The sequence below is a fragment of the Flavobacterium sp. FlaQc-30 genome, from assembly GCF_044005885.1.
Lineage (GTDB): Bacteria > Bacteroidota > Bacteroidia > Flavobacteriales > Flavobacteriaceae > Flavobacterium.
Genome location: NZ_JBIPCO010000006.1, coordinates 230,686 through 288,356, shown reverse-complemented (window position 1 = coordinate 288,356; position 57,671 = coordinate 230,686). Strand labels below are relative to the sequence as shown.

Sequence of the window (57,671 nt, the reverse complement as noted above, 5' to 3'; positions counted from 1 at the left end):
CCGAGAATGGGTATTACCTCGTATGATTGCTAAAGGAATTTTACCTAAAGGAACTAAAAACACCGATTTCAATTTCTTACCTCCTAACGTTGCTAATCCTGGTGATTATGTAAAACCTTGGAATACACTAAGTGCTGATGAGAAAAAATTATTTTCTAAACTAGCCGAAGTGTATGCCGGTTTCTCAGAATACACTGATGCTCAAGTGGGGCGTGTTATTGAGTATTTAGAAAAAACAGGTCAGTTAGAAAATACTGTAGTTCTTTATGCTGCCGATAATGGTGCTTCTGGTGAAGGTTCTCCAACTGGATCTGTAAACGAAAACAAATTCTTTAACGGTTATCCTGATGAATTATCTGAAAATTTAAAATATTTGGATAAACTAGGAGGTCCAGATACGTACGAACATTATCCAACTGGATGGGCTGCGGGTTTCTCTGCGCCTTACAAAATGTTCAAACGTTACAGTAACTATGCAGGAGGAACTTGTGATGCATTAGTAATTTCGTGGCCAAAAGGAATTAAAGCACGAGGTGAAATCCGTAATCAATACCATCACTCTACAGATATTGTTCCTACCATTTTAGACATCTGTGGTTTAGAAATGCCTAAAACATTTAATAATGTACCACAGTACCCTCTTTCTGGAGTTTCTATGAAATACTCCTTTGATGCCAAATCAGACGCTCCTACTCAAAAACACATTCAGTATTACGCTATGTTAGGTACTAGAGCCATTTGGAAAGATGGTTGGAAAGCAGTGGCTGTACACGTACCACTTACGGGTAAAAGCAACTTTGACAAAGACGAATGGGAATTGTACAATGTAGATGTGGACAGAGCTGAGTCAAGTAATTTGGCTAAAAAGAACCCTGAAAAACTAAAAGAACTTAAAGATGCTTGGTTTCAAGAAGCGGATAAAAATTTAGTATTACCTCTAGACGACCGTTCTCCTATGGAATTATTAAGCACGGAACGTCCTTCTCAAGAAAAACCAAAAACTCGTTACATTTACTATCCTGGAACTGCTGCCGTACCAGAAGGTGTAGCAGTAAGCGTACGTGGTCGTTCATACAAAATTGTAGGTGATGTAGATATTAAATCGGGAGCTTCAGGAGTAGTTTTTGCTCACGGATCTCGCTTTGGAGGACACTCTTTATTCATCAAAGACAATAAATTATACTATGTATATAATTTCTTAGGAATTCAGCCAGAACAAACTTTTGTTTCATCGGCTACCTTAACTCCTGGTAAACATGCCTTAGGATTTGAGTTTGTAAGAGAAAGTACTGGTAAAAACGGAGAACAAATTGGTACAGGTCATTTATACATTGACGGCAAAGAAGTAGCCAAAGGTCCTATGAAAACACAACCAGGTAAATTCACACTTTCTGGTGATGGTCTTTGCGTAGGATTCGATAGTGGTGACGCTGTAAGTCATCAATATAAATCACCAGGCACTTTTAAAGGTGGAGAAATCTTAGGTGTTGGTGTTGATATTAGCGAACAAAGCTATGAAGACCTTAACAAAGAAGCTTTAAGAATTATGAAAAGCGAATAGTCTATAGAAAAATAAATTTAAAGAGGTATTTATATACTTAAAAAAGTGAATAAAATACCTCTTTTTTATTAAAGATTTAAAACCAAATCACAATGACTAGTACAAGCCATCTTAAAAAAGCACTTTTTCTAACAGCCATTTTGTACTTAATCATTCAAAACAAAATCTCAGCTCAGGAAAATGAAGAAAAAGCTTTTAGTCCGCATCATCAAATTGGACTTTCTATTAATCACGTTCATGTTTTTGAAGGAATAGACACTGATGGAAATCGGGAAGTTTTAAGTCTTCCAGCATGGGGATTAGACTACACATTTCAATTTCATGAAAAATGGGCCATTGGCCTTCACACTGACTTTATTATTGAGAAATTTAAAGTCGAAAAAAATCTGGAAAGCGGAGACGAAAAAGAAACCGTTGAACGAAGCTATCCAATTGCTCCTGCCGTTATGGGAATTTATAAACCAAATGAACATTGGAGCGTTCTTTTAGGTTTTGGGGGAGAATTTGCAAAAGAAGAAAATTATTTTCTTACAAGAGCCGGAGTTGAATACGGTTATGAGCTTCCAAGTAACTGGGAACTTTTTGGAACTTTTAGTTATGATTTTAAATGGAATGCATATGACAGTTGGGGAATTGGTTTAGGAATAGCAAAAAACTTTGGAGGAAAATAAGCGCATTAAACAACTAAATAAATTATACAAACATTCTAAGCATATGCATAACGCAAACATTCTAACTAACATATCGAATACTCTTCTTCTCAGTTTATTACTATTATTTAGTTTAAATGGATTGGCACAGCAACTGAAAGAAAAAGACACCACTAAGCTAATAAATGTTCGTTATGGCGATAAAGGAATAGAATTACAAACCAAAGACAACAAATTTCTATTTCAATTACAAAGCCGATTTCAATTTAGATTTTCTACCCCAAATGATACTGATCCTTTAACTTATGACGATTACAGCCAAGACAAAAAAACTACTTTTAAGATAAACCGCGCCAGACTAAAAGTTGGCGGTCATGCTTTTGAACCTTGGCTAAAATACTATTGGGAATACGAACTCAGCCAATCAAACTTGTTAGATTTCAGATTAATGATTGAAAAATGGGAATGGTTAAGTTTTAAAGTAGGACAATGGAAAGTAGAATATACTAGAGAACGTTTTATAAGCAGCGGTGAACAGCAAACTGTAGAACGATCTTTGATTAATAGACCTTTTACTGTAGACAGACAAATGGGAGTTGAAGTTAACGGTCATCTTAAAGGAGCAGGAATTGCCGATTTTAATTACTGGGCAGCAGCATTGACAGGGACTGGTAGAGGAAACACAAGTAACGACGATAATAATTTAATGTATTTTGGACGTGCTCAATGGAACTTTTTAGGGCGATTTTTAGAATTTGAAGGCAGTGACCTAGAATTTCATGAAAAGCCTACTCCAATTATTGCTTTCTCAGCCTTAACAAACCGAAGTCCATATACCCGATTCTCACAATCTGGCGGAGGTTCTTTAGAAGGTTATGAGAATGGCGCACCCGGTCAATATCGAGTAAATCAATGGAATCTGGAAACTGCTTTTATGTACCGCGGTTTTTCTTGGCAAAGCGAATGGCATACCAAAGAAATTATTGACAAGTTGAACAATAATGACACAACAACCTTAAAAGGGTATTACTTTCAGGCTGGTTATTTTTTTCATAATGTATTTAATTGGTGGCCGCAGCATCTAGAAATGGCTGGCCGACATGCAGCGTATCGCCCGGATAACAGCTTAAGACAAAATTTACAAAACGAAACAACAGTTGCTTTTAACTGGTTTTTTAAAGGACATAAAAACAAACTCACTTCAGAGGTTTCCTATTTTAGTTTTCAGGACAAAACACTGCCTTTAGAACAAGGCTGGCGATTTAGAATACAATGGGATATTTCTTTATAGAATTTAAGTTTTAATCTAAAATGACATTACGAAAATTCAAAATATTCGATTTAATACGCTATACAAATTATATTTTTTTAATAACTTTAACCAATATAAAAATCTGAAAATGAAAAACTTAACTAAAACCCTAAAAAAAAGTGCAATACTATTTTTAGCTGGATCATTTTTTTTGATTTCAATAGATAGTACAGCACAGCGTCGAGGAGGCGGTGGCGGCGCACATAGACCTGCCGGCGGAATGCAGCGAGGCGGCGGTGCTATACAAAATAGACCCGCAACCCAAGCGAGACCAGCAGCAAATAGACCCGGTGCAAATAATTCCGGTACTAAAATAAACAGACCTTCTAACTCTTCCAACTCAAAAATTGGAGGTAGAACTACAACCAACAATAGAAATTCAAATACTGTAAATAGAAACAAAACAGGAAATAGAAATACCAATATTAGCGGTAATACCGTAAATCGAAACAGAAACAATGTGAACATCAATGTAAACAACAGCGTTCACGTTCGCAACAACCGTAATACAGTAGTTAGACCAGGTTATAGACCATATACGCGCCCTCCTTATGTTTATGGAGGATATCGATACAACTGTTATCACCCATATTATCCAAGACCTTACGCCCCATTCTATTGGGGACCGGTTTGGCATCCTTGGGGGTTTTTCGTAGCAACACTGGCCGTTACAGCAATCGTAGTTAGTGTAGAAAATGAAAAATATCATTACAATCAAGGTGTTTGGTACAGCTCTACAAATGGAGGTTACACAGCCGTTCCTGCACCAGTTGGAGGTACAGTAAATAATATTCCGAGTGGAGCCGAAACAGTCAATACAGGAACTGTCAATAACTATTATTACGGAGGAACATATTATGAAAAAGACGGAAGTAACTATAAAGTTGTTGCACCAACGGCAGGAACTTTAGTAGACAATCTCCCTGAAGGCGGTGAAGAAGTAACTATTGGAGACAATAAATACGTAAAATTTGGAGAAACCTACTACCAATCCGTTCAAGTTGATGGAAAAAACAAATATGAAGTTGTGAATGTTGAAAAAGACAATTAATTTTTAAATTCTACTAATTCAGTATACTATTAAAAATAATTTTATTTACTTTTATGCCTATCTATTAACAACCATTATCAGCTTAAAAATTTTACAATGAAAAATAAAACCTACTGGATATTTGCCGTGCTGACTATTTCTATTATTTCAATTGCTTATGGTTATACTAAATTAATTTCGCCAAAGCAAAAAATGGCAGTAATGGATTGTGCCGAAAAGCCTGATACATCAATAGCTTCAGTTTTTACACCAACTATCGAAAATAAAAATAAACCATCAGGAAAAACTCCAAAAGGAATGGTTTGGATTCCGGGAGGCGAATTTTCAATGGGAAGCAATGTCGAAGACGAAAGCTTATGCAGTATAAAAGGTGTTACAAAAGATGCCGCTCCTGTACATAGAGTTTATGTTGACGGCTATTATATGGACGAAACTGAGGTCACAAATGAACAATATGCTGAATTTGTAAAAGCTACAGGATACGTAACTGTTGCTGAACAAAAACCAACTAAGGAAGAATTTCCAACAGCTGCCGAAGAAGATCTAGTAACGGGTTCTGTAGTATTTAATCCGACTGATGCTGCTGTAAATTTGAACAATTTTCTGCAATGGTGGGCCTATATTCCTGAAACAGACTGGAAGCATCCGCTTGGTCCTCAAAGCTCTTTAAAAGGAAAAGAAAAATACCCTGTTGTACATATTACTTATGAGGACGCCGCTGCTTATGCAAAATGGGCAGGAAAAAGACTTCCAACTGAGGCGGAATGGGAATTTGCTGCAAGAGGTGGTAAAACAGGAGAAATTTACGCTTGGGGAAATGTTTTAAAACCAAAAGGAAAATTTCAAGCCAATATTTACCAAGGACATTTTCCAATTAAAGACGGAGATACAGGCGAAGATGGTTTTAAAGGTATTGCTCCAGTGAAACAATATGCTCCAAACTCATACGGACTTTATGATGTTGCTGGAAATGTTTGGGAATGGACAAGCGATTGGTACAGTGTAGATTACTATAAATCCTTAAGTGAAAGCGGAAAAGTAGCTAGAAATCCACAAGGTCCCGATGCTTACAATGACCCTGCAGATCCAAGCCAGATAAAACGTGTGCATCGAGGCGGTTCATTTTTATGTACAGATCAATATTGCACCAGATATATGGTTGGAACCAGAGGAAAAGGAGAAATTCGATCTGCAGCCAATCATCTTGGTTTTAGATGCGTTAAAAGTATTTAAAGAAAAAAATCATATTAAAAAAAGGATTCTGAAAACAGAATCCTTTTTTTGTTTTTAGAGACAACTTACTAAATATATCTGCTGAAAAAATTACTTATATTTGCTAAAAATTAAAAAAAATGCAACACATCATAGATCGTTTTATCAGTTATGTAACAATTGACACCGAATCAGATCCGAATTCGAAAACTACTCCAAGTACAGAAAAACAATGGAATCTTGCTAACAAATTAGTTGAAGAACTAAAAACTATAGGTTTGACAGAGGTTACTATTGACGACAAAGCGTATATCATGGCAACTCTGCCAAGCAATGTTGATCATGAGGTGCCAACAATTGGATTTGTTTCTCATTTTGATACTTCTCCAGATTTTAGCGGTGCAAACGTAAAACCACAGATTGTAGAAAATTATGATGGAAAAGACATTGTCTTAAATGCTGAAAAAAACATCATTTTATCTCCAGATTATTTCAAAGATTTATTGCAATATAAAGGACAAACTATCATTACAACTGACGGAACTACTTTGTTGGGTGCCGATGATAAGGCTGGAATTACAGAGATCGTTTCTGCAATGGAATACTTAATTCAGCATCCAGAAATTAAACACGGGAAAATCCGAATTGGCTTTACACCAGATGAAGAAATTGGCCGCGGTGCACATCATTTTGATGTTGAAAAATTTGGTGCTCAATGGGCATACACAATGGATGGTAGCCAAATTGGTGAATTAGAATACGAAAATTTCAATGCAGCTGGTGCAAAAATTACTTTCAAAGGAAAAAGCGTTCACCCAGGATATGCCAAAGGAAAAATGATAAACTCAATGCTGCTGGCAAATGATTTTATCAATGAACTTCCAAAAGGTGAAACACCGCAAGAAACAAAAGGTTACGAAGGTTTTTTCCATGTACATCATATAAAAGGCACTATCGAAGAAACTGTTTTAGAATTAATTATTCGTGATCACAACAAAAAGAAATTCGAAAAACGTAAAGAGTTAATCGCAAAAATTGCTAAAAAATTCAACAAGAAGTTTGCTAAGAAATTTGGTGAAGATATTGTAATTGCTGAAGTAAAAGATCAATATTACAATATGAAAGAAAAGGTACTTCCTGTTAAACATATTGTAGATATTGCAGAAAAAGCGATGCGAGAACTAGACATAAAACCAATCATAAAGCCAATTCGAGGCGGAACTGATGGTTCTCAATTGTCTTTCATGGGATTACCTTGTCCAAATATATTTGCTGGTGGACATAATTTTCACGGAAAGTACGAATATGTTCCTGCTGAAAGTATTCAGAAAGCAACAGATGTTATTGTAAAAATTGCAGAACTTACTGCAATTCCAGGAATTTTTGAAGCAGCCGAAAAACCTAAAAAGAAAAAATAATTGGAGCCTAATTCTGATAAAAAACACGTTTGGGACAAAGTCAATAATTGGCAGGAAGAATTACTTTTCCTGAAGTCAATTATTGATAAAACCGAACTAGTTGAAACGATAAAATGGGGCGGCTCTATTTATGTTTACGACAAAAAAAATGTTATTGGAATTGGAGGTTTTAAAAATTACTTTGCTATTTGGTTTCTTAACGGAGTTTTTCTAAAAGACGAAAAAAAGAGACTTATCAATGCTCAGGAAGATAAAACAAAATCTATGCGTCAATGGCGTTTTACTTCGAAAGAAGAAGTAAACGAAAAAGAAGTTCTAGAATATATCTTAGAAGCTATTGAAAATGAAAAGCAGGGTAAAATCATTAAACCTTCAAAAAAGGAAATGATAATATCTGAACTTCTTGAAAAAGAAATGATTCAAAACCCAGCTTTAAAAGAAGCTTTTCAAAAGTTTACTCCTTACAAGCAGTACGAGTTTTTAGAATATATCGAAAGTGCCAAGCAGGAAAAAACGAAGCTTTCGAGAATCGAAAAAGTGATTCCGATGATATTAGCAAATGTTGGACTGAATGATAAATACAGGTAGTATTTAAAAATTTAAATTCCACGTTATACAAAACCTTTGTCAAAGTTTTAAACTTTGACAAAGGTTTTTCTTTTTTTTTTTGTCATTTCGAGGAACGAGAAATCACACTAGAAACTCTACAAAGATTGACGACATGCTTTGCGGAATTTCTAGTGCGATTTCTCCCTTCGGTCGAAATGACAAAAACAACAAAAAAAATCCCAAACTCCATTGTGGAATTTGGGATTTTCGATATTGTAGTTAAAAAATTAAGCTTTTTTATTCAAAGCAGCGCTCATTTCCATAGAAATAGCCGAACGCTCTATTTTTAATTTTCCAGACATTGTTTCAATGATAACTGAAGTTTCAGCAAGCTCAACAACTTTACCGTGGAAACCGCTTTTTGTAATTATTTTATCACCTACTTTTAGGCTGCTTTCAAATTCTTTTTCGTTTTTTGCTCTTTTTTGCTGTGGTCTGATCATGAAGAAATAGATTACCACAAACATTAATAGAAATGGCGCAAATTGAGTTAATTGTCCCATAATTGAAATTCTGTTTTTGATTTATATTAATATTTTCTTTTGGAATTTATAAACTGGAATTTATCCTTTTTACATTAGTCCTCTTCCAACTTTAACCATTTTTTTATTGGCTGTAAGTTCCTTAACAAGATTATCTAAAATTCCGTTGATAAAAATACTACTTTTTGGTGTAGAATACTCTTTTGCAATTTCTAAATATTCGTTAAGAGTTACTTTTACTGGAATTGAAGGAAATTTCAAGAATTCGCAAATTGCCATTTTTAAGATAATCGTATCAATTTCAGCAATTCTTTCACTATCCCAATTTGGTGTTTTATCATCATATTCTTTAGCAAAAACAGATTCGTTTAAAACTGTTCTTCTAAATAAATCTTTAGCAAAATCCTTATCTTCAACATCTTTATACAATTTAGGAACTCTAAAATCGTCTGGATCTTCGGTTTTAATTGCTTTTAATTGTTTAATGATATGTGTATTTACAACCGGAATATCATCAACCCAAGTTAATTTATCGTCTTCAAGATATTCGTATAATTTATCGTTTGGAACAATAACTTCAGCAAATAAATCAGCAATAAACTGTTTATCTTCCTCAAAAGTATTAACGTTGTTGCTCATGTATTTTTTATACAAATCGCTTGCTTTAATATCATTTAAAAGTAAAATGATATAATCGTCGTTTAAAGTCCAGTTGTTGATTTTACGATTTTCTAAAGCGATACTTAGAGAATTGCTCTCGGCAAGAAGTTGAAAAATTTTGTTTTTGATGAATTTTTCATTCGGATTACGTTCTGCAGCAGTTGCAAGATGTTTTTTGCTCGAAAGATGTAAAAAAACAGATTCTTTTTTGCAAATTTCAATCAACGAAGAAAGCATTATAAGATATAAATCCTGAATATTATCAATGCTGTAAAAAAGAAACTTCTCTTCTTTTTCCATATTATCAGAACCGCTTTGATGCATTGCATAAATGGACTGCATTACTTTAACGCGTATGTGTCTTCTATTTACCACCTTGTAAGAACATTTAAAAATTAGTCTGCAAAATTAGGAATTTCAATCCTTATATTAAAATTTATTCGCAAAAAAGTAATGGTTTTAGTGGTCAGTTTTCAGAATTTAGTGGTCAGTCTCCGTTTATAGTGATCAGTAATCCTTATTTTAGTAGTCAGTCTAAGTATGCAGATAAAAAAAATCTCAGTTTACAGAAAAACTGTAAACTGAGAGTTACTAATATATTTTCTGAACACTAAAAAAAGTGAACACTGAACACTAATTATTTCTTAGCGTTTTCAATTTTTCTTGCGTCAATACGATTTTGAGCAATTGTAAGTGCAGCTTTATGAGTAGTCATTCCGTTTTTCACAGCATAATCGATAATCTCTAAAGTAGTATTATAGATATTTTCGGTTTTTGCCATAATTTCTGCTTTACCATAATGCTCTAATTCAGCATAAACATTGATAATTCCACCAGCATTGATTAAGAAATCTGGCGCATACAAAATTCCTCTTTCTTGTAATCTCGCACCGTGAACATTCTCGTCTGCCAATTGGTTGTTTGCAGCACCAGCGATAACTTTAGCTTTAATTTTGTTAACTGTATTATCGTTAATCGTCGCTCCCATTGCACATGGCGCATAAATATCAACATCTGCAGTATATAAATCCTCACCAGTATAAATTGTCGCATTGTATTTTGAAGCGACCTGATATAATTTTTCTTCGTTAATGTCAGTAATCGTTACCTGAGCTCCTTCTTTAGTTAAATATTCAACCAAAGTTTCACCCACGTGTCCAATTCCTTGAACTAAAACTTTTTTACCGTCTAAAACATCAGAACCAAATTGGCTTTTTGCAGCCGCTTTCATTCCTAAATAAACACCGTAAGCTGTTACAGGAGAAGGATTTCCAGAACCACCTCTTTCTTCAGAGATTCCAGTTACGTAAGGAGTTACATCTCTTACAGTATCCATATCTTTAGTTTCCATTCCAACATCTTCAGCCGTAATATATCTTCCGCTTAAAGAGTGAACAAACTCACCAAATTTTCGCATTAACTCAGGTGTTTTTTGCGTTTTAGCATCACCAATAATTACTGCTTTACCACCTCCGATATTCAAACCGGTGATAGCTGATTTATAAGTCATACCTCTTGAAAGACGTAAAACATCGTTTAACGCTTCCCATTCAGTATTGTAATTCCACATTCTAGTACCACCTAAAGCTGGACCCATAACCGAATTATGAATACCAATAATTGCTTTTAAACCTGTATCTTTGTCATTGCAAAATACAATTTGTTCGTGATCGTCAAAAGATAATTGACCAAAAACAGGATCCATTTTTTGAAGTTCCTTTCCAGTTGCGAAAGCTGCATCCATAGCGCTAGTATTAATTAGTTAAAATTATGAATTTGTCAAAAAGACTTCTCAAACTTAAACAAAAAATACACTTGTGCTAATTTTTTATCTATATAATAACAATTATACAATATATTATTTCTGATTTAATTGCATTTTATTATAATTTTAATTAAGAATAATTCATAAAATTAAATCAATTCAATATTGAATCTCTTAAAAAAATGAAAGAATTAAGCTATTTAAACAAATATTTCATTAAGTACAAATACAGTTTTTCTTTAGGTATTTTAATCACCATAATCGCACAAATATTTTTCTTATTTACTCCAAAATTAGTCAGCAAATGTTTTGACGTAATTGAGCGCTTTCTAAAATTATCAGAAACAGATCGAAACTCTGCAATCATTGTCGATTTCTATCAGCGAGAATTAATTCATAATGCACTATTAATCACCGCAAGTGCCATTGTCGGAGGATTTTTAACTTTTTTAATGCGCCAAACTTTAATTGTAATGTCGCGTCATATTGAGTTTGATTTGAAAAACGAGGTTTTTAAACAATACGAAAATCTTTCTCAGAACTTCTACAAGCAAAACCGTACCGGAGATTTGATGAACAGAATAAGTGAAGACGTTTCTAAAGTTCGTATGTATGTAGGTCCTGCAGTAATGTATTCTATAAATACTTTTATTCGTTTTGCAATTGTTATACTATATATGTATAATGTTTCGCCTTTACTTACCTTATATACTATTCTGCCTTTACCAATTTTATCGTATTGCATTTTCAAACTAAGTTCCGAAATCAATAAGCGAAGCACAACCTTTCAACAATACTTATCAAAAGTTTCAAGTTTTTCGCAGGAAATATTTTCAGGAATTAGAGTTATAAAAGCCTATTCCTTAGAAAATCAACATCAAAACAACATGATTGATCTTGCAGAAGAAAGTAAACGTAAAAGCTTAAGTCTAGCAAGAGTTCAATCGTTATTTGGTCCTTTAATGATTGCTCTTATTGGAATAAGTAATTTGGTTGTGATTTATTTTGGAGGCGTAATGTATATTAACGGAACCATTCCGAATATTGGAACTATTGCCGAATTTATACTATATGTAAATATGCTTACATGGCCTGTTGCTTCATTAGGATGGGTTTCATCTATGGTTCAGGAAGCGGAAGCATCTCAAAAACGTTTAAATGAATTTTTGAAAATCGAACCAGAAATCAAAAACAACAATCCAAACTCATCTGATATTCAAGGTTCAATTGCTTTTGAAAATGTAAATTTTACTTATGCAGATACCAATATTGAAGCTTTAAAAAATGTCACTTTTACGGTAAAAAAGGGAGAAACATTAGCTATTTTAGGAAAAACTGGTTCTGGAAAATCGACTATATTATCCTTGATATCACGTTTGTATGATGTTACTGATGGAAGAATAACGATTGACGGAAATGAAATCAGTACTTTAAACTTAAATGATTTGCGAAATAATATTGGAATTGTTCCTCAAGATGCTTTCTTATTTTCGGATACGATTAAAAACAATATCAAATTTGGCAATCAAAACGCAACAGATGAAGAAGTGATTGAAGCTGCCAAAAGTGCCGTTGTACATGATAATATTGCCGCTTTCAACAAACAATACGATACTGTTTTGGGCGAAAGAGGTATAACACTTTCAGGCGGACAAAAACAACGTGTGTCGATTGCGAGGGCAATTATAAAAAATCCAGCCATTTTACTTTTTGACGATTGTTTATCTGCGGTAGATACCGAAACAGAAGAAACAATCCTAAATAACCTTTTTGAAATATGTAAAAATAAGACTACAATAATAGTGAGTCATCGAGTTTCCTCTGCAAAGAATGCTGATAAAATTATAATTTTAGAAGATGGTAAAATCATTCAACAAGGCTCTCATAATCAATTAATAAATCAGGAGGGCTATTATTCATCGTTATATTTAAAACAACTTTCGGAAAAAGAATTACTTTAATTGTTGCGTAATAGATAATTTTTTATGATTTTTGAGTACTATTAATTCCAAAAAATGATAGAACGTATTATGAGAGAAAATGACATGTTAGAAAAAGAAGAGATTTTTTCTAAAGTATTACGAGCAGGAAGAAGAACTTATTTCTTTGATGTGAGAGCTACTAAAGCTGACGATTATTATATCACAATTACTGAGAGTAAAAAATTTACTGAAGAAGATGGTTCTTTTCATTTTAAAAAACACAAAATTTATTTATACAAAGAAGATTTTAGTGCTTTTGCCGAAATATTAGAAGAAATGACTTCATACGTTTTGAACCACAAAGGCGAAGAAGTAATTTCTGAAAGACATCAAAAAGATTTTAAAAAAGAATACAGTTCTGATAAACCTGAAGGACAAAGATCTAGCTTTACAGATATCGATTTTGACGATATTTAGTCCTATTATAACTTTTTAAAAAGTACAAGTCCAAAATGATTCGCATTTTGGACTTTTTTTATATATTTAAACTCTATAAATTTAGTCGAGATAAAACTAAATCTAAACTTTTAAACTAACCATTTTAATATATAAAAATTCCACGAAATGGAAATACAACTATTAATATTACCCGGCTTGGGAAACTCAGGCGACAAACATTGGCAGACCTTTTGGCATGAGAAATTTAAAAATTCTATCCGTTTAGTTCAGGATAATTGGGACGAACCTGTTCGCGAAGATTGGATATTCCGCTTAAATGAAGCAGTTTCAAAACTTGACAAACCAACTATTTTGGTCGCCCACAGTTTAGCCGTTTCTTTAGTATTACACTGGGCAGAAACAAATAACAACAAAAATATCGCAGGCGCATTATTGGTCGCTCCCGCCGATGTCGATTCGCCCGAACACACTCCTGATGTTATTAGAAATTTTTCGCCAATGCCGCTTTACAAATTACCATTTCCGTCTATAGTTGTAGCCAGCGAAAATGATCCTTACTCTTTGTTTGAAAGAAAACAGTATTTTGCTGAAAAATGGGGAAGTGATTTTGTAAATATTGGAAGACAAGGCCACATTAACTCCGATTCTGATTTAAAATATTGGGAAGAAGGGCAAGCGATTTTGCAAAAGCTGATATCGAATATTAATAAGTAACAAGTAATCATTGTTCAGATTTTTAGCGTTCAATTATTTACTTATCTAAAACCGAACACTCAAAATCTGAACACTGAACACTATCCAATACGAAGCCCATTTTCAATCTTAAAATCGGGAGCTAACAAAATAACATCTCCCTCCTCGCCTACAGCGCCAAGAACAAGACATTCGCTCATAAATTTTCCTATTTGTTTTTTAGGAAAGTTTACAACTGCCACAATTTGTCTGTTTACTAAATCTTCTTTTTGGTAGCGTTTTGTAATTTGTGCAGATGATTTTCTAATGCCAATTTCGGCACCAAAATCTATGGTTAGTTGATATGCCGGTTTTCTCGCTTCAGGAAAATCATTTACCTCGACGATAGTTCCAACTCTCATATCTGTTCTTTCAAATTCGTTCCAAGTTAAATCCATTTTTTAATTTTTGATTATTTACAAACCTATAAATTTTGTTCATAATTTCATTATTTCTGCCACCTATTTTTTAGAACTGCCTTTCCTCTTAAAAGCAGCTTGAGAAGAATTATTCTTGTGCTCTTTTTTTTACAGAAATTAAACCCTATTTTTGAGAACTAATTTTTTATAAAAATGGCACGAACTCCTTCAAATATGATTCCTTTGGGAACAATTGCTCCCAATTTTTATCTAAAAGATACCAATTCTAATAATGAATATTCATTTGAAGATTTGAAAGGATCAAAAGGAACTCTTGTTATTTTTATGTGTAATCATTGCCCGTTTGTTCTTCATGTAATCAAAGAAATCGTAATGATTGCAAATGATTATCGCGTTCAAGGACTTGGTGTAATAGCTATTTCAAGCAACGATATTGAAAAATATCCTGAAGATTCGCCGGAGATGATGACTGAATTTGCTTTTAAAAATAAAATTGATTTTCCATACCTATTTGATGAAACACAGGAAATTGCAAAAGCTTATGACGCCGCTTGTACTCCTGACTTTTATTTATTCGATAGTCAAAATCGATTATTTTACAGAGGACAGCTTGATGATTCAAGACCCGGAAACGGAATTCCGTTAAGTGGAAGCGATTTAAGAAGTGCCATTGATGCCTTGATTTACAATCGTTCTTTAAATACAATTCAAAAACCAAGTATAGGCTGTAATATCAAATGGAAATAAAGAGTGTACACCTTTAAAAAAGTTTACCTATCTTTGTACTTTCTAATAAACAAATACTCATTTTGAGCACTATAACAATATTTACAGTTTACCTGTTGTTGTCTTCTTTAAGAAGAGAACTGTCTGGTGCTGTTTTTATTTCACATAGTAAGGCCTTTATTAATTAGGCCTCCGTCTATTCCAATTTCTTCTTTCAGGCGGAGGATTTATACCACATTTTAATATTTATTTTTATTTGAAAGAGTAACTTCTCTCAAATAATTTTTTGCTTTTTTTAATCCAACAATTCCAAAAACATCTATTGTACTAAATCTACAATTTGATTTTTTTGAATTAACAAATTATCTAACCAGCCTGAACGAAGAACAAAACTAAAGTACAAACATTTAAATTATAATAATAAAATATAGATATATGAAACCGACACCCACATTCTGTAAAACAGATTATCAATTTTTAAGAGAATTGATATTAAAAAGTAAAAACTCAACAAATACTAAAGAAGCAAATCAGCTTTCACAAGAATTGGACCGCGCAGTTATTAGTAAAGAAGGCGAACTGGATAGTTCAGTAATCCGAATTAATTCTTTTGTAACGATTGAAGATGTAAAGGCAAACAAACAAATGAAAATTCAAATCGTTTTACCTTCATCTGCAGACGTAAAACAATCTAAAATTTCGATTCTTGCTCCATTAAGCGTTGCTATCATCGGATTTAAAGAAAATGACGAAGTCGATTGGGAATTACCTGCCGGCATAAAGACTTTGAAAATAATTGCAGTAGACAATACGGCTGTACATAATTTATAACTTTTTAAACACCTCATTCTGTGACGGTGTTTTTTTTATATCTATCTAAAACAAAAAAAAACTATTCAATAGACTTACTGAATAGTTTTAATTATCATTTCTTAAGAGCAAATTATAATTGCGAATGAATATAATTTGTTATTGATGCCATTTTCACATCATCTAACTTTGCTTTCTTCTGCATACGCACCAAAATTGGCTGCCAATCTTCTTTCGTAAAATCTTTTGGTTCGTACAATTTGTGACATCTCGCACAACTATTATCATACAAATTTTTACCCTCTGCCAATTCAGGAGTTAATTCGGCTTTTACCGTTTTAGAAGCTGGAGCAGAAGTTTCTGCTGTTGCAGCACTTGTTTTTTTTGTACCGCACGACGCTAAAAGTAACGTTACAACTGCTAAAGTTAGATTTTTTGTTTTCATTGCCTTGATTTATTTTTAAGTAAATATAAAAAAAATCCCATTCGACAAGGCGAATGGGATTCTATTTAAAATCAATTTAAACTTTATCAGTTTTATTATTTTACATCCATTAATTCAACGTCAAAAATCAAAGTTGCGTTTGGCGGAATTACTCCTCCTGCACCTGATGGTCCGTAAGCTAAATCAGAAGGAATTACAAAACGAGCTTTGTCTCCAACTTGCAATAAAGCAATACCTTCATCCCATCCTTCAATAACTTGACCTTGACCTAATCTAAATTCGATAGGTTTTTTACGTGGGTAAGATGAATCAAAAACTTTTCCGTTTTCTAAAGATCCTTCGTAGTGAACAGAAACTGTTTTTCCAGCTTCAGCTTGTTTACCGTCACCTTTTTGAATCATTTTGTAACGTAAACCGCTTTCTGTTTTATCAAAACCAGCAGCTAATTGCTCCATTTTTGCTTCAGATTCTGCTTTTAAAGCTGCTTCACGTTTCAAACGAGCACCTTTTAAACCAATAAAAGCTTCAATTGCATTCCATTTTTGAGCTTCTTCACCAACTCTAATAATTTCTAAAGTCTCAAGTCCGTCACCTTGAGCAACAGCATCAACTACATCTTGTCCTTCGATAACATGACCAAAAACAGTATGTTTCCCGTCTAACCAAGGAGTTGGAACGTGAGTAATAAAAAACTGAGAACCATTACTTCCTGGACCAGAATTTGCCATAGACAAAACTCCTGGACGATCGTGTTTTAAGCTTGATACAAATTCATCATCAAATTTATAACCTGGATCTCCAGTTCCAGTTCCCTTTGGACATCCTCCTTGAATCATGAAATCAGGAATTACTCTATGAAAGTTTAATCCGTCATAAAATTTTTGTCCTTGAGGTTTTACTTTATTCTCCATATTTCCTTCTGCAAGAGCTACAAAATTCCCTACGGTTCCTGGTGTTAAATCGTGTGTTAGTTTTACTAAAATCGAACCTTTACTAGTGTTGAATTTAGCGTATATTCCGTTTTCCATTGTTGTTATTTTTAATTTGATTGCAAATTTACAAATTAATTTTTTATCAATTTGTGCTTTCTATTTTTTTAGATTTTGATTTATAAGTAAGTCCGTAAACGGCTAATGCTAATAATGACAACACCATACAGCCAATTGCCACAGCGTGCCATCCGCCTAATTTCCACAACAATAATCCGTATGCAGATCCCGCTGCGGTTCCTAAAAAGCTAAATGACATAAATACGGTATTTAACCTGTTTCTTGCTTCGGGTAATAGAGAATAAACTCGGGTTTGATTTGAAATGTGCACTCCTTGAATTCCAATATCAATAAACACAATTCCAATCGCAATTCCGATTACACTTTCTATAGAAAAATAGAAAATCAAAAAGCTTATTAAAATCAACAAACAGCCATAGCCAACTGCAATTCTAGAATTTCCTTTGTCTCCAATTTTTCCAACCAAAGGCGCGGCCAATGCACCAGAAGCACCAACAATACCAAATAAACCAATTGTTGCACTATTAAAATGAAATGGTTCTCCTGAAAGCAATAAAACCATAGTGGTCCAGAACGCACCAAATTGAGCAAAGCTAAAAACATTGATCATTGTTGCTTCACGTAATACAGGCTGTGTTTTTATAAGTGTAAACAAAGATTTTATCAACTCGCCATAAGTACCTTTAAACTGAGGTTTATTCACAGGGAATTTACTTTGAATAACGAAAAAGATCAAAAGACAAATCCCGGCTGCGATATAAAACATCGATCTCCATCCTAAAATCTGACCGATAAAACCACTTAAAGTTCTAGAAAGAAGAATTCCTACTAACAAACCACTCATAATGGTTCCAATTACTTTTCCTCTTTGTTCAGGAGTGCTCAATGAGGCTGCCAAGGGCAAAATAAGCTGTGGCACAATTGATGTAATTCCAATCAGCAAAGAAGCAATTTGCAAAACTAAGAAACTTTTTGCTGCTGCGGCAATAAGTAATGCTATTACAGAAGCAAAAGTGGTTATTAAAATTTGTTTTTTACGTTCTAGTTTATCGCCAAGCGGCACCATAAAAAACAACCCAATAGCATAACCCGCCTGAGTTAAATAGGTTATAGTTCCAGCGCTGGCTTCTGGAATTTTAAATTCGTTGGCAATTAAAACAATTAAAGGCTGGCAGTAATAAAGATTTGCAACTATAAGACCAGTGCAAACTGCCATAAAAAGGACATTCGTTTTGGATAAATTCATTTTGCAAAAATACTATTCTAATTGGAACCAAAACTTTAAAAAAATTATAAAATTTCTAAAGTCTCCATTAAAACCAAGCCTTTTTATACCAATTATGCAGTATCTGAAAACTGTTTTATTTCATAAAATCTTCACGCATTGGACTAAAAACATCCGTTAAAAGACCGCTTTCTAAACAAACAACACCATGAACAGCATGAGGTGGAATATAAAAACTATCTCCTTCTTTCAAAGTCTGTGTAACACCGCTTATTGTAACATCAAATTTACCGCTTGAAACGTAAGTAACTTGAGAATGATAATGTTCGTGTAAGACACCAATTCCTCCTTTTTCAAAATGTACATTAACAAGCATAACGCGATCATCAAAAGCCAATATTTTACGTTTGATTCCTTCGCCTACTACTTCCCATTCTATTTCATCTCCTTTAATAAACTCTTTACTTGTACCGAAACTCATATTATTTAATTTTTATTGAATGCTTTTAAGGTCTTTTTTTGTTAACTGTAATCCTTCAGCTAAATTGTTATCCTTAAAATATTTTTCTAATTCTTTTAACCTTTTTACATTATCATACTTAAACCCCGAATATAATTTTCTTTGACAAAGGGAACATAATCTAATAGAATGTTTATCTGTTTCTACCATACTATTGGTTCCATTCATGACGCAATTTACTTCAATACAATGATGCAAACCAAACATATGCCCAATCTCATGCGAACAAATTTTCAGCAATCGATCTAAGCATAAATTAAAATCAGCCTCTTTCTGCATTCTGTAAATAGAACTTACCGCAATTTTATCTCTGTAAGATGCCAGCCCAAAAACATAATTCCATTCTGGTTTTGGGTACAAATCCTTTTCAGTTATTGCCATTAGTGCAATTCTTTTATCAGGACTTTCTTCTTTCAAAACATCTGTCAAAATATATCCCGCTAAAAATTGTTCTTGTCCAACATCTCCAATTCGTCTGGCATGATTTGGAATAATATCATTTGAAACCGTTTCCAAAACCTTGGTTTCAAGTTGAAAAAATATTTGTAAATATTGACGAACCAATTCAATTTGTTTTAATTGTGAAGAATTAAATTTTCCAATTGGTTTCAAATAGATAATATTCTCTTCTTTTGTTGGGACAACATGTTTAGTTCGAACAAATTGCTCAAAACTTTGTCCTTTCTCTTTATGAGAAAACAACCAATCACCAAAAACTGGTTCCTCAAGCTTAACATCATTAACTTTAATATCTACAAAATAAGGTTGAGGCGGTAAAATTGGTTGTGCGTTTAACTGTGACTTTGACTTTGAATTATTTTCTTCTTTCTTATTCGAATGACAAGAACAAAAAATTACTAACACCAACAAAACAAGTTTCTTCATAAATTGCTTCTTATTCAGATTAAGTTTTTTGAAATGAAATCACAGCTGGTTTTAATTGAATCAATAGCATTAGGAACATAATTGTTCTCCTGCTCTACAAAAAAATACGTCATTCCCGCAATTTTTCGCTGCTTGAAAAAAGGCTTAAAATCAATAGATCCTGAACCAATTTCAGTATTCAAACTCTGGTTTTCTTTATCCATATCTTTTACATGCCACATTTTAAAACGCCACGGATTTGCAGCAAACAAATCAAGAGGATTGTTGCCTGAGCGGGCAACCCAGTACAAATCTAATTCAAAAAACACTAAATCTTTTTCTGTTTCCTTTAGCAAAATATCATAACCTGTAGCACCGTTTTCTAGTTTTTGAAACTCAAAATCGTGGTTATGATACGCAAATTTTAATCCTTCTTGTTTACACATTTTAGCGGCTTCATTCAAACGTGCGGCAATTTTTTTATAATCATCACTATTTTTTCTATACGCTTCGTCAATCCATGGAACGGTTAAGAAATCACTTTTTAAAACTTTTGCTGCCTTAATAGCGGCAACCAATTCTTCTTTATTTCCATCATAAAGAAAACTTCCTAAATTATAATGACCGCTGACGGCTTTCAAATCATTTTCATCCAAAATCTTTTTCAATTCTGAAGGAGTTAATCCCCAAAACTGATCTTTGATTGAAAATCCGTAAGTTTCAACAATAGAATAACCAGAATCTGATACTTTCTTTAAAGTTGATTTTACATCTTTTGGAAGTTCCTCACGCAGCGTATATAACTGCAGGCCAATTTCTTTTTTTTCCATACTAAATGCTAATGACGGCAGAACTAAAACTGCCGCTCCTGCCAAACTGCTGTTTATTATAAAATTTCTTCTTGTTACCATCTTTATAAGAAAAAGTAAACTTAAAACTACACAAATTGATTTTCAAAATCACGAATAAAGTCATCTAGAGCAATTTCATTGTCTTTATTTGTAATTTCTCCTTTTTCATTCATTTTTCCTCACTCTATTTTACTTTTCGCCTTCTTCTTCAAAGTTATCAAAATAAGTAAAATCTTTTGTAATCATTCCATTTTCGATTGTAAAAATAGTACAGATTGGCAGTTCGAACTTTGAATTATCAGGAGCAGTACCAGTTGAAACAAATTCAACAATTATGTGTTTCTCTCCTGACGGATATATTTGAACAATACTGTCTTTTAAATCTGGAAAAACTTCATTTAATGCTGCATATTTTTCCTGAATTTGCTTGCGAGTTTGCTTTACAATTCCTTGTCCTAATGACGGATCTTTAAAATCGGCTGTTTCAGTATACATTTCGGCCATTTTTTCCCAATTATGGCTATTGAAATATTCAAAATATTGCTTTATTACTTTTTCATTTTGTGTGATATCCATTGGTTTTGATTGATTTTGGTTGTTACAAGAAACAAGTAAAAAAATTACAGCAAGTATAATTATTCCTTTTTTCATCTATTATTGATTTTAAGCTTCAATAAAAGTAGTTAAATTTAATAATAATTCACTTAAACAAACAACCTTATTCCATTGATTACAAACTACTAAAAAAAAAAGCATATTCAAATTAATTCGTAAAAACGATTTGCTGAGGCGGGTAATTCTGCTTTTCATTTTTATATGAATACACTTTTCCTTCGAAATCAATGTATATATAGGTATAATTCCAATAACTTGGTCCAGCAATTCTCGATTCTGTATTATTAGAATTTTTATAAACTTGATCTGCATAAACCAATATCTGCCCTTGAGCATTGTTAACAGTTCGAATAGGAAATCCCCAGCTTTTAATAAGGCTATGTCTCGTTTTACCCGTCAAACCGTCTAAAGTATTTTTCGAACTTGAGCACGAGGCAAGAATTACGATCATGGTTAATAATACATATTTTTTCATCTTTTATATTTAGGCTTATTACTTTATAAAAATAACCTTTCTCTAAAAAGAAGAAACAAACCAAGGATTATCAATAGTTTAAATAAACATTAACTTAAACTATTCTCAATGTTCAAATATTTCTGTTTAACACACCTAAAGGTTTCAAATATTAAATCATTAAAACTTCAAATATTAACTTTGTATCTTTGCAGCAAACTTTTGAAGAAAAACAATGCGAATTGACATTATAACGATTTTGCCGGAATTATTAAGAAGCCCGTTTGAGGCATCGATTATGAAACGTGCTATTGATAAGGGTTTAGTAGAAGTACATTTTCATAATTTACGCGACTATACAACCAACAAACAAAAAAGTGTTGATGATTATCCTTTTGGCGGAGGTGCAGGAATGGTAATGACTGTACAGCCAATTGACGATTGTATCACACACTTAAAAAGCCAACGCGAGTATGATGAAATTATTTATATGTCGCCGGACGGTGAAACATTAAACCAAAAAATGGCCAACAAAATGTCGATGTATGAAAATATTATCATTTTATGCGGACATTACAAAGGTGTTGATCAGCGTGTAAGAGATCATTTTATTACTAAAGAAATTTCTATTGGCGATTATGTTTTATCTGGCGGTGAATTAGGTGCTTTAGTTTTATCTGATGCTTTAATTCGATTAATTCCAGGAGTTTTGAGCGATGAAACCTCAGCTTTAACAGACAGTTTTCAAGATAATCTACTTTCAGGACCTATTTATACAAGACCTGCTGATTATAAAGGATGGAAAGTTCCTGATGTTTTAACGAGCGGACATTTTGCCAAAATTGATAAATGGCGTGAAGATATGGCTTATGAACACACTAAAAACAGAAGACCTGATTTGCTGGAATAATCTAGAAAATTTTAGAGTCTTAAGTCATAAAGTATACAACTCAGCATATTCATTTTTAGAACATTACAGCTTTACAGACTTCAATTTTATATCTTAAAAAATAATTCACAATTTATAATTCATAATTTATAATTATTTTTTACATTTGCACCCGAATTGGACTAACCTCTGGCGAGATCCGTGAATGTTACTCTAAATAAAACTATAATAATAAAATTATCATGGCAGATTTATTAAAATTCGTTCAAGACGAATTCGTTGCTAGAAAAGATTTCCCTGAATTTGGAGCTGGAGATACTATTACAGTATTCTACGAAATTAAAGAGGGTGAAAAAACAAGAACTCAGTTTTTTAAAGGAGTTGTTATTCAAAGAAGAGGTTCTGGTAACACAGAAACTTTCACGATTCGTAAAATGTCTGGAGCTATTGGAGTTGAGCGTATCTTCCCAGTAAACTTACCAGCTTTACAAAAAATCGAAATCAACAAGAAAGGTTCTGTTCGTAGAGCTAGAATTTTCTACTTCAGAGAACTTACTGGTAAAAAAGCTAAGATTAAAGATAAAAGAAGATAATCATTTATCTAATTGTTATAAAAAACTCGTTTCATATCATTTGAAACGAGTTTTTTTTTGCTCCAAATTTCCGAAATAATAAAACTGCAATTTTTTAATATCAAAATCATCGATTTGGCAATTTAACGTGTGCGAATTAGCAATCTGATAATTCCAGTATTTCTCGGTAAAACTATACCGTTTTCGGACTGTTTTTATTATATTTGCTCCGCTCATTTTGAGCCGACTATATCATTCACATCGCCATTCCTTGACGACACGATTATAAAAAAAAAAAAAAAAAAATGACACAGAATTCAAAAATTTTTTACACCTTAACTGATGAGGCGCCGTTATTAGCGACTTACTCTTTATTACCTATTGTTCAAGCTTTTACTTCCACAGCTGGTATTGCTATTGAAACTAGAGATATCTCGTTAGCAGGAAGAATTTTATCTAATTTCCCTGAGTCTTTAACAGATGCTCAAAAAACAGGTGACGCTTTGGCTGAATTGGGTCAATTAGCGACAAAGCCAGAAGCTAATATTATCAAGTTACCAAACGTTTCTGCATCTGTACCACAATTAAAAGTTGCTATTGCTGAATTGCAATCACACGGTTATAACATTCCTAATTTCCCAGAAGATCCGCAAAACGATGCTGAAAAGGAAATTAAAGCAAAATATGCAAAAGTATTAGGTTCTGCAGTAAACCCAGTTTTACGTGAAGGAAACTCTGATCGTAGAGCTCCAAGAGCCGTTAAAAACTTTGCAAAAGCAAATCCGCACTCTATGGGTGCTTGGTCTGCTGACTCAAAAACTAAGGTAGCTTCTATGCCAAATGGTGATTTTTACGGAAGTGAAAAATCACTTACGGTTACTGAAGCTAATGATGTAAAAATTGAATTTGTTGCTAAAGACGGTTCTACAACTGTTCTTAAAGCAAGTACTCCTTTAAAAGCTGGTGAAATTATCGACAGCTCTGTAATGCATTTAAAAGCTTTAAAAAGTTTTGTTGCTGAAGCAATTGCTGAAGCTAAAGCTGCTGGAGTTTTACTTTCTGTGCACTTAAAAGCTACAATGATGAAAGTTTCAGATCCAATTATCTTTGGCGCTATCGTTGAAGTTTATTTTGCTGATCTTTTCAAAAAATACGAAACTTTATTCAAAGAATTAAACATTGACACTAGAAATGGTTTAGGTGATATCTATGCAAAAATTGCAGGAAAACCTGAGCAGGCTGAAGTTGAAGCTGCAATCAATGCTGCTATCGAAAACGGACCAGCTCTTGCAATGGTAAATTCTGATAAAGGAATTACAAACTTACACGTTCCTTCTGACGTAATTGTAGACGCATCTATGCCTGCTATGATTCGTACTTCTGGACAGATGTACAACAAAGAAGGAAAACAACAAGATACAATCGCTATTATTCCAGATCGTTCTTATGCTGGAATTTATACTGCAACTATCGATTTCTGTAAAAAACACGGTGCTTTTGATCCTAAAACAATGGGAAGTGTTCCTAACGTTGGATTGATGGCTCAAAAAGCAGAAGAATACGGATCGCACGATAAAACTTTCCAATTGAAAGAAGAAGGTGTTGTTCGCGTTGTGGATACAAATGGAACTGTTTTAATGGAGCAAAACGTTGAAGCAAATGACATTTTCAGAATGTGTCAGGCAAAAGACGCTCCTATTCAAGACTGGGTTAAACTAGCTGTAAACAGAGCTCGTTTATCAAGTACTCCTGCCGTTTTCTGGTTAGACGAAAACAGAGCGCATGACAGAGAATTGATTGCAAAAGTTCAAAAATATCTTAAAGATTACGATACTACAAACTTAGATATTCGCATTTTAAATCCAGTTGCTGCAACTGAATTTACTTTAGACAGAATCATCAAAGGTCTAGATACTATCTCTGTAACTGGAAACGTTTTACGTGACTATTTAACAGATTTATTCCCAATTTTAGAATTAGGAACTTCTGCAAAAATGTTATCTATCGTTCCTTTAATGAACGGTGGCGGATTGTTTGAAACTGGTGCTGGAGGATCTGCTCCTAAACACGTTGAGCAATTTACAGAAGAAGGATATTTACGTTGGGATTCACTAGGAGAATTTTTAGCTCTTGGTGCTTCTTTAGAGCATTTAGGACAAACTTTAAACAATTCTAAAGCAATTGTTTTAGCTGAAACTCTTGATGAAGCAAATGATAAATTCTTAGCAAACGATAAATCTCCAGCTCGTAAAGTTGGACAAATCGACAACCGTGGTTCTCACTTTTACCTTGCATTCTATTGGGCTCAGGCTTTGGCTGCTCAAAATAAAGATGCTGAATTAAAAGCTATCTTTACTCCAATTGCTGCTGAATTTGAAGCTAATGAAGCTAAAATTGATGCTGAATTAATTGGTGCACAAGGAAAACCTCAGACTCTTGGCGGATACTATCAGCCAACGCCTGAATTGGTAAGCAAAGCAATGCGTCCTAGTGAAACATTCAATGCAATTATTGCTAAAATAAAATAATTCAGCCGCACCGCTGTGCGTCTCTATAATAAATACCGAAAGGACAACTCGCAAGGTTGTCCTTTTTTTATTCTTAACTAATGTTTAACAAAATTCAGCCTGCTATATTTAGTAAGAATTATTAACTATGTAGTTCAAAACCAAAGCAATGATTACAAAAAAGATTAGTTTACTTCTTATCCTTATTTTTACCACATTTGCTTCTTTTTCTCAGGAAAAATTCACCCTCAGCGGAACTATAAAAGATTCTAAAAACAACGAAAGTTTAATTGGTGTAAACGTTTACATTCCTGCTTTAAAAATTGGAACAACTACAAACGAATATGGTTTTTATTCCCTTACAGTTCCCAGCGGCGAACATGAAACTGAAATTAGTTATTTAGGCTACCAAACCATTCATAAAACCATTATTTTAGATCAAAACACTAAAAATAACTTCTCAATCAGCGAAAGCGGTCAAGAACTTCAAGAAGTTATTATTAAAGATAATAAAGGCAAAATAAATATTAAGTCGCCAGAAATGAGTGTCAACAAACTCTCTATTTCTACCATTAAAAAAATGCCTGTAGTATTAGGTGAAGTCGATGTAATTAAATCCATTCTACTGCTTCCGGGAGTAACTAATGCAGGCGAAGGAGCATCTGGATTTAATGTGCGAGGCGGCGGTGCTGATCAAAATTTAATTTTATTAGATGAAGCTACAATCTTTAACTCTTCTCACGTATTTGGATTTTTCTCTGTTTTTAATCCAGATGCAATCAAAGATTTAAAATTGTATAAAGGAGGAATCCCTGCCAGATTTGGAGGTCGTGCCTCTTCAGTATTAGATATTTATCAAAAGGACGGAAGCAGCAAAAATTTTCACATGAATGGAGGAATTGGTTTAATATCAAGCCGATTACTTTTAGAAGGGCCAATTGTAAAAGACAAAGGTTCTTTTTTAATTGGCGGAAGAGCTTCATACGCTCATTTGTTCTTAAAACTATCTGAAGAAAACAAAGACAACTCTGCTTATTTTTATGATCTAAATGCGAAATTCAGTTATAAATTAAACGATAACAACAGCTTATATTTATCTGGATATTTTGGAAGAGACGTTTTCAGCCTTAATAAAAACTTTACGAATACTTACGGAAACTCTACTTTAAATCTTCGTTGGAATCACTTGTATTCTAATAAACTATTCTCAAATTTATCCTTGATATACAGTGATTATTATTATGGTCTTGATTTGGATTTTGTTGGCTTCAAATGGGATTCGGGCATCAAAAACTATAATATTAAATACGATTTCAAACACTACATTTCGGATAAATTCAAACTAAATTATGGCTTAAGCGGTATTTATTATGATTTTAATCCCGGAACTATTAAACCAAGCAATACTACATCTGGAATAAATCCAGATCAACTGGATCGAAAATATGCATTTGAACCTTCAATTTATTTAGATGCCGAAAGCCAGCTTTCTAAAAAAATAACAATGGCATATGGATTACGCTACAGCTTGTTTTATCGTTTAGGTGCATCGACCATTAATTATTATGACAATAATAATCCTGTGCTTTTTAACACGGATATGCAGATTTACGAAAAAGCAACTCCTTCATCTACAAAATATTTTGGTTCTAATAAAATTATTCAGGATTACAACAACTTAGAACCAAGATTCTCTGTCTCTTATCAATTAAATGACGATCAAGCCATAAAAGCAAGTTACAATCGCATGGCGCAATATCTTCAATTAATTTCGAATACCTCATCTCCTACTCCGCTGGATGTCTGGATGCCTAGTGATAATTACATTAAACCGCAGCTTGCTGATCAAGTCGCTTTGGGGTATTTTAGAAATATTAATAATGGCGTTTACTCTCTTGAAGTTGAAACCTATTATAAAAAAATCAAAAACAGACTAGATTATATTGACGGTGCTGATTTAATTGCAAATGACGCGATTGAACAAGTAATTTTAAACGGACAAATGCGTGCATATGGTGTAGAAATTATGTTGAAGAAAAATGAAGGTAAATTTAATGGATGGATTTCTTATACTTTATCTAAGTCAGAACAACAGACACCGGGAAGAACTCCAGAAGAAACAGGCATCAATAACGGAAAATGGTACAGTTCTGCTTATGACAAAACACATAATTTAGCTGTAACATCAGCTTACAACTTAAACGATAAATGGTCGTTTGGCGCTAATTTCATCCTGCAGTCAGGACAGCCTGTTACATATCCAATCGGTCAATATGAATATTTAGGAATTACAGTTCCAAGTTATGGCCTTCGAAATAAAGATCGCCTGCCTGCTTATCATCATTTAGATATTTCGGCCACTTTAACACCAAGAAAAAACAAAGACAGAAATTGGAAAGCTGAATGGGTTTTTAGTATATACAATCTCTACAATCGCCAAAATGCAGCATCAATCAACTTTAGGCAAAACCTAGACACAGGAGTAAATGAAGCTGTACGATTGTCAATCTTTGGTATGGTGCCTGCTGTCAGCTATAATTTTAAATTTTAAAGAAGTTTCAGTTCTGTAGAGAAACAAAAAAAATATTATGAAAAAAGTTATTTTATTAATCGTATTATTTACATCTGCGCTTTTTACAAGTTGTGAAGAAGTTGTAGAGGTAGATCTTGATACAGCGCCTCCAAAATTAGTAATTGAAGCCTCAATAAACTGGCAAAAAGGCACAACAGGAAAACAACAGGTAATAAAATTAACTACAACTACAGGGTATTTTGAAAATAAGGTGCCAATAGTTTCTGGAGCTGTTGTTTATATTAAAAACAGTAAAAACAAACGATTTAATTTTACTGAAGCCCCAAAAACAGGTCGCTATATTTGTAATGATTTTGAACCAAAAATTGAAGAAACCTATACATTAACCATTATTAGCGGCGGAAGCACTTACACCGCAACTGAAACTCTAAAATCTGTAGCGCCCATAACTAGAATTGAACAGAATAATAAAAGCGGCATTACAGGAACTGATATAGAAATAAGAGCCTTTTATAACGACCCTGCAAATGAGGATAATTTTTACTTATATAAATACGAGTATTCAAAAAAAGTAACCTCTACTTATTATGTTGGCGAAGATAAATTCTACCAAGGCAACGAATACTTTAGTAAATCAGATGATGAAGATATTGAAGTGGGCAATGAGATTCAAGTAACACATTTGGGCATTTCCAAACAATATTACAATTACATGAGCATTTTAGTAAGCATTGCGGGAAGTAATGCTGGAGGTCCATTTCAATCACCGCCTGCAACTGTAAGAGGAAACATTATCAACACAACAGATAAGGCAAATTATCCGTTAGGGTATTTTGCACTCAGCGAAACTGACTCAAAAAAATATAAAATTGAACTAAGTGATAAAAATGGAAGCACAAATTAAAATCGCAACCGAAAAAAAACTAATTGGAAAACGAATCAATATGTCATTTATTGAAAATCGAACGTTTCAATTATGGAGCAGCTTTATGCCAAAACGCCGTGAAATTAAAAATTCAATTGACTCTAATTTATATTCTTTAGAAGTTTTTTCACCAAACCATTTTGACAATTTTGATCCCAATAAAAGTTTTCAAAAATGGGCAGCAATAGCCGTTACTAATTTTGATGTAATTCCGTCAGAAATGGAAACACTAGTAATACCAACTGGTTTGTATGCCGTTTTTATTCATTATGGCCCAGCATCTGAAGGACACAAAACCTACCATTCTATTTTTGCAGAATGGCTTCCAAAATCAGAATACACTGTTGATGACAGACCTCATTTTGCAGTAATGGATCATAAATACAAAAAAGACGACCCAAACTCAGAAGAGGAAATCTGGATTCCGATAAGAAATAGAGACTAATTTTCAACATCATCTTTATTATTCTTAATTTTCAACTAAAAAAAATATGCTGGTAGAAACATTAAAATCACTATTTAATAGGGATTTGAACAAATTAAAATTCGAAATAGAATCGTACCAAAATGAAAATCAGCTTTGGGCAATCGACAAAAACATTTCAAACTCTGGCGGAAATCTTTGCCTTCATTTAATTGGCAACATCAACACCTATATTGGTGCCGAAATAGGAAAAACAGGATATGTTAGAAATCGTCCATTAGAATTTTCTTTAAAAGATATTCCTAAATCAGAATTAATCGGTAAAATCGAGGAAACCATTATCGTGGTAAACAACACTCTTGATCTTTTATCCGAAGAAGATTTAAACGCCATTTATCCGCAGATCGTTTTTGAAAAACAAATGACTACAGGATTCTTTTTCGTTCATCTTTCTACGCATTTAGCTTATCATCTTGGACAAATTAATTATCATCGAAGATTATTGGATTTATAATTGCCGATTTTAGAGTATAGATTTTAGATTGTCCTAAAATCTTTTGCAAAAAAAAACTAAAATCTAAAATCAGAAATCTAAAATTGTAAACAGTACCTTTGCGTCACATTCAAAAAAAATAACATGTCATCACACCATATAGTTCGCGACGATCAGGAACCCGCTTTAATAATTGCAAACGGCGCCGCCTGCAATCCTGAATTATTAGGTCAATTATTAGAGTGGTCACCGCTTGTTATTGTATTAGATTCAGCCATTGAACGCGTTATAGATTTAGGCATTAAAATCGATGTGCTTTTAGGTGATTTTGATCGTGGTTTTGATCCCGAAATATATAAAACTTCACAATATCCTATCGAAATCGTTCACACTCCAGATCAAAATAAAACCGATTTAGAAAAAGCTTTTGATTATTTAATAGAAAGAAAAATTCCTGCCGTAAATGTAGTTTGGGCTACTGGAAGACGTGCAGATCATACCATTACCAATCTTACCAATATTGTTCGTTACCGCAATTTACTTAAAATTGTGATTCTCGACGATCATTCAAAAATATTCTTGCTGCCAACAAAATTTGAAAAATGGTACACCGCTAAAACACCAATTTCGTTAATTCCAATTGGCGTTGTAAACGGAATTTCTTCTAAAAATCTAAAATACGAATTACAAGACGATACACTAACCATGGGGTATAGAACCGGAAGCAGTAATTCTGTAGAACAAGACGGAATTGTAACCATTACACATCGTGAAGGTGATTTGCTTTTAATGGAATGTTTTGATTAGAAACATTTGAAAATAAAAAACCCCGGAGGGACGCAATGTTTATAGATCAAAATCTCTTCTTCTAATTAAAACTCCAGCGGGGTGATACACAAAATCTATGTCGCTCCGCTGGAGCTTTTGTTTTAATTATAAATTAATTGGTTATAAATATTACGCTTCTCTGGAGCATTCTTTAAAGGAAGGAATACCTATCTTTGCACAGAAATCAATAAAAATGAAAGCAGAAAACAATTCTCAAAAAGACAATTTACATCCTAGAAATATTCATCGCTCACGCTATGATTTTGAATTACTTATTTCAAATTGTCCTGAATTAAAAGCTTTTATTTCTACTAATAAATATGGTATTGAAACCATTGATTTCAGTAACCCCCTTGCTGTAAAAACGCTCAACAAAGCTTTACTTCAAACCTATTACGACATTAAAAATTGGGATATTCCTAAAAATTATCTTTGTCCTCCTATTCCAGGCAGAGCCGATTACATTCATTATATAGCCGATTTATTGGCAGAAACGAATCATGGTCAAATTCCCGAAGGTAATTCTGTCATGGGACTAGATATCGGAACAGGCGCAAATTTAATCTATCCGATATTAGGGAATTCGATTTACAATTGGAGTTTTGTCGCAACAGATATTTATAAAACTTCAATTGAAAACTGCAGTAAAATTATCGAAGCAAACCCCAAATTAATTGACACAATAAGTTTACAGCAGCAGACAGAATCTCGATTTATCTTTAAAAACATCATCATTCCTGAAGATCGTTTTACATTTACTATGTGTAATCCGCCTTTTCACGCATCGGCAGAAGAAGCGAATAAAAGCACTTCTAGAAAAGTATCCAATTTAAATCCGAAGGAAAAGAAAACTACAAATCCTGTTTTAAATTTTGGAGGTCAAAATGCTGAATTATGGTGCAATGGCGGCGAAATTGGTTTTGTAACTCAAATGATTTACGAAAGTGTAAAATATGCTTCGCAAGTTTTATGGTTCACAACATTAGTTTCTAAAAAAGAAAATCTATCCTCCATTTACAAAACCCTGAAAAAAGTAAATGCCGTTTCTGTAAAAACTATCGAAATGTCGCAAGGGCAAAAAAACAGTCGAATTGTGGCTTGGAGTTTTTTAAGTAAACCAGAACAGCAAAAGTGGACGCTTTAAAATATTGATTTTCAACTTCAAAACCTTGATTTTATAATTTGCTTTTGGTAAGTTTACTATAAACTATTCAATATCAAAATCATGGCAGATTATATTGGTTACCTAGCATCATTTTTTATTGTAGGAGGTTTTTTACTGAAAGACCTTAAAAAAATACGTTTAATTAATTTTTTCGGGTGTATGTGTTTTGTGATATACGGCATCTTTTTAAAAGATTACAGAGACGTTAGTCAATGGCTTCTGCCTGTTATTATTCCTAACGGAATTTTAGCATTAGTACAAGTCTATCACTTAACTGTGCAAAAAAACGAACCTTAGAATTATGATATTTTAAAACAAAATTCTGATACAAAAACGCTTTTCTAGAATTGTATCTTTAGCTAAATTGAATTTTATTGCAATGCAAAAATTATACTTCAGATTAGTCCTAATATTATTAGTAATCACAAGTTGTTCATCCATTAAAGAAGCAAAATTTGATGATTATATATTCGAAACCAAAAGCGAAAAAAAGACATATTTAAGTGCGTACGACAAAGCATTAAAACTTTGGAATATTCCGTATACAGAAGAAAATGTAAAAACAAGCTTTGGAACGGCTCACGTGATTATTGCGGGACCAAAAAACGGAAAAAGCTTGGTTTTACTTCACGGAATGGACGCAACCTCAACCATGTGGTATCCTAACATTAAAGCTTTAGCAAAAAATCATAGAATTTATGCGATCGATTTTTTGATGGAACCCGGAAAATCAACTTTAACAGCAAAACCGCTTTCCTCAAAAGAAATTGTGATTTGGTACAATGAAATTTTCAGTTTCTATAAATTAAAACAATTCGATATTATTGGAGCATCAAGAGGCGGCTGGATCGCCGCATTATTAGCTTCTGAAAAAACAAATTCTATTGATAAAATAGTTCTACTAAGTCCTGCACAGACTTTTAAATTCATAGATAAAGTCAGAAAAACAAGTTCTGCATTGCTGTTGAAGCTTTTCCCAAGTGAAAAAAAATTCAATAAAACGCTAGAAACATTCTCAACGCATCCCGAAAACATAAACCCGATTTACAAAAGGCAATTTTATTTGGCAAACAAATATGCAAAATCAAATTCCAGCATGCTTAAAATGCGCCCGTTTTCAGATGAAGAATTACAATCAATTACAAATCCAGTATTAGTATTAATTGGAGATCATGACGTTATCAACTCTGAAGAAAGTCTGACAAGAGCACAAAAATTTTTAATAAACTGCAAAACTCAAACTATTAAAGATGCGGGGCATTTTTTAACTATTGACCAAGCAAAAATTACAAATGACGCAGTCATTAATTTTTTAGAATAGAATTCAAACTTTGTATCTTTACAAAACTAATCTTCAGTCATAAAAAATGAATTTCCAAGTAACTTCAGAATATAGTCCAAAAGGAGATCAACCTCAAGCAATTCAAAAATTGTCGCAAGGTATAGTCGACGGCGAAAAATATCAAACTTTATTAGGAGTTACAGGATCTGGTAAAACATTTACAGTAGCCAATGTTATTCAAGAAGTACAGCGTCCAACGCTGGTTTTAGCACATAATAAAACTTTGGCGGCACAATTATATTCAGAGTTCAAGCAATTTTTTCCAAATAATGCGGTTGAGTATTTCGTTTCTTATTACGACTATTATCAGCCTGAAGCTTTTATGCCTGTTACAGGAGTTTTTATTGAGAAAGATTTATCTATCAATGAAGAACTGGAAAAAATGCGTTTAAGCACTACTTCTTCTTTACTTTCAGGAAGACGCGATGTTTTAGTTGTTGCCTCAGTTTCCTGCTTATATGGTATTGGAAATCCTGTAGAATTTCAAAAAAACGTAATCGAAATAACTCGAGATCAAGTTATTTCGAGAACTAAATTACTACATAGTCTTGTACAAAGTTTATACGCCAGAACTGAAGCCGATTTTAATCCAGGGACTTTTAGAATTAAAGGAGACACTGTTGAAGTTTATCCCAGCTATGCAGATGATGCATATCGAATTCACTTTTTTGGAGATGAGATTGAAGAAATCGAAGCTTTTGATCCTAAAACCTCACAGGTTATAGAAAAGTTTAAAAGATTAACGATCTATCCCGCCAATATGTTTGTGACTTCTCCTGAAGTTTTACAAGGCGCAATCTGGGAAATTCAACAAGATTTAGTAAAACAAGTTGATTATTTCAAAGAAATAGGCAAACATTTAGAAGCTAAACGTCTTGAAGAACGAACCAATTTTGATTTAGAAATGATTCGCGAATTGGGATATTGTTCTGGAATTGAAAATTACTCGCGTTATCTTGACGGACGTGAAGCCGGAACAAGACCTTTCTGTTTACTAGACTATTTTCCAAGTGATTATTTAATGGTTGTTGATGAAAGCCACGTAACGGTTTCGCAAGTTCACGCCATGTACGGAGGTGACCGCAGCCGAAAAGAAAATTTGGTTGAATATGGTTTTAGACTTCCTGCCGCAATGGACAACAGACCTTTGAAATTTGAAGAATTTGAAGCTATGCAGAATCAGGTTATTTACGTTTCGGCAACACCTGCAGATTATGAATTGCAAAAGTCTGACGGAATTTATGTAGAACAGATTATTCGTCCGACAGGATTATTAGATCCAATTATTGAAGTAAGACCAAGTTTAAATCAGATTGATGATTTGATCGAAGAAATACAAGTTCGATGTGAACTTGACGAAAGAGTTCTGGTAACTACCTTGACGAAAAGAATGGCCGAAGAATTAGCCAAATATTTAACTAAAGTAAACATTCGATGCCGTTACATTCACTCTGATGTTGATACTTTAGAACGAATCGAAATCATGCAAGATTTACGAAAAGGTATTTTTGATGTCTTAATTGGAGTTAACCTGCTTCGTGAAGGTTTAGATTTACCCGAAGTTTCTCTTGTTGCCATTCTTGATGCTGATAAAGAAGGTTTTTTACGTAACCATAGATCTTTAACACAAACTATTGGTCGTGCAGCCAGAAACTTAAATGGAAAAGCGATTATGTATGCTGATAAAATTACGGCAAGCATGCAAAGAACAATAGACGAAACTAATTATCGAAGAACTAAACAGATTAACTACAATACTGAGCACGGTATTACACCCCAGGCATTAAACAAAAAAATAGACAGCGCTTTTACAAAAAATCCTTTGGTAGAATACGAATTAGGACATACTTTACCTGCTGCCGCTGAACCTGAAACAGCTTATTTATCTAAGTCTGAGTTAGAAAAAATGATTCGAGAAAAAAGAAAATCAATGGAAAAAGCAGCAAAAGAGTTAGACTTTATGCAAGCTGCCAAACTGCGTGATGATATTAAAAAACTACAAGATCAATTAGCTTAAAAAACCCAACAAGCTAATTATCAATTATTTAAAATATTTTCATACATTTACTCGTCCATAATCTATCTGGAATTTTTTCTTACTTCAAAACTAGATAAATTATGAACACTAAATTTATTCTTACTACTGCAGCACTTTGCGGCTCAGTAGTATCAAATTTCGGGCAGATTAAACCACAGCCCACCCCAGAAAAAATCGTCGTAGATGAATATTTCGGAGAAAAGATAGAAGATCCTTATCGCTATCTTGAAAATCTAAATGATCCCAATGTGGTTACTTGGATGAAAGCTAATGCTGATTATGTACGAGCAAAGCTAAATGAAGTTCCAGAACGTCAAAATCTCTTTAAAAAACTAAAAGAGCTTGATGCAAGAAAAGAAAGCACTATCTCTGATTTACAAATTACAGAGAACGACCATTATTTCTATCTAAAACGAAATGCCAACGAGGAAAATGGCAAACTATATCAGAGAATTGGCTACAAAGGAACTGAAAAACTGCTTTTTGATCCAGAAACTTACAAAAAAACAGCAGGAGTAAATTACAATATAAGCTCTATAACGCCCAATGAAAAAGGAGATAAAGTAGCTATAGAAATTGCTCCAAGCGGTTCTGAAAGTGCAGAATTACTTATTGTAAGCAGTGACGGAAAAGTTTACCCCGAAGTATTCGACAGATGCTGGTTCAGTACTCCTTCTTGGATGCCTGACGGGAATTCATTTACATACGGAAGATTAAACTCTGCAAATGTTACCGATCCAAACCGATTATTAAACTCTAAAGTATATTATCATAAATTAGGCGAAGACCCAAGTAAAGATGTAGAATTTTTGTCGAGTGCAACTAATCCTGAACTTAATATAGGAGCTGAAGAATTTCCTTTGAATCTCTACCATAAAAATTCAAATAAAAATTATGGCTTGGTTGTTACGGTAGACAATCGAATTAAGTTGTACGATACTGATTTAAAAGACAATTTCAAACCCACAAAATGGACCAATTTAGTTGAAAAAAAAGATGAAGTAACGAATTACAATGTTGATAAAGAGTTTATTTATTACTTGACTTATAAAAACGCTTCTAATTACAAAATAATAAAAGTTCTCATCTCAGATCCAAACATCGAAAAAGCAGAAACAGTTGTTCCTGAGCCCAAAAATGGAAATATTACCAATTTTACACTTACAAAAGATGGTTTATATTATTCCCTTACTGAAAACGGCGTTCAGGCAAAAGTATTTTTCTTAGCAAAAGGAAAAAAGGAACCTATCGAATTAAAATTGCCTTTTCAAGCAGGCTCAGCTTCATTTTTAACTGTAAATGAAAATAAAAGTGATATTTGGATTACGCTGTCAGGCTGGACTTCTCCCTCAAGACGTTATTTGTATAATCCATCATCAAATACATTTACTTTTCAGCCCATGTCAAAACCTATTGAATATCCTGAATTCAAAGATATAGTCTCTAAAGAAATTATGATTCCCTCCCATGATGGCACTTTGGTTCCTGTTTCGATCATTTATAATAAAAACACGAAACTAAATGGAGATAATCCAGTTTTAATGGTAGGATATGGTGCTTATGGAATCTCTATGGAACCTCGATTTAGCGCCGGTTTTGCATTACCTTATTGTACTTATGGAGGCATTTACGTTGTTGCTCATGTTAGAGGCGGCGGAGAATTAGGAGAAGCTTGGCATAAAGCAGGTTTTAAAACTACTAAACCTAATACATGGAAAGATTTTATTGCGGTTACTGAATATTTAATTAAAGAAAAATATTCTTCGCCTAAAAGAATCGCTATTTGGAGCGCAAGTGCAGGCGGTATTTTAATTGGAAGAGCAATTACAGAACGACCTGATTTGTTTGCCGCTGCCATTCCCGAAGTAGGCGCATTTAATACAATTCGCTCAGAATTATCACCAAATGGTCCGGGTAATATTCCTGAATTTGGAACTGTAAAAGACAAAACAGAATTTAAAGCGCTGCTAGAAATGGATTCGTTTCATCATATTAAAAAAGGAACTGCATATCCAGCAACATTAATAACGGCAGGAATGAATGATCCGCGTGTAATTGCATGGGAACCGGCAAAATTTGCAGCTTCACTTCAAAATGCAAATACGTCCAGCAATCCTATACTTTTTTTAACGGACTTTGAATCTGGCCACGGAATGGGCGACAGTGCAACAAAGAGCATAGAAAAAAATAGTGATTTAATCAGTTTTGCATACACTCATACCGGGCATCCCAAATTTCAGCCTTCAAAAAAAATAAAACCGTAATAAAACCAGAATTTAAAACGGTAGATTTTATTCCTTTTTCTTGACCTAATTGTGTTGTTCCTGAAATACTTTGAGCAGCACTTTTGGGTCAATTAAAGCATTTGGTGCTTTTTCCATAAGATCCAAAACACGTTTTACTGCAGTCGGATTTAATCCCATTTCAATTGCAATCTGCTGAATTGCTTTTGCTTCTTTTTCGTGCAAAATACCGTCACAGTGCATAATCAGCGCCAATCTGTAAAATTGTTGAATACGCTGAAATTCAGATTTAATTACTTTAGCAGTATATTCTTGATGAAATAAATCTTGAAAAAGAGCACGATCAATATTCAGTTCTTGCGCAACCAGCCATAAAAATTCCAGCTCGCGTTTATGCAATTGACCATCAACTGTCGAGAAAGCAATCATTTCTAAAAGTAAACTTCTCTTTTCTTCTTCGGTATTCATCAAATTTGTTATTTTTAGCTAAAATATTATATTTAAATCTAAAACACAAAAGAACTGATGCTTAGAGGAGTTTTCTTTTTTATTTTTCTCTGTTTTGCAATTGGAAATGCTCAAGAAAGCACTGCTTCAAAAAACGTATCAATTTTTACAATTGAAGCTCCTCAACTCAAAACCACCAAAAAAATCTGGATTTATTTACCCGAAGGTTATTTAACTTCAGCCAAAAAATACAGCGTTATCTATATGCACGATGCTCAAAATTTATTTGATGCTAAAACTTCTTATTCCGGTGAATGGAATGTCGATGAAAAATTAGACAGTCTTAAAGCTCCCGTAATTGTAGTTGGTATTGAACATGGAAATGAAAAACGCATTGATGAATTAACACCCTATAAAAATGAAAAATACGGCGGCGGAATGGCCGACGATTACCTTGATTTTATTGTTAAAACTTTAAAACCTTATATTGATAAACATTATAGAACTAAAACCAAAGCAAAAAACACTACTATAATGGGAAGCTCACTTGGTGGTTTAGTTTCTTATTATGCTATTCTTAAATATCCAGAAGTTTTTGGCAAGGCGGGTATTTTTTCCCCATCATTTTGGTTTTCAAATGATATTTATACTTTAACGGAACAGGCTTCAAAAAATAAAACGAAAATTTATTTTCTCTGCGGAGATAAAGAGAGTGACGATATGGTAAGTGATTTAAATAAAATGGAACGTTTATTAGACAAAAACCGATGCTATTGCCTGCATCTTACTAAAACAAAGATTGTAAAAGGCGGCGAACACAACGAAAAACTATGGAGAGACGGCTTTACAAAAGCGGTTCTTTGGCTTGGTTATTGAGCAAAATACAGACAAAAAAACAGCATAAAATATGAAACTAATTTTAAAAGAATATAACTTAAAGCTAAAACATACTTTTACTATTTCGAGAGAATCAATTGATTTTCAGCCTTCATTAATCGTCGAGCTGCAAAGCGATGGTTTTTCAGGTTTTGGAGAAGCTACTTCAAACCCATATTACAAAACCACAGTTCCAATGATGATGGAAGATTTAGAAAAAATCAGAACCATTATTGAAAGTACTGAAAATGAAACTCCCGAAGTATTTTGGTCAAAAATTCATCCGTATTTAAAAGACGATATGTTTGCGCTTTGCGCTTTAGACTTGGCTTATAATGATTTGTATGCACGCAAAAAAGGCAAAAAATTATATGAGTTATGGAACTACACGACCGAAAGAAATCCAATGACAGATTATACAATCGGGATTGCTTCTATTGAAAAAATGGTTTCAAAAATGCAGGAACTTCCGTGGCCGATCTATAAAATTAAATTGGGAACTAAAGAAGATATTGCAATCGTAAAAGAACTTAGAAAACATACAAATGCTGTTTTTAGAATTGATGCAAATTGCGGATGGGGAGTCGAAGAAACGATCAACAATGCTATAGAACTAAAAAAACTAGGTGTAGAATTTTTAGAACAGCCTATGAAAGCAGATAATTGGGAGGCGCATAGAGAAGTTTTCAAGCATTCTGTTTTACCTATTATTGCTGACGAAAGTTGTATTATTGAAGAAGATGTTGCTAAATGTTTTAATCATTTTCACGGTGTAAATGTAAAATTGGTAAAATGCGGCGGATTAACTCCTGGAAAACGCATGATTGAAGAAGCTAAAAAACTAGGATTGCGAACAATGGTAGGCTGCATGACGGAGTCGACAGTGGGTATTTCTGCAATCGCTCATTTATTGCCTCAGCTTGATTATGTTGATATGGATGGCGCACTGCTTTTAGCGGAAGATATTGCAACTGGTGTAACTATAAAAGATGGTGTTGTAAGCTATTCTAATCTAAACGGAACTGGAGTTACACTGCTATAAAAAATGAAAGTCGAAAAATTTCCTGATCGAGTTATTGAGATTGACCAAGAACAGTTTTTGTATTTTGGCGGAACTGCTTATTTGGGACTTCCAACCAATAAAGCTTTTCAGAATCTGGTCGTTAAAAACATTTTAAACTGGGGAACTACTTACGGCAGTTCGAGAACTGCTAACATCAAATTAAGAGCTTACGATGAAGGCGAAACCTTTTTAGCTTCTCATATTGGTTCAGAAAGTGCTGTTACCGTTTCATCAGGAATGCTGGCGGGAAAATTGGTTATAGATTTAATAAAAAAGCAAACTGACTGTTTTTTTCATTTGAATGATACGCATAATGCAATCCAGATTGAAAACAGCCTTCCTTTATTTGAAAATGAGCAATTAAACGAACGTTTATTGGATTCAAAACGGGAGAAAATAGCCATTCTTACTGATGGTGTTCCCTCTTTTGAAACAAAACCTGTTGATTTATCTTTCTTAAAGAAAATTCCACATCATAAAGAAATTACATTGCTTATCGATGAATCTCATTCTTTTGGAATTTTAGGCAAAAACGGCTGTGGCATTTATTCCTCAATTCAATATCCTGTTAAAAGGAAAATAATAGTTTCGTCTTTAGGAAAAGCATTTGGATTAACCGGCGGTGTTATTGCATCTGATTTTGAGTTTATCACTAAAATAAAGGAATTAGAAACATTTACCAGCGCAGCAGGAATGAACCCTGCTTTTGTGCAAACACTTTCAGATGCGGCAGAAATCTACACTTTGCAGCACAAAAAACTCTTAGCCAATTTAGAATATATCGATTCGATTTTAATCAAAAATAATAATATTCTATTTGATAAAAGCTACCCTTTGATTTATCTTTTATCAAATGAAATGGTTGAAAAATTAAGCCAAGAAAAAATCATCATTGCTAGTTTTAAATATACTAAAGATGCTGAACCGCTAAATCGAATTGTAATTACCGCAAACCATTTAAAAGAAGATTTGGATAAGTTAGTTCAGGTCTTAAATCATAAATAAAAAAGTTCGCCGCGAATTACACAAATTTTCACGAATTAAAATTTCAAATAAATTAGTAGAAATTCGTGTAATTCGCGGCGAAAAAAAATACTCTAAATCTTTGCTTTTAAAACGTACCTTTGTAAAAAATAAACGATGACAAATAACGATATACTTAAAAAACTTCGCGTGGCTTTAATGCTCCGTGATGACCAAATAGTTGAAATTTTAGAATTAGTAGATTTTAGAATTACAAAATCAGAATTAGGTGCTTTTTTTAGAGCCGAAGATCATCCAAACTATATGGAATGCGGCGATCAGGTTTTGCGTAATTTCTTAAACGGATTGGTAATTCATTTGAGAGGAACTAAAGAAAATCCTAAAAACCCAACAGATGTTTTAGCAAAACATAAATCGGAAATTCCAAAGAAAGAAACTTCCAAAGAAAGACCAGAATTTAAAGCTTCTCCAAAAGATTCAGAAAAATATAGAGGTGATCAAAGTTCATCAAAGTCGGGTTCATCAGCTGGAAAACCAAAAAAGAAAGCATTTCCTAAAGGAAATGGAAAACCATCTGTTGTAGAAAAAGTGGTTTTCAAAAACGGCAATAAGAAAAAATCGTAATTGAGGATTTAACCGCAATCCCGATAGCTATCGGGAGCTAAGGTTCTTACTTAAAAAGATTAAATATAAACGCAAAGTTCGCAAAGTTATATAGATAAAGCTTTGCGAACTTTGTGTTTGTATTCTCAATCCTAAATAAAAAATCTTGCGTGCTTTGCGGTTAAAAATCTATATCTTATTCTCTTCTATTTTATCAAAAAAAGCATCTTTAAAAGTTGCACCGATTGGGAGTTCTTTCCCATTTATAAAAACAGAGAAATTATCTGTTGACTCAATATGTTTTAAAGAAATTATATGCGATTTATGAATCTGAATAAAATCACTTTCAGGAAGTGATTCTATCACATTTTTTAATGACGAATGCGTAATAATCTGCTGTTTTGAAGTATGAATACAAACATAATTCTGCAGACTTTCTACATACAAAATATCATTTAAAAAAATCTTCTGGAATTTATTCTTTCCATCTGTTTTGATGAATAGAAAATCAGGCGTGTTATTTTGACTTGAAACAATCGTTTTGGATTCCGAATTCAGCTTTGAAACTGCTTGATAAAAACGTTCAAACGAAATGGGTTTTAATAAATAATCAACTGCATTCAATTCAAAACCTTCTAATGCAAAATCAGGATATGCTGTTGTAAAAATAACTTTTATATCTTTTGAAATAATTCTAGAAATCTGTAAACCTGTTAATTGCGGCATTTGAATATCTAAAAAAATAACATCAACTGCGTGTGTATTTAAAAATTCTAAAGCCTTTAATGAATCATTAAAAACTCCCGTTTTTTCAAGAAAATTAACTTTAGCAATATAATTCTCCAGAATACGAGTTGCCGGCGGTTCATCGTCAACAATAATACATTTAAAAGCCATAAATTATTTTTTTAGTGGTATTTTTAAGTAGGTTTTAAAGGTATTATTTTCTTCGGTTTTTTCAAGTACAAATTTACCTTTATACATATACTCTAACCTTTTAGTTAAGTTATCAAAACCAATTCCAGTCGAAGAATAATTCTCGCCTTCAACAATATAATTAAATGTTGAAATCTCTAAAAAATCCTCTTTTATTTTAATCAAAATAACTGCTTTTTCCTGCTCGCTATTAAATTTTCCGTGTTTAAAAACGTTCTCCACAAAATGAATTAAAGCTGATGAAAGAATTCTTTCATTCGAATAATTTCCTTCAATAGAAAAATCCAGATACAATTGATCTTCAAATCGTTTTTTCTGTAAATGAATATAGTTTTGAATAAATTGAATTTCTTTTGAAAGTACCGCCTCATCTTTATCAGTTTCGGTAATAACATAGCGAAGCAAATCGGAAAGCACCAAAACATCTGAAGCCATTTCATCATCTTTTAAAACCAACTGGCTGTAAAAAGAATTCAGAGTATTAAACAAAAAATGCGGGCTCACCTGAGCTTTCAACATTTGAAATTGAGCTTTTTTATTCTCTAAAAGCAATTCTTGATTTTGCTGCTGTGCACTCTGAAACTGCCAAAACAAATAACTCAAAGCACTAAAAATAACAGCGGGTAATCCAAAAAAGAAATTATCACGAATATAAAAACTCCATTCTAAATCGCCAACATGATAATTATGCACTCCAATAATATTAAACATAATTACTTCTTGAAAAATATATCTGACTCCAGCAAAAAGGGTTAACGAAAATGGAATGCTTAAAAAATAAAAATGCATTTTCTTTTTATTCAAAAACCAGTCACAAACCGTATAAAAATTGACTATGTAAACTACAAAAACAGAAAGAAAAAAAGTCGATGTAATCCAGAAGTAAAGCTTGGTTCGCTCGACCATTATTATTTTATTATTAATTCCATAATCCCAAAGACAGTAGGTTAAAAACAATCCAAGAAAAAGAATAATATGGTAGTAAAAAGGTATTTTAAGTTTCATAAATATCGGTTATAAGTTCAAAAATACAATTATGACTTTAAATGTAAATGCTATTTATATGAAACCACGTTTTTTTGATGACGAACCATGAAAAATAGTATACCAACATTTTGAAAACAGAATATCGACAGTTGGTCAAGTAAAACTAAGTGTTCATCAAAACCGAAAAAAAAGCTTGGAATCTGCCCCTACATTTGCAATGAATTTAAACACAAAATCATCATGAAAAAAATCATCCTATTACTAGCCCTTATTACATTTAACCTATCATCTGCTCAAACAAAAAAGAAGCAAATCCTGTTAATTGGAACTTTTCATTTTGCAAATCCAGGAAATGATGTTGCCAAAATAAAAACTTTTAATGTCATGTCTGAAAAAAGCCAAAAAGAGCTTGAAACCATGAGTGACAAAATCAAGAAATTTGACCCAGACAAAATTTTTGTTGAATGGAGATTCACCAAACAAGCCGAATTAGATAAGTTTTACAATAAAAACACTGATAGTCTTTTCAAAAAAGATGCAAACGAAATTACGCAATTGGCACTTCGCACTGCTAAAAAACTAAATCACAAAAAATTATACGCAATTGATTATCGCACTCCTTTTCCTTACGATAGTTTAATGATGAGTATGGAAAAAGCGGATCAAAAGGATTTGATGGAGAAGACTAAAAACATGATGGCACAATATCAGAAAGAACAAAATGAGAGAATTTCAAAAAGCACTTTAACAGAACTTATGCTTTATTTCAATGAAAAAGAAACGGACAAAGATAACTTACAATGGTACTTAGAAGTAGCAAACAGAACTGGAAAACCAGATGATTTTACAGGTGCTTCCTTAGTGACAAATTGGTACAAACGAAACTTATATATGTATTCTTTAATCCAAAAGCTAACTGAAAGCAAAGATGATAAAATAATGGTTTTAGTTGGCGGCGGCCATGCTGCGATGTTCAGACAGCTTATTGAAAACGATCCAACATTTGAACTTGTAGACTTATCGACTGTTTTGAAATAAACTGAGTGATTTAACCGCAAAGCACGCAAAGATTTTTTAAATATAATATCTTCCTAAACGCAAAGTTCGCAAAGCTTATCTCCATATAGCTTTGCGAACTTTGCGTTTGTATTCACAATCCTTAGCAAAAAAACTTTGCGTGCTTTGCGGTTAAATAAAAAAATCCACTCCGAAGTGGAATGGATTTTCTATATAATTTGATTTCTTATTTAATTAAGAAAGAGCAGCTTTAACTTGGTCAGCAGCTTCTTGGAATTGAACTGCAGATAAGATTGGCATACCAGAGTTGTCAATTAATTCTTTTGCAATTTCAGCATTTGTTCCTTGCAAACGAACAATGATTGGCACATTGATAGCGTCACCCATGTTTTTGTAAGCATCAACAACACCTTGAGCAACACGGTCACAACGAACGATACCTCCGAAGATGTTAATTAAGATAGCTTTTACGTTTGGATCTTTCAAGATAATTCTGAAAGCTGTTTCAACACGTTTTGCATCAGCAGTTCCTCCTACGTCAAGGAAGTTAGCAGGCTCAAAACCAGCGTATTTAATTAAATCCATAGTTGCCATTGCAAGACCAGCTCCGTTTACCATACATCCTACAGTACCGTCAAGGTCAACATAGTTTAGACCAACTTCTTTAGCTTCAACTTCGATTGGATTCTCCTCACGGATATCTCTCATTTCAGCATATTTAGGTTGTCTGTATAAAGCGTTATCGTCGATATTAACTTTAGCATCAACAGCTAAAATTTTGTTATCAGATGTTTTTAAAACTGGGTTGATTTCAAACATTGAAGCATCAGAACCAATGTAAGCATTGTAAAGTGCGTCGATAAATTTAACCATTTCTTTGAAAGCATTTCCAGAAAGACCTAAGTTAAAGGCAATTCTTCTTGCTTGGAAACCTTGTAATCCAACAGATGGATCGATTTCTTCCGTAAAAATTAAGTGTGGTGTGTGCTCAGCAACTTCTTCGATATCCATTCCACCTTCAGTAGAATACATAATCATGTTACGACCTGTACCTCTATTCAATAAAACAGAAACATAAAATTCAGACGTTTCGCTTTCACCTGGATAGTAAACATCTTCTGCAACTAAAACTTTGTTTACTTTTTTACCTTCAGCAGATGTCTGAGGTGTAATTAATTGCATTCCGATGATTTGTCCAGCGATTTCTTCAACTTGTTGCAAGTTTTTAGCCAACTTAACTCCACCACCTTTTCCACGACCACCTGCGTGAATTTGTGCTTTAATAACATGCCATCCTGTACCAGTTTCGGCAGTTAATTGTTTTGCAGCAGCTACAGCTTCAACCGCATTGTTAGCCACAATTCCGCGTTGAATGCGTACTCCGTAACTTGCTAAAATTTCTTTTCCTTGATATTCGTGTATGTTCATAATATAGAATTTGTCTGGTTCTGAATTTATTTCAGAATAAAAGTGCGACAAAAGTAGCAAAATTCAACTTAATAGTAAAATCTTTTTCAATTAAAAAACACCTCAAATAGGTATTATAGGATTATTCTTTTTCAAAGCAAACAAATCGTTACCGAAACACTTTGTTAATGTTAACTTAAAATCACTATATCGTTTGAGATTTAACAAAAAATTCACCGAATTCAGTAGCTCAACGACGATTTTTCTTAATATATTTTAAAGCGCATTGTCATTTTATCATTTCGCAATGGTCAATATAACATTATTATCAATTAAGAAGCGTTTTTCTATTATTACAACAAAAATGTAAGTCAATTTATTATTTCAATACATTATGTTTAACGAAATCTTTATTTTTGTAGAAAAAATATCAAGAATGAAAGTTAAAGAACAAGGGCTTTATTTGCCTGAATTTGAACACGACAATTGTGGTGCAGGATTTATTTGTAATTTGAATGGTATTAAATCAAACGATATTATTCACAAAGCATTAGACATCTTAATTAAATTGGAACATCGTGGTGCCGTTAGTTCTGATGGAAGAACTGGAGACGGAGCGGGGATTTTGTTTGATATCCCTCATGATTTTTTTAAGAAAGTTTGTGACTTTGAAATCCCAGAAGCGCGTGAGTATGCAGTAGGAATGGTTTTTTTACCAAAAAGCAAAAACCAAGTTTCTTTTTGTATTAATGCATTTGAGGCAACTATTAAAGACCAAAACTTAAAAGTTTTAGGTTGGAGAGATGTGCCAGTTGACGTTGAAAATTTAGGGCAGATCGCCGCAGAAAAAGAACCAACAGTTAAGCAAGTTTTCGTTTCAAAAAACGGTCAAGATTTAACTGAACAAGAATTTAATGCAAAACTTTTTGCAGCTAGAAAAATTGCTGAACATGCCGTAAGAGGATCTAAAACCTCTGAAAGTCATATGTTTTATTTTACTAGTTTATCGACAACTACTATAATATATAAAGGTCTATTGATGCCGGAAGACATCAGCCGTTATTATATAGATTTGAAAGATCCAGACTTGGTGACGCGTTTAGCGCTTGTACACCAGCGTTTCTCTACAAATACATTCCCATCTTGGGACTTAGCTCAACCGTTTAGATACATGTGTCATAATGGTGAGATCAACACACTTCGTGGAAACGTAAGCCGTATGCGTGCTCGTGAAGAGCTTATGCAGAGCAAAGTTTTTGGCGATGATATCAAAAAATTATTCCCAATTATCTTAGAAGGAAAATCAGATTCTGCTTCTATGGATATGGTGGTTGAACTTTTGTTAATGACAGGCCGTTCTCTTCCAGAGGCAATGATGATGGTTGTTCCTGAAGCTTGGGAAAAACACCAAACAATGTCTCCAGAAAAAAGAGCTTTCTATGAATACAATGCTTGTATCATGGAACCTTGGGATGGTCCAGCTTCTATTCCCTTTACAGATGGAAACGTAATTGGAGCTTTATTAGACAGAAACGGATTGCGCCCTTCTCGTTATACATTAACACACAGTGGTTTCGTAATCATGTCATCAGAAATTGGTGTACTAGATATCGATCCAGAAGATGTAATTCAACACGGACGTCTTGAACCAGGAAAAATGTTCTTGGTTGATATGAACGAAGGTCGTATTATTGAAGACGAAGAAGTAAAAAAATCAATCGTTACAAAACGTCCTTATCAAGAATGGTTAGATGCTAACTTATTGCCTCTTGCTAAAGTTCCTTATACCAACAACCCTACTCCTGTTGAAAAACTAGATTTTTTAACAAGACAGCGTTTATTTGGTTACACAATTGAAGATTTAAAAACAATCATCAACCCAATGGGAGGTCAAGGAGCTGAAGCAATCAGTTCTATGGGTAACGATACACCATTGGCAGTATTATCAGACCAGCCTCAATTGTTATACAACTATTTCAAACAATTGTTTGCTCAGGTTACTAACCCACCTTTGGATGGTATTCGTGAAGAAATTATTACCGATATTAGTTTAGCGATTGGCGGTGATTTCAATATTTTTGAAATCGAGTCAAAACAATGTAAAAAACTAAAAATCCAAAATCCAGTTATCTCTAACGAGGATTTAGATAAAATTAGAAACATTGACCACGCAGATTTCAAATCAGCAACAATTTCTACTTTATACAAAATAGAAAAAGGAGTAAATGGTTTAGAACGTGCTCTTGAAAAATGTGTTCAAGCAACTTTTAAAGCTGTTTCTGAAGGATGCAACATTATCATTCTTTCTGATAGAGGTGTTAGCGAAGAATTAGCTCCAATTCCAATGTTATTGGCTTGTTCTTACATTCACCACTCTTTAAACATTTTACAAGTTCGTTCAAAATTCGGAATCATAATCGAATCTGCTGAACCTCGTGAACCTCATCATTTTGCTTTATTATTCGGATACGGTGCAAGTGCAATCAATCCGTACATGGTAAACGAAATCATTTACGATCAAGTTGCACAAGGTTTCATTACTGGAGTAAAAGCTGATTATGCGGTTGTAAATTACAACAAAGCGATTGCGAAAGGAATCGTTAAAATCATGAACAAAATTGGTATCTCTACTTTACATTCATATAGAGCTGCTCAAATTTTCGAGATTTTAGGTTTAAACAAAACATTTACTTCTAAATACTTCCCTTACACTCCATCAAGAATTGAAGGAATTGGTTTAATGGAAGTTGAAAAAGAGGTTAAAAAACGTTTCCAAAAAGCTTTCCCAAATTCAAAAATTGCAAGCTTGCTTTCTCTTGAAATTGGAGGTATTTACAGATGGAGACGTGGTGGCGAAAAACACATGTTTAACCCAACCACTATTTCTAAATTACAACAGGCAGTTCGTTTAAACAGCCCTGAAAGTTATAAAGAATACTCCAATGCCATTAATGAGCAAAGCTCAAACTTAATGACTATTAGAGGTTTATTTGAATTCAATAATTTAGATCCAATTTCTATTGACGAAGTAGAACCTTGGACAGAAATTGTAAAGAAATTCAAAACGGGTGCAATGTCTTACGGATCTATTTCTAGAGAAGCACACGAGAATTTAGCGATTGCAATGAACAGAATTGGCGGAAAAAGTAACTCTGGAGAAGGTGGAGAAGATCCAAAACGTTTCCAGAAAGAAATTAACGGAGATTCTAGAAACTCTGCAATCAAACAAGTGGCGTCGGGACGTTTTGGTGTTTCGATCAACTATTTGACAAACGCTAAAGAAATCCAGATTAAAATGGCTCAGGGAGCAAAACCTGGTGAAGGTGGACAGTTGCCTGGAGAAAAAGTAGTGCCTTGGATTGCTGAAACTAGAAACTCTACACCTTATGTAGGTTTGATTTCGCCTCCTCCTCACCACGATATTTACTCAATTGAGGATTTATCTCAGTTGATTTACGATTTGAAAAATGCAAACCGTGAAGCTCGTATTAACGTAAAATTAGTTTCTGAAGTTGGAGTTGGAACTATCGCTGCCGGTGTTGCCAAAGCAAAAGCTGACGTTATCTTAATTTCTGGTTACGACGGAGGAACGGGAGCTGCACCATTAACATCTTTACAGCACACAGGTATTCCATGGGAACTTGGTTTAGCTGAAGCACAGCAGACCTTGATCTTAAACGATTTAAGAAGCCGTGTAGTTCTTGAATGTGACGGACAGTTAAAAACAGGTCGTGACGTTGCTATCGCAGCTTTATTAGGAGCCGAGGAATTTGGTTTTGCAACGGCTCCGCTTGTAGCTTCTGGATGTATCATGATGAGAGCTTGTCACTTAAATACTTGTCCAGTTGGTATTGCAACTCAGGATCCTGAATTAAGAAAGAATTTCAAAGGAACTCCAGAGCACGTAATCAACTTCATGTATTTCATTGCTGAGGAGTTAAGAGAAATCATGGCGCAGTTAGGTTTCAGAACTTTAAAAGAAATGGTAGGTCAGTCACAAAAATTAAATGTGAACAAAGCCATCAAACATTATAAAGCAAATGGTTTAGACTTGTCATCAATTCTATACAAACCGGAAAAAGCGAAAACAGAGCCAAATCATAATACAACTACTCAGGATCACCAACTTGAAAATGTATTGGATTTTGACATCATCAAAGAAGCGATTCCGTCTATCTATAGAAAAGAGAAAACAAGAGTAACCTTTAAAATTAAAAATACAGACCGTTCTGTAGGTGCTATTTTGAGTAACGAAATCTCAAAAATCTACGGCGCACAAGGATTACCTGATGACACTATTTTAGTTGATTTTGAAGGTTCTGCCGGACAAAGTTTTGGTGCTTTTGCAACAAACGGATTGTCATTTAAAATTCACGGAAACTGTAATGATTATTTAGGAAAAGGGCTGTCTGGAGGAAAATTAATTGTAAAAGTACCTCCTACTGCAACTTTCAAACCTGAAGACAACATCATTATTGGGAACGTTGCCCTTTACGGAGCTATTACCGGAGAGGCTTATATTAATGGAATGGCCGGAGAGCGTTTCTGTGTGAGAAATTCTGGAGCAACAGCAGTTGTTGAAGGAATTGGAGATCACGGTTGCGAGTACATGACCGGTGGTACAGTAGTAGTTTTAGGAAAAACAGGAAGAAACTTCGCAGCTGGTATGAGCGGTGGTGTAGCTTATGTTTACGATCCAAATAAGAAATTCGATTCTACAGTTTGTAACATGGAAATGGTTGCATTCGATCCAATGGAAGAAGAAGATCTTACGAAACTAAGAAAATTGATCAAAAATCATTCATTGTACACAAGCAGTCCATTAGCAAAAAGAATTTTAGCAGACTGGGAAAACCAACAACAGCACTTCGTAAAAGTAATGCCAACTGATTACAAAAAAGCATTACAAAGAATTGCAGAAGAGAAAAAAATAGAAGAATTAATAGCTGATTAAAAGGTTCTGAGTTACAAAGGTGCAGAGGTACAAAGGTTGATTTTCTCAACTCACTTCTCACATTTCACATCTCACAACTAAATTTAATAAAAATGTCATGGGTAAAATAGGCGGATTTAAAGAATATAACAGAGCCGACGAAAGTAATTTAGCTGTAGCTGAACGTGTTTCTAACTACAACGAATTCACTATTCCGTTAGCAAAAGATAAAGTAAAAGAACAAGGTTCAAGATGTATGGATTGTGGTATTCCTTTTTGCCACAGTGGTTGTCCGTTAGGAAATTTAATTCCTGACTTCAACGATATGGTACATCAGGAAGAATGGCAAAGTGCATTAGAGATTTTACAATCGACTAATAACTTTCCAGAATTCACAGGACGTCTATGCCCTGCTCCGTGCGAAAAAGCATGTGTATTAGGAATCATAAAAGATCCTGTATCAATTGAAAACATTGAGAAAAACATTGTTGAAATTGGTTTTGCAGAAGGCTGGATCAAACCACAAACTCCAAAAACAAGAACAGGAAAAACAGTTGCTGTTATTGGTTCAGGACCCGCAGGTCTTGCGGCAGCGCAGCAATTAAACAGAGCGGGACACACCGTTACAGTTTTTGAAAGAGACAATGCAATTGGAGGTTTATTACGTTACGGAATTCCGAATTTCAAATTAGAAAAAGGAATTATTGACCGTCGTATAGTTGTTCTTGAAGCAGAAGGAATCACGTTCAAAACAAATGTAAATGTTGGAGTTAATTTCAGTGTTGAAGAATTAAACCAATTCGATTCTATCGTTTTATGCGGAGGAGCAACTGAAAGAAGAAGCTTGCCAACTAAAGGAATCGAAAGCAAAGGTGTTGTTCAGGCAATGGATTTCTTAACACAACAAACTAAAGTTTTATTTGGAGAATCAATTCCAGATCAAGTTAAAGCAACTGGTAAAGATGTAATCGTTATTGGTGGTGGAGATACTGGTTCTGACTGTATTGGGACTTCAAACAGACACGGAGCTAAATCGGTAACGAACTTTGAAATTTTGCCAAAACCTCCAGTTGGAAGAAGCGAATCAACTCCTTGGCCTTTCTGGCCGTTGCAGTTAAAAACATCTTCTTCTCACGAAGAAGGTTGCGACAGAAACTGGTTGATCAATACAAAAGAATTCATTTCTAACGATAAAGGCGAATTAACTGGATTAAAAACAGTTGAAGTGCAATGGAAAATGACTCCAGGTCAACGTCCTGAATTAATTGAAAAAGAAGGTTCTGAGAAAATCTGGCCTTGTGATTTAGCTTTATTAGCTTTAGGATTTACAGGTCCAGAGAAAACATTAAGCGAGCAATTAGGCATCGAAACTGATATGAGAAGCAACTATAAAGCGCATAATTATCAGACAAACGTACCTCATATCTTCACAGCTGGAGATATGCGTCGTGGACAATCATTAATCGTGTGGGCTATTTCAGAAGGTCGCGAAGCTGCAAGAGAGGTAGATTTGTTCCTTATGGGCTCTACTAACTTGCCTACTAAAGGAAAAGGAGATTTACCGAGCTTATAATTTTTAAGGTTCTGAGATGCTAAGGTTCTAAGATACTAAGTTTTTTTTCCTTGCATTTTATTTAATCTTTTCCGATAAACAACATAACTACTAACAAACCCTTGAATTTATATTCAGGGGTTTTATTTTTTTAGCCACAGATTAAATGGATTTTTTTTGCCACAAATTACACGGATTTTCACTAATTTTTGTTTTGTGGCCGATTTCTATTTCAAATATAGCCCGTAGTTTCAACCACGGGAACACAATATATGATTGCGTCCAATCCGCAACGTTTTCCATGATTGAAACCGCGGAAATATAATATGTAATACACCCAATCCGCAACGTTTCCCGTGGTTGAAACCACGGGCTATGTTTTAGTATTTTGCAAAAAATCAACAATTAAAAATTCGCGATAATCCGTGTAATTTGTGGCGAAAAAACTTAGTATCTTAGCATCTAAAAACCTAAGCATCTCAGAAAAGGTTACAAAAACTCAAAATAAGCAACTTTTTGTTCAAAATTAAACAATTTGTTACAATTTGTTATTTTTCTACAATTTATTTGCTGGTAATCAAAAGTGTAATAACTTTGCCCAAAATGATTTAAAAATGCAAGCAAAAGATTTACTGCAGTTAGCAGACCAATTTGGAAGTCCATTGTATGTTTACGATGCCGAAAAAATCCAATCTCAGTACAACAGGTTAACTAAAGCTTTCTCTAAGGTAGAAAACTTAAGAGTTAATTATGCCATGAAGGCATTGTCAAACGTTGCGATTCTTCAGTTATTAAAGAACATGGGGTCTGGCTTAGATACTGTATCAATTCAGGAAGTTCAGTTAGGACTTCATGCTGGCTATGAACCCGAAAAGATTTTCTTTACACCAAACGGCGTTTCTCTTGAAGAAATCGAAGAAGTTGCTGCAATGGGTGTACAAATCAATATCGACAATTTATCTATTTTAGAGCAATTCGGTACAAAACATCCACATATTCCAGTATGTATTCGTATCAATCCACACGTAATGGCGGGCGGAAATGCAAATATTTCTGTTGGACATATCGATAGTAAATTCGGAATTTCTGTACACCAGATTCCGCATATCTTACGAATTGTCGAAAACACAAAAATGCACATTGTGGGTATTCACATGCACACAGGATCTGATATTTTAGATATTGAAGTATTCTTGTACGCTGCTGAAATCTTATTTGATACGGCTAAACATTTCAAAGAATTACAATTCTTAGATTTCGGAAGCGGATTCAAAGTTCCTTACAAAAAAGACGATATCGAAACAGACATCGAAGAATTAGGTAAAAAATTATCTAAAAGATTCAATGCTTTCTGTACAGAATACGGTAGAGATTTAACCTTAATTTTCGAACCAGGAAAATTTTTGGTGAGCGAAGCAGGTCATTTCTTAGTAAAAGTAAACGTAGTAAAACAAACAACATCAACAGTTTTTGCTGGAGTTGACAGTGGTTTCAACCACTTAATTCGTCCAATGTTGTACGGATCTTCACACCATATCGAAAACATCTCAAACCCAAAAGGAAAAGAGCGTTTTTACTCTGTTGTAGGATACATTTGCGAAACCGATACTTTTGCAAACAACCGTAGAATTCAAGAAATTACTGAAGGTGATATTTTATCTTTCAGAAATGCTGGAGCTTATTGTTTCTCAATGTCTTCAAACTACAATTCAAGATACAAACCAGCCGAAGTTTTATGGATGAACGGACAAGGAATCTTAATTCGCCAAGCTGAAACATTTGAAGATTTACTTAAAAATCAAATTCCGTTGCCACAAGAAATTGCTGCAACAGTTTAAAATAAAAAAAAAGAGAATATCTATTTAATCCCGTTTCTTAATTGAGGCGGGATTTTTTGTTTCTCGCAGATTTTGCAGATTCAGCCGATTTTATTTCGCTCAATCTTGTCAGGCTGAGCGAACTAGAAGCCCACGCAAAGTAACCACAATATTTATCATTTCGACCGAAGGGAGAAATCACAATAGAAACTCCGTAATCTAAATCGGTAATTTTTGTCGAGTTACGAGTGCGATTTCTCCCTTCGGTCGAAATGACATACTTTGAGATTAAAAACCTAGACAAAGTTCTCCATAATCTTGTCTTTTCGACGTAAGGAGAAATCTTCGCAAGTAACTCCGGAAAGTATACCCCCCCTGTTTGTCATTTCGACGGAGGAGAAATCCTCGCAAGTAGCTCCACAAAGATTAGAAACAAAATCACATAAAAAAGAAAGAAAAAACTTAAAAAAATATTATCTTTAGCATCAAAAATATGCACCAAGAAGGCTATCACACTTACTACATATACATACTAACCAATAAATACAAAACCGTTTTCTATACTGGAGTAACAAATAATTTAAGAATCCGCTTAAGCCAGCATAAAGAAAACAATACAAATAAAAACAAAAGTTTTACGTCAAAATATAATGCCACATACTTACTATATTTCGAAAAATTCACTTGGATTCAAGAAGCTATTGCCAGAGAAAAAGAAATAAAAGATTGGCGCAGAGAAAAGAAAATTGAATTAATCAAAACTATTAATCCAAATTTGGATTTTCTTAATTATTTATTTGAATAACGTTTCCAATCTTTGTGGAGCTTCTTGCGAAGATTTCTCCTTACGTCGAAATGACAAGATTGTGGATAATCGAAACTTGAAAACTGAAACTTCGAATAACAAATCACCTCAGAAAAATCATATATTTATTCTTTAAAAAAATTAAAAAATTTTAAATACCTTTGAAATTATGAGCACAACATCAAAACCAAAACATATCGGCAGAAACATCAGCCGAATCAGGGAACTTCGAGGTATGAAGCAGGAAATACTTGCAGAAGCTATTGGAACGAGTCAAAAAGCTATTTCCGTAATTGAATCAAATGAAACTATTGATCCCGAAAAACTTGCTCAAATTGCAAAAGCATTAGGAGTTTCGGTAGAAACTATTGAAAGTTTTTCTGAAGAAAATGTTTTTAATTTCTTTAATAACTTTTACGACAACAGTGCAAATAATGGAGCTCAAGGAAGTGGAGACACTAATAACTCTTGTACTTTCAATCCACTTGATAAAGTTGTAGAACTTTACGAACGTTTAGTTCAAGCTGAAAAAGACAAAAACGAATATTTAGAAAAATTACTAAAAGGAAAATAATTCCTCAACAATAAATTTTATGAAAGCACAAATATCTTTTTATTTTGTGCTTTTTTTGTGCACAACCAAAATTCCAATCCAAATTTTAAACCTATGAAATTAAATCTACTCACATTATTTTTTGTCTTATCAGTAAGTTTTATTTATTCTCAAAAAACAATCAAAATAATTTTAGACCCAAAAATAAAAGCGTTGGCTCTTGAAAATATAAATACAACAAACAACGGATCACAATATGCGATAGATTCGATTTATGGAACAGTTTATAGAGGAAAAAATATGGTTGAAGACACTATATTTTATGATCATCTAAAAAATGATTTTACAAAAAAAGACTTTATGTGCAATCACTATTACGAAAATGACACACTTATTATTAAAGGTGGTTTTGGCAGTAGATTTCAAGTTTACGGTTTTGTTGCAAAAGTATTTCCAAATAAAACTGCAGAAATAAAATTGCGCAAGTTTTGGGGTTATCCCTCTTATTTTACAAGTAGAGACCAGGTAGATGCTAAAAGCGAAATACTTGTTTATACAAAAACTTCAAAACTTGTTCTCAACAGATTACCTAACAATAAATCTGATCGTAAACATATTTATGGCTGTGTCGATTTTTTAAGCGAAGATTTTTTTGTTGAAATGAAAGACAAAAAAACTGGAGAACCTTACAAAGAAAAAAACACAATGGAATACAAGATTTATTTTGACAGCAGGTATCTCAAAGATGATGAATAACACAACCATTTTACTCCTGCAGTAAAATTCAATAGAACTAAACAAAAGATGGCCAGCCAACTAAAGAACATCCAGAAGAATATCTCGCAAAAGGAAAATTTCTAGTTATTTGGAGTTTGCATTCAGATAGCCCGCTTAAAGAAAAATCTGAAACTAAAGTAGAAACACTTTTACAATAAAATCCTAATCAAAGCTTCATTTTAAATGATTAATTTTACTCGCTAAAAAACAACAAAAATGAAACTACAAATACGAATCCTGCTTTATTCCATTTTATTCTTTTTATATCTTACCTCAACTCATTTTTTTCTATCACTTGGCGAGATATTAAAAACTGATCCTTATATAACTATGGGCTGCGGTTTTGCGGTTTTAAATATTATTTATGCTTTTTTAGGATTAAAATGGAAACCAATTTTAAATATAATTTGTTCTATTGCCATTGCCGCCTTAGCATTATTTTTGGCGGTACAGTTTGCCAATTTGCATTTACTTTCAAATTACGATCCTTACTTAGTTAAAACAGCCATATTTACGAATGCGCTTTTATCTATTATTTTTTGGGAAATTGTGTATCAGATAAAGAATAGGAAATCTAAATAAATATATTTCTATTGACTCAAGCTTAACTAGACCAATAAATAAGCACTGCGAAGCTTTAGTCAAATGAACATTCCTTATAAAATGAACCGAACAGAAACTCGAATAACCGATAAAGACATCCAAACCATAAAAAGAAAAGTAAAAAAAACGAAAGTCTTTATATTTGTATTTCTTTCATTTATTGCACTTTGGTCTTGGGGATTAAGCGATTCAGACACTTTGTTTTCGATATTCAATATCATCGTTTTTGTTATTATTCTCATATCCCTCGTCGTGTTAGTACTTTCCTTAAAAAGATTAAAAGTAACAAGAAACGACCTCGCAGCACAAATTAAGATTGTAACCACTTTTAAGGTAATTGATAAATATTATACCTTAAAAAAAAGTAGTAATTATTTTATTGTATTTGATTCGAAAGATATCCCTAAATATGAGGTTACAAAAAAAACCTATTCCCTAATAAATATTGATGATTTTATTGAAATCGAATATTCAAAATTTGCTTTCTGGATACTCAAAATTGAACATAATGGAAATGATATCGAAAATAAACAAAATGTTCAATAACCAATAAAACAAGGTTTTTTCGTACGCAATTTTTTATATTCGCATTTTAAATTTTATCTAAGCCAATATGAAA

54 protein-coding genes (1 of these 54 running past the window's edge) are annotated in these 57,671 nt (G+C 33.4%); 38 read left to right on the top strand and 16 right to left on the bottom strand.

What is annotated here, in order from left to right; translation table 11 throughout:
- The 7 genes from ACHRV0_RS15195 to ACHRV0_RS15165 form a co-directional block, all read left to right on the top strand.
- On the top strand, nucleotides 1–1,561 hold the 3' portion of the coding sequence (locus tag ACHRV0_RS15195; RefSeq protein WP_395441448.1) for an arylsulfatase. 878 nt of this gene lie to the left of the window's left edge; the window shows 1,561 of its 2,439 coding nt (coding positions 879–2,439); the start codon falls outside the window, past its left edge; the stop codon is at nucleotides 1,559–1,561.
- Between the two features lie 92 nt (nucleotides 1,562–1,653).
- Nucleotides 1,654–2,232 (top strand): hypothetical protein, encoded by a 579-nt coding sequence (locus tag ACHRV0_RS15190; protein ID WP_395441447.1) that lies wholly within the window; start codon nucleotides 1,654–1,656, stop codon nucleotides 2,230–2,232.
- Between the two features lie 121 nt (nucleotides 2,233–2,353).
- Nucleotides 2,354–3,502, top strand: a complete 1,149-nt coding sequence (locus ACHRV0_RS15185) for an OprO/OprP family phosphate-selective porin (RefSeq protein ID WP_371414531.1) — start codon at nucleotides 2,354–2,356, stop codon at nucleotides 3,500–3,502.
- Between the two features lie 109 nt (nucleotides 3,503–3,611).
- Entirely contained in the window at nucleotides 3,612–4,574 is a 963-nt protein-coding gene (locus ACHRV0_RS15180) for a DUF6515 family protein (protein ID WP_395441446.1), read from the top strand.
- A 96-nt stretch (nucleotides 4,575–4,670) separates the two neighbouring features.
- Nucleotides 4,671–5,807, top strand: a complete 1,137-nt coding sequence (locus tag ACHRV0_RS15175) for a formylglycine-generating enzyme family protein (RefSeq protein WP_395441445.1) — start codon at nucleotides 4,671–4,673, stop codon at nucleotides 5,805–5,807.
- Between the two features lie 119 nt (nucleotides 5,808–5,926).
- Complete coding sequence (gene pepT / locus ACHRV0_RS15170; protein ID WP_089055421.1) at nucleotides 5,927–7,204, top strand: peptidase T; 1,278 nt, start codon at nucleotides 5,927–5,929, stop codon at nucleotides 7,202–7,204.
- Complete coding sequence (locus ACHRV0_RS15165) at nucleotides 7,205–7,792, top strand: YdeI family protein (protein ID WP_395441444.1); 588 nt, start codon at nucleotides 7,205–7,207, stop codon at nucleotides 7,790–7,792.
- Nucleotides 7,793–8,040: 248 nt separating this feature from the next.
- Here the strand turns inward: ACHRV0_RS15165 and yajC are convergent, their stop codons facing one another.
- The 3 genes from yajC to ACHRV0_RS15150 all read right to left on the bottom strand — a co-directional run bounded on the left by yajC (nucleotide 8,041) and on the right by ACHRV0_RS15150 (nucleotide 10,699).
- Nucleotides 8,041–8,316, bottom strand: coding sequence for a preprotein translocase subunit YajC (gene yajC / locus ACHRV0_RS15160; RefSeq protein WP_089055418.1), 276 nt, complete (start codon nucleotides 8,314–8,316; stop codon nucleotides 8,041–8,043).
- A 69-nt stretch (nucleotides 8,317–8,385) separates the two neighbouring features.
- Nucleotides 8,386–9,297, bottom strand: a complete 912-nt coding sequence (gene nusB / locus ACHRV0_RS15155) for a transcription antitermination factor NusB (RefSeq protein ID WP_129024840.1) — start codon at nucleotides 9,295–9,297, stop codon at nucleotides 8,386–8,388.
- Between the two features lie 295 nt (nucleotides 9,298–9,592).
- Nucleotides 9,593–10,699: a Glu/Leu/Phe/Val dehydrogenase gene (locus ACHRV0_RS15150; protein ID WP_089057618.1), complete on the bottom strand. Its 1,107-nt coding sequence runs from the start codon at nucleotides 10,697–10,699 to the stop codon at nucleotides 9,593–9,595.
- A gap of 203 nt (nucleotides 10,700–10,902) precedes the next feature.
- Between ACHRV0_RS15150 and ACHRV0_RS15145 the strand changes: the two genes are divergently transcribed.
- From ACHRV0_RS15145 to ACHRV0_RS15135, 3 genes are all read left to right on the top strand, one after another.
- Nucleotides 10,903–12,681, top strand: a complete 1,779-nt coding sequence (locus ACHRV0_RS15145) for an ABC transporter ATP-binding protein (RefSeq protein ID WP_129024841.1) — start codon at nucleotides 10,903–10,905, stop codon at nucleotides 12,679–12,681.
- 69 nt (nucleotides 12,682–12,750) lie between these two features.
- A complete protein-coding gene (locus tag ACHRV0_RS15140) occupies nucleotides 12,751–13,119 on the top strand; it encodes a PUR family DNA/RNA-binding protein (protein WP_078227816.1) in 369 nt (122 codons plus the stop codon).
- Between the two features lie 147 nt (nucleotides 13,120–13,266).
- Nucleotides 13,267–13,815, top strand: coding sequence for an RBBP9/YdeN family alpha/beta hydrolase (locus tag ACHRV0_RS15135; protein ID WP_395441443.1), 549 nt, complete (start codon nucleotides 13,267–13,269; stop codon nucleotides 13,813–13,815).
- Nucleotides 13,816–13,895: 80 nt separating this feature from the next.
- On the opposite strand, the gene ACHRV0_RS15130 is transcribed toward ACHRV0_RS15135, so the two are convergent.
- On the bottom strand, nucleotides 13,896–14,231 hold the full coding sequence (locus ACHRV0_RS15130) for a tRNA-binding protein (RefSeq protein ID WP_129024843.1): 336 nt from the start codon (nucleotides 14,229–14,231) through the stop codon (nucleotides 13,896–13,898).
- Nucleotides 14,232–14,405: 174 nt separating this feature from the next.
- Between ACHRV0_RS15130 and ACHRV0_RS15125 the strand changes: the two genes are divergently transcribed.
- Both ACHRV0_RS15125 and ACHRV0_RS15120 read left to right on the top strand, forming a co-directional pair.
- Nucleotides 14,406–14,960, top strand: a complete 555-nt coding sequence (locus tag ACHRV0_RS15125; RefSeq protein ID WP_089055413.1) for a thioredoxin family protein — start codon at nucleotides 14,406–14,408, stop codon at nucleotides 14,958–14,960.
- A 414-nt stretch (nucleotides 14,961–15,374) separates the two neighbouring features.
- A complete protein-coding gene (locus tag ACHRV0_RS15120; protein ID WP_129024844.1) occupies nucleotides 15,375–15,770 on the top strand; it encodes a GreA/GreB family elongation factor in 396 nt (131 codons plus the stop codon).
- 112 nt (nucleotides 15,771–15,882) lie between these two features.
- On the opposite strand, the gene ACHRV0_RS15115 is transcribed toward ACHRV0_RS15120, so the two are convergent.
- From ACHRV0_RS15115 to ACHRV0_RS15080, 8 genes are all read right to left on the bottom strand, one after another.
- On the bottom strand, nucleotides 15,883–16,194 hold the full coding sequence (locus ACHRV0_RS15115; protein ID WP_395441442.1) for a cytochrome c: 312 nt from the start codon (nucleotides 16,192–16,194) through the stop codon (nucleotides 15,883–15,885).
- Between the two features lie 95 nt (nucleotides 16,195–16,289).
- On the bottom strand, nucleotides 16,290–17,222 hold the full coding sequence (locus ACHRV0_RS15110) for a peptidylprolyl isomerase (protein WP_129024846.1): 933 nt from the start codon (nucleotides 17,220–17,222) through the stop codon (nucleotides 16,290–16,292).
- Between the two features lie 46 nt (nucleotides 17,223–17,268).
- A complete protein-coding gene (locus ACHRV0_RS15105) occupies nucleotides 17,269–18,420 on the bottom strand; it encodes an MFS transporter (protein WP_395441441.1) in 1,152 nt (383 codons plus the stop codon).
- 145 nt (nucleotides 18,421–18,565) lie between these two features.
- Nucleotides 18,566–18,910, bottom strand: a complete 345-nt coding sequence (locus ACHRV0_RS15100) for a cupin domain-containing protein (protein WP_395441440.1) — start codon at nucleotides 18,908–18,910, stop codon at nucleotides 18,566–18,568.
- Between the two features lie 12 nt (nucleotides 18,911–18,922).
- Nucleotides 18,923–19,834: an archaemetzincin family Zn-dependent metalloprotease gene (locus tag ACHRV0_RS15095; protein ID WP_395441439.1), complete on the bottom strand. Its 912-nt coding sequence runs from the start codon at nucleotides 19,832–19,834 to the stop codon at nucleotides 18,923–18,925.
- 14 nt (nucleotides 19,835–19,848) lie between these two features.
- Nucleotides 19,849–20,724, bottom strand: coding sequence for a sugar phosphate isomerase/epimerase family protein (locus ACHRV0_RS15090; RefSeq protein WP_395441438.1), 876 nt, complete (start codon nucleotides 20,722–20,724; stop codon nucleotides 19,849–19,851).
- Between the two features lie 129 nt (nucleotides 20,725–20,853).
- The gene (locus ACHRV0_RS15085) at nucleotides 20,854–21,315 is read right to left on the bottom strand and encodes a nuclear transport factor 2 family protein (RefSeq protein WP_395441437.1); all 462 of its coding nucleotides are present in this window, start codon (nucleotides 21,313–21,315) and stop codon (nucleotides 20,854–20,856) included.
- 112 nt (nucleotides 21,316–21,427) lie between these two features.
- The gene (locus ACHRV0_RS15080) at nucleotides 21,428–21,754 is read right to left on the bottom strand and encodes a hypothetical protein (RefSeq protein ID WP_395441436.1); all 327 of its coding nucleotides are present in this window, start codon (nucleotides 21,752–21,754) and stop codon (nucleotides 21,428–21,430) included.
- A 214-nt stretch (nucleotides 21,755–21,968) separates the two neighbouring features.
- On the opposite strand from ACHRV0_RS15080, the gene trmD reads away from it, so the two are divergent.
- The 13 genes from trmD to ACHRV0_RS15015 all read left to right on the top strand — a co-directional run bounded on the left by trmD (nucleotide 21,969) and on the right by ACHRV0_RS15015 (nucleotide 37,713).
- Nucleotides 21,969–22,643, top strand: a complete 675-nt coding sequence (trmD, locus tag ACHRV0_RS15075) for a tRNA (guanosine(37)-N1)-methyltransferase TrmD (protein WP_395441435.1) — start codon at nucleotides 21,969–21,971, stop codon at nucleotides 22,641–22,643.
- A gap of 221 nt (nucleotides 22,644–22,864) precedes the next feature.
- On the top strand, nucleotides 22,865–23,215 hold the full coding sequence (gene rplS / locus ACHRV0_RS15070; protein ID WP_089055403.1) for a 50S ribosomal protein L19: 351 nt from the start codon (nucleotides 22,865–22,867) through the stop codon (nucleotides 23,213–23,215).
- 284 nt (nucleotides 23,216–23,499) lie between these two features.
- Entirely contained in the window at nucleotides 23,500–25,722 is a 2,223-nt protein-coding gene (locus tag ACHRV0_RS15065; protein WP_395441434.1) for an NADP-dependent isocitrate dehydrogenase, read from the top strand.
- Nucleotides 25,723–25,870: 148 nt separating this feature from the next.
- Nucleotides 25,871–28,252 carry a TonB-dependent receptor domain-containing protein gene (locus tag ACHRV0_RS15060; protein WP_395441433.1) on the top strand — a complete coding sequence of 794 codons (2,382 nt, stop codon included), beginning with the start codon at nucleotides 25,871–25,873 and terminating at the stop codon, nucleotides 28,250–28,252.
- A gap of 37 nt (nucleotides 28,253–28,289) precedes the next feature.
- On the top strand, nucleotides 28,290–29,138 hold the full coding sequence (locus ACHRV0_RS15055) for a DUF4249 domain-containing protein (protein ID WP_395441432.1): 849 nt from the start codon (nucleotides 28,290–28,292) through the stop codon (nucleotides 29,136–29,138).
- Nucleotides 29,122–29,604, top strand: a complete 483-nt coding sequence (locus ACHRV0_RS15050; RefSeq protein WP_395441431.1) for a GyrI-like domain-containing protein — start codon at nucleotides 29,122–29,124, stop codon at nucleotides 29,602–29,604. Before ACHRV0_RS15055 ends, ACHRV0_RS15050 begins: the two co-directional genes overlap by 17 nt.
- A gap of 46 nt (nucleotides 29,605–29,650) precedes the next feature.
- On the top strand, nucleotides 29,651–30,097 hold the full coding sequence (locus ACHRV0_RS15045; protein WP_395441430.1) for a DUF1572 family protein: 447 nt from the start codon (nucleotides 29,651–29,653) through the stop codon (nucleotides 30,095–30,097).
- Between the two features lie 123 nt (nucleotides 30,098–30,220).
- Entirely contained in the window at nucleotides 30,221–30,883 is a 663-nt protein-coding gene (locus ACHRV0_RS15040; RefSeq protein WP_129024932.1) for a thiamine diphosphokinase, read from the top strand.
- Nucleotides 30,884–31,097: 214 nt separating this feature from the next.
- A complete protein-coding gene (gene rlmF, locus ACHRV0_RS15035; protein ID WP_395441429.1) occupies nucleotides 31,098–32,048 on the top strand; it encodes a 23S rRNA (adenine(1618)-N(6))-methyltransferase RlmF in 951 nt (316 codons plus the stop codon).
- An 81-nt stretch (nucleotides 32,049–32,129) separates the two neighbouring features.
- Complete coding sequence (locus ACHRV0_RS15030; protein WP_089054635.1) at nucleotides 32,130–32,366, top strand: uroporphyrinogen decarboxylase; 237 nt, start codon at nucleotides 32,130–32,132, stop codon at nucleotides 32,364–32,366.
- 82 nt (nucleotides 32,367–32,448) lie between these two features.
- The gene (locus tag ACHRV0_RS15025) at nucleotides 32,449–33,390 is read left to right on the top strand and encodes an alpha/beta fold hydrolase (protein ID WP_395441428.1); all 942 of its coding nucleotides are present in this window, start codon (nucleotides 32,449–32,451) and stop codon (nucleotides 33,388–33,390) included.
- A gap of 46 nt (nucleotides 33,391–33,436) precedes the next feature.
- Complete coding sequence (uvrB, locus tag ACHRV0_RS15020) at nucleotides 33,437–35,428, top strand: excinuclease ABC subunit UvrB (protein WP_129054271.1); 1,992 nt, start codon at nucleotides 33,437–33,439, stop codon at nucleotides 35,426–35,428.
- A 101-nt stretch (nucleotides 35,429–35,529) separates the two neighbouring features.
- The gene (locus tag ACHRV0_RS15015; RefSeq protein WP_395441427.1) at nucleotides 35,530–37,713 is read left to right on the top strand and encodes a prolyl oligopeptidase family serine peptidase; all 2,184 of its coding nucleotides are present in this window, start codon (nucleotides 35,530–35,532) and stop codon (nucleotides 37,711–37,713) included.
- A gap of 45 nt (nucleotides 37,714–37,758) precedes the next feature.
- On the opposite strand, the gene ACHRV0_RS15010 is transcribed toward ACHRV0_RS15015, so the two are convergent.
- Entirely contained in the window at nucleotides 37,759–38,160 is a 402-nt protein-coding gene (locus tag ACHRV0_RS15010; protein ID WP_129024928.1) for an excinuclease ABC subunit B, read from the bottom strand.
- Between the two features lie 57 nt (nucleotides 38,161–38,217).
- Here ACHRV0_RS15010 and ACHRV0_RS15005 point away from each other — a divergent pair, with 57 nt between their 5' ends.
- The 4 genes from ACHRV0_RS15005 (at nucleotide 38,218) to ACHRV0_RS14990 (ending at nucleotide 41,686) form a co-directional block, all read left to right on the top strand.
- Nucleotides 38,218–39,015 carry an alpha/beta hydrolase gene (locus ACHRV0_RS15005; RefSeq protein WP_395441426.1) on the top strand — a complete coding sequence of 266 codons (798 nt, stop codon included), beginning with the start codon at nucleotides 38,218–38,220 and terminating at the stop codon, nucleotides 39,013–39,015.
- A 31-nt stretch (nucleotides 39,016–39,046) separates the two neighbouring features.
- The gene (locus ACHRV0_RS15000) at nucleotides 39,047–40,057 is read left to right on the top strand and encodes a dipeptide epimerase (RefSeq protein ID WP_089054630.1); all 1,011 of its coding nucleotides are present in this window, start codon (nucleotides 39,047–39,049) and stop codon (nucleotides 40,055–40,057) included.
- A gap of 3 nt (nucleotides 40,058–40,060) precedes the next feature.
- Entirely contained in the window at nucleotides 40,061–41,083 is a 1,023-nt protein-coding gene (locus tag ACHRV0_RS14995; RefSeq protein ID WP_395441425.1) for an aminotransferase class I/II-fold pyridoxal phosphate-dependent enzyme, read from the top strand.
- Nucleotides 41,084–41,218: 135 nt separating this feature from the next.
- Nucleotides 41,219–41,686, top strand: a complete 468-nt coding sequence (locus tag ACHRV0_RS14990; protein ID WP_129024924.1) for a DUF1456 family protein — start codon at nucleotides 41,219–41,221, stop codon at nucleotides 41,684–41,686.
- A 168-nt stretch (nucleotides 41,687–41,854) separates the two neighbouring features.
- On the opposite strand, the gene ACHRV0_RS14985 is transcribed toward ACHRV0_RS14990, so the two are convergent.
- Both ACHRV0_RS14985 and ACHRV0_RS14980 read right to left on the bottom strand, forming a co-directional pair.
- Nucleotides 41,855–42,562 (bottom strand): LytR/AlgR family response regulator transcription factor, encoded by a 708-nt coding sequence (locus tag ACHRV0_RS14985; protein WP_395441424.1) that lies wholly within the window; start codon nucleotides 42,560–42,562, stop codon nucleotides 41,855–41,857.
- Between the two features lie 3 nt (nucleotides 42,563–42,565).
- Complete coding sequence (locus ACHRV0_RS14980) at nucleotides 42,566–43,606, bottom strand: sensor histidine kinase (protein ID WP_395441423.1); 1,041 nt, start codon at nucleotides 43,604–43,606, stop codon at nucleotides 42,566–42,568.
- Between the two features lie 222 nt (nucleotides 43,607–43,828).
- Here ACHRV0_RS14980 and ACHRV0_RS14975 point away from each other — a divergent pair, with 222 nt between their 5' ends.
- Nucleotides 43,829–44,626: a DUF5694 domain-containing protein gene (locus ACHRV0_RS14975; RefSeq protein WP_395441422.1), complete on the top strand. Its 798-nt coding sequence runs from the start codon at nucleotides 43,829–43,831 to the stop codon at nucleotides 44,624–44,626.
- 213 nt (nucleotides 44,627–44,839) lie between these two features.
- Here ACHRV0_RS14975 and sucC read toward each other — a convergent pair whose 3' ends face one another.
- Nucleotides 44,840–46,033 carry an ADP-forming succinate--CoA ligase subunit beta gene (gene sucC, locus ACHRV0_RS14970; RefSeq protein ID WP_089054649.1) on the bottom strand — a complete coding sequence of 398 codons (1,194 nt, stop codon included), beginning with the start codon at nucleotides 46,031–46,033 and terminating at the stop codon, nucleotides 44,840–44,842.
- A gap of 415 nt (nucleotides 46,034–46,448) precedes the next feature.
- Between sucC and gltB the strand changes: the two genes are divergently transcribed.
- The 8 genes from gltB (at nucleotide 46,449) to ACHRV0_RS14930 (ending at nucleotide 57,598) form a co-directional block, all read left to right on the top strand.
- A complete protein-coding gene (gltB, locus tag ACHRV0_RS14965) occupies nucleotides 46,449–50,966 on the top strand; it encodes a glutamate synthase large subunit (RefSeq protein WP_395441421.1) in 4,518 nt (1,505 codons plus the stop codon).
- Nucleotides 50,967–51,063: 97 nt separating this feature from the next.
- Nucleotides 51,064–52,518 carry a glutamate synthase subunit beta gene (locus tag ACHRV0_RS14960; RefSeq protein WP_395441420.1) on the top strand — a complete coding sequence of 485 codons (1,455 nt, stop codon included), beginning with the start codon at nucleotides 51,064–51,066 and terminating at the stop codon, nucleotides 52,516–52,518.
- Nucleotides 52,519–53,042: 524 nt separating this feature from the next.
- Nucleotides 53,043–54,335 (top strand): diaminopimelate decarboxylase, encoded by a 1,293-nt coding sequence (lysA, locus tag ACHRV0_RS14955; RefSeq protein ID WP_256371702.1) that lies wholly within the window; start codon nucleotides 53,043–53,045, stop codon nucleotides 54,333–54,335.
- 472 nt (nucleotides 54,336–54,807) lie between these two features.
- Nucleotides 54,808–55,119, top strand: coding sequence for a GIY-YIG nuclease family protein (locus ACHRV0_RS14950; RefSeq protein WP_395441419.1), 312 nt, complete (start codon nucleotides 54,808–54,810; stop codon nucleotides 55,117–55,119).
- A gap of 169 nt (nucleotides 55,120–55,288) precedes the next feature.
- Nucleotides 55,289–55,693, top strand: coding sequence for a helix-turn-helix domain-containing protein (locus ACHRV0_RS14945; protein ID WP_395441418.1), 405 nt, complete (start codon nucleotides 55,289–55,291; stop codon nucleotides 55,691–55,693).
- 93 nt (nucleotides 55,694–55,786) lie between these two features.
- Nucleotides 55,787–56,428 carry a hypothetical protein gene (locus tag ACHRV0_RS14940; protein WP_395441417.1) on the top strand — a complete coding sequence of 214 codons (642 nt, stop codon included), beginning with the start codon at nucleotides 55,787–55,789 and terminating at the stop codon, nucleotides 56,426–56,428.
- Nucleotides 56,429–56,665: 237 nt separating this feature from the next.
- Nucleotides 56,666–57,031: a hypothetical protein gene (locus ACHRV0_RS14935; RefSeq protein ID WP_395441416.1), complete on the top strand. Its 366-nt coding sequence runs from the start codon at nucleotides 56,666–56,668 to the stop codon at nucleotides 57,029–57,031.
- Between the two features lie 81 nt (nucleotides 57,032–57,112).
- Nucleotides 57,113–57,598, top strand: coding sequence for a hypothetical protein (locus ACHRV0_RS14930; protein ID WP_395441415.1), 486 nt, complete (start codon nucleotides 57,113–57,115; stop codon nucleotides 57,596–57,598).
- Nucleotides 57,599–57,671: the final 73 nt, after the last annotated feature.

Coding starts and splice junctions, on each gene's coding strand:
- ACHRV0_RS15190 (WP_395441447.1), top strand. CDS start 1,654: ATGACTAGTACAAGCCATCTTAAAAAAGCACTTTTTCTAACAGCCATT.
- ACHRV0_RS15180 (WP_395441446.1), top strand. CDS start 3,612: ATGAAAAACTTAACTAAAACCCTAAAAAAAAGTGCAATACTATTTTTA.
- ACHRV0_RS15175 (WP_395441445.1), top strand. CDS start 4,671: ATGAAAAATAAAACCTACTGGATATTTGCCGTGCTGACTATTTCTATT.
- pepT (WP_089055421.1), top strand. CDS start 5,927: ATGCAACACATCATAGATCGTTTTATCAGTTATGTAACAATTGACACC.
- yajC (WP_089055418.1), bottom strand. CDS start 8,316: ATGGGACAATTAACTCAATTTGCGCCATTTCTATTAATGTTTGTGGTA.
- nusB (WP_129024840.1), bottom strand. CDS start 9,297: ATGCAGTCCATTTATGCAATGCATCAAAGCGGTTCTGATAATATGGAA.
- ACHRV0_RS15150 (WP_089057618.1), bottom strand. CDS start 10,699: ATGGATGCAGCTTTCGCAACTGGAAAGGAACTTCAAAAAATGGATCCT.
- ACHRV0_RS15145 (WP_129024841.1), top strand. CDS start 10,903: ATGAAAGAATTAAGCTATTTAAACAAATATTTCATTAAGTACAAATAC.
- ACHRV0_RS15140 (WP_078227816.1), top strand. CDS start 12,751: ATGAGAGAAAATGACATGTTAGAAAAAGAAGAGATTTTTTCTAAAGTA.
- ACHRV0_RS15135 (WP_395441443.1), top strand. CDS start 13,267: ATGGAAATACAACTATTAATATTACCCGGCTTGGGAAACTCAGGCGAC.
- ACHRV0_RS15130 (WP_129024843.1), bottom strand. CDS start 14,231: ATGGATTTAACTTGGAACGAATTTGAAAGAACAGATATGAGAGTTGGA.
- ACHRV0_RS15125 (WP_089055413.1), top strand. CDS start 14,406: ATGGCACGAACTCCTTCAAATATGATTCCTTTGGGAACAATTGCTCCC.
- ACHRV0_RS15120 (WP_129024844.1), top strand. CDS start 15,375: ATGAAACCGACACCCACATTCTGTAAAACAGATTATCAATTTTTAAGA.
- ACHRV0_RS15115 (WP_395441442.1), bottom strand. CDS start 16,194: ATGAAAACAAAAAATCTAACTTTAGCAGTTGTAACGTTACTTTTAGCG.
- ACHRV0_RS15110 (WP_129024846.1), bottom strand. CDS start 17,222: ATGGAAAACGGAATATACGCTAAATTCAACACTAGTAAAGGTTCGATT.
- ACHRV0_RS15105 (WP_395441441.1), bottom strand. CDS start 18,420: ATGGCAGTTTGCACTGGTCTTATAGTTGCAAATCTTTATTACTGCCAG.
- ACHRV0_RS15100 (WP_395441440.1), bottom strand. CDS start 18,910: ATGAGTTTCGGTACAAGTAAAGAGTTTATTAAAGGAGATGAAATAGAA.
- ACHRV0_RS15095 (WP_395441439.1), bottom strand. CDS start 19,834: ATGAAGAAACTTGTTTTGTTGGTGTTAGTAATTTTTTGTTCTTGTCAT.
- ACHRV0_RS15090 (WP_395441438.1), bottom strand. CDS start 20,724: ATGGTAACAAGAAGAAATTTTATAATAAACAGCAGTTTGGCAGGAGCG.
- ACHRV0_RS15085 (WP_395441437.1), bottom strand. CDS start 21,315: ATGAAAAAAGGAATAATTATACTTGCTGTAATTTTTTTACTTGTTTCT.
- ACHRV0_RS15080 (WP_395441436.1), bottom strand. CDS start 21,754: ATGAAAAAATATGTATTATTAACCATGATCGTAATTCTTGCCTCGTGC.
- trmD (WP_395441435.1), top strand. CDS start 21,969: ATGCGAATTGACATTATAACGATTTTGCCGGAATTATTAAGAAGCCCG.
- rplS (WP_089055403.1), top strand. CDS start 22,865: ATGGCAGATTTATTAAAATTCGTTCAAGACGAATTCGTTGCTAGAAAA.
- ACHRV0_RS15065 (WP_395441434.1), top strand. CDS start 23,500: ATGACACAGAATTCAAAAATTTTTTACACCTTAACTGATGAGGCGCCG.
- ACHRV0_RS15060 (WP_395441433.1), top strand. CDS start 25,871: ATGATTACAAAAAAGATTAGTTTACTTCTTATCCTTATTTTTACCACA.
- ACHRV0_RS15055 (WP_395441432.1), top strand. CDS start 28,290: ATGAAAAAAGTTATTTTATTAATCGTATTATTTACATCTGCGCTTTTT.
- ACHRV0_RS15050 (WP_395441431.1), top strand. CDS start 29,122: ATGGAAGCACAAATTAAAATCGCAACCGAAAAAAAACTAATTGGAAAA.
- ACHRV0_RS15045 (WP_395441430.1), top strand. CDS start 29,651: ATGCTGGTAGAAACATTAAAATCACTATTTAATAGGGATTTGAACAAA.
- ACHRV0_RS15040 (WP_129024932.1), top strand. CDS start 30,221: ATGTCATCACACCATATAGTTCGCGACGATCAGGAACCCGCTTTAATA.
- rlmF (WP_395441429.1), top strand. CDS start 31,098: ATGAAAGCAGAAAACAATTCTCAAAAAGACAATTTACATCCTAGAAAT.
- ACHRV0_RS15030 (WP_089054635.1), top strand. CDS start 32,130: ATGGCAGATTATATTGGTTACCTAGCATCATTTTTTATTGTAGGAGGT.
- ACHRV0_RS15025 (WP_395441428.1), top strand. CDS start 32,449: ATGCAAAAATTATACTTCAGATTAGTCCTAATATTATTAGTAATCACA.
- uvrB (WP_129054271.1), top strand. CDS start 33,437: ATGAATTTCCAAGTAACTTCAGAATATAGTCCAAAAGGAGATCAACCT.
- ACHRV0_RS15015 (WP_395441427.1), top strand. CDS start 35,530: ATGAACACTAAATTTATTCTTACTACTGCAGCACTTTGCGGCTCAGTA.
- ACHRV0_RS15010 (WP_129024928.1), bottom strand. CDS start 38,160: ATGAATACCGAAGAAGAAAAGAGAAGTTTACTTTTAGAAATGATTGCT.
- ACHRV0_RS15005 (WP_395441426.1), top strand. CDS start 38,218: ATGCTTAGAGGAGTTTTCTTTTTTATTTTTCTCTGTTTTGCAATTGGA.
- ACHRV0_RS15000 (WP_089054630.1), top strand. CDS start 39,047: ATGAAACTAATTTTAAAAGAATATAACTTAAAGCTAAAACATACTTTT.
- ACHRV0_RS14995 (WP_395441425.1), top strand. CDS start 40,061: ATGAAAGTCGAAAAATTTCCTGATCGAGTTATTGAGATTGACCAAGAA.
- ACHRV0_RS14990 (WP_129024924.1), top strand. CDS start 41,219: ATGACAAATAACGATATACTTAAAAAACTTCGCGTGGCTTTAATGCTC.
- ACHRV0_RS14985 (WP_395441424.1), bottom strand. CDS start 42,562: ATGGCTTTTAAATGTATTATTGTTGACGATGAACCGCCGGCAACTCGT.
- ACHRV0_RS14980 (WP_395441423.1), bottom strand. CDS start 43,606: ATGAAACTTAAAATACCTTTTTACTACCATATTATTCTTTTTCTTGGA.
- ACHRV0_RS14975 (WP_395441422.1), top strand. CDS start 43,829: ATGAAAAAAATCATCCTATTACTAGCCCTTATTACATTTAACCTATCA.
- sucC (WP_089054649.1), bottom strand. CDS start 46,033: ATGAACATACACGAATATCAAGGAAAAGAAATTTTAGCAAGTTACGGA.
- gltB (WP_395441421.1), top strand. CDS start 46,449: ATGAAAGTTAAAGAACAAGGGCTTTATTTGCCTGAATTTGAACACGAC.
- ACHRV0_RS14960 (WP_395441420.1), top strand. CDS start 51,064: ATGGGTAAAATAGGCGGATTTAAAGAATATAACAGAGCCGACGAAAGT.
- ACHRV0_RS14950 (WP_395441419.1), top strand. CDS start 54,808: ATGCACCAAGAAGGCTATCACACTTACTACATATACATACTAACCAAT.
- ACHRV0_RS14945 (WP_395441418.1), top strand. CDS start 55,289: ATGAGCACAACATCAAAACCAAAACATATCGGCAGAAACATCAGCCGA.
- ACHRV0_RS14940 (WP_395441417.1), top strand. CDS start 55,787: ATGAAATTAAATCTACTCACATTATTTTTTGTCTTATCAGTAAGTTTT.
- ACHRV0_RS14935 (WP_395441416.1), top strand. CDS start 56,666: ATGAAACTACAAATACGAATCCTGCTTTATTCCATTTTATTCTTTTTA.
- ACHRV0_RS14930 (WP_395441415.1), top strand. CDS start 57,113: ATGAACCGAACAGAAACTCGAATAACCGATAAAGACATCCAAACCATA.